The sequence below is a fragment of the Ornithinimicrobium sp. genome (assembly GCF_051004135.1).
In the GTDB taxonomy this organism is placed as follows: domain Bacteria; phylum Actinomycetota; class Actinomycetes; order Actinomycetales; family Dermatophilaceae; genus Ornithinicoccus.
Map to the genome: position 1 here is coordinate 1 of NZ_JBPCKQ010000111.1, position 49,071 is coordinate 49,071.

At 70.3% G+C, this 49,071-nt stretch carries 47 protein-coding genes, 2 tRNA genes and 2 pseudogenes; 26 read left to right on the forward strand and 25 right to left on the reverse strand.

The window, feature by feature from the left end:
- On the reverse strand, nt 1-1,930 hold a 1,930-nt coding region (locus ACR2FV_RS06490), incomplete at its 3' end, for an isoleucine--tRNA ligase (protein WP_434014876.1).
- 419 nt (nt 1,931-2,349) lie between these two features.
- On the reverse strand, nt 2,350-3,924 hold the full coding sequence (locus ACR2FV_RS06495) for an alanine/glycine:cation symporter family protein (RefSeq protein ID WP_434014877.1): 1,575 nt from the start codon (nt 3,922-3,924) through the stop codon (nt 2,350-2,352).
- 159 nt (nt 3,925-4,083) lie between these two features.
- Here ACR2FV_RS06495 and valS point away from each other — a divergent pair, with 159 nt between their 5' ends.
- The 8 genes and pseudogenes from valS to ACR2FV_RS06535 form a co-directional block, all read left to right on the forward strand.
- Entirely contained in the window at nt 4,084-6,879 is a 2,796-nt protein-coding gene (gene valS / locus ACR2FV_RS06500; RefSeq protein ID WP_434014878.1) for a valine--tRNA ligase, read from the forward strand.
- A gap of 10 nt (nt 6,880-6,889) precedes the next feature.
- Nucleotides 6,890-7,630 (forward strand): DUF4129 domain-containing protein, encoded by a 741-nt coding sequence (locus ACR2FV_RS06505; RefSeq protein ID WP_434014879.1) that lies wholly within the window; start codon nt 6,890-6,892, stop codon nt 7,628-7,630.
- Nucleotides 7,627-8,136: a hypothetical protein gene (locus tag ACR2FV_RS06510; protein WP_434014880.1), complete on the forward strand. Its 510-nt coding sequence runs from the start codon at nt 7,627-7,629 to the stop codon at nt 8,134-8,136. The genes ACR2FV_RS06505 and ACR2FV_RS06510 overlap by 4 nt, the downstream gene beginning before the upstream one ends.
- Nucleotides 8,137-8,215: 79 nt before the next feature.
- Nucleotides 8,216-9,223 carry an AAA family ATPase gene (locus ACR2FV_RS06515; RefSeq protein ID WP_434014881.1) on the forward strand — a complete coding sequence of 336 codons (1,008 nt, stop codon included), beginning with the start codon at nt 8,216-8,218 and terminating at the stop codon, nt 9,221-9,223.
- On the forward strand, nt 9,220-10,527 hold the full coding sequence (locus ACR2FV_RS06520) for a DUF58 domain-containing protein (protein WP_434014882.1): 1,308 nt from the start codon (nt 9,220-9,222) through the stop codon (nt 10,525-10,527). The genes ACR2FV_RS06515 and ACR2FV_RS06520 overlap by 4 nt, the downstream gene beginning before the upstream one ends.
- The gene (locus ACR2FV_RS06525) at nt 10,524-11,069 is read left to right on the forward strand and encodes a hypothetical protein (protein ID WP_434014883.1); all 546 of its coding nucleotides are present in this window, start codon (nt 10,524-10,526) and stop codon (nt 11,067-11,069) included. The genes ACR2FV_RS06520 and ACR2FV_RS06525 overlap by 4 nt, the downstream gene beginning before the upstream one ends.
- Nucleotides 11,070-11,133: 64 nt before the next feature.
- Nucleotides 11,134-11,328, forward strand: a complete 195-nt coding sequence (locus tag ACR2FV_RS06530) for a hypothetical protein (RefSeq protein WP_434014884.1) — start codon at nt 11,134-11,136, stop codon at nt 11,326-11,328.
- 60 nt (nt 11,329-11,388) lie between these two features.
- Nucleotides 11,389-11,643, forward strand: a pseudogene (locus ACR2FV_RS06535) (PIN domain-containing protein); the annotation flags it as partial.
- Here ACR2FV_RS06535 and ACR2FV_RS06540 read toward each other — a convergent pair.
- The 7 genes from ACR2FV_RS06540 to ACR2FV_RS06570 all read right to left on the reverse strand — a co-directional run bounded on the left by ACR2FV_RS06540 (nt 11,562) and on the right by ACR2FV_RS06570 (nt 15,495).
- Nucleotides 11,562-11,984 (reverse strand): DNA glycosylase AlkZ-like family protein, encoded by a 423-nt coding sequence (locus ACR2FV_RS06540; RefSeq protein WP_434014885.1) that lies wholly within the window; start codon nt 11,982-11,984, stop codon nt 11,562-11,564. The pseudogene ACR2FV_RS06535 and the gene ACR2FV_RS06540 overlap by 82 nt on opposite strands.
- Nucleotides 11,954-12,427, reverse strand: a complete 474-nt coding sequence (locus tag ACR2FV_RS06545; protein ID WP_434014886.1) for a DNA glycosylase AlkZ-like family protein — start codon at nt 12,425-12,427, stop codon at nt 11,954-11,956. The genes ACR2FV_RS06540 and ACR2FV_RS06545 overlap by 31 nt, the downstream gene beginning before the upstream one ends.
- A 178-nt stretch (nt 12,428-12,605) precedes the next feature.
- Nucleotides 12,606-13,889 carry an ATP-dependent Clp protease ATP-binding subunit ClpX gene (gene clpX, locus ACR2FV_RS06550; RefSeq protein WP_434014887.1) on the reverse strand — a complete coding sequence of 428 codons (1,284 nt, stop codon included), beginning with the start codon at nt 13,887-13,889 and terminating at the stop codon, nt 12,606-12,608.
- 68 nt (nt 13,890-13,957) lie between these two features.
- Nucleotides 13,958-14,227: a hypothetical protein gene (locus ACR2FV_RS06555; RefSeq protein WP_434014888.1), complete on the reverse strand. Its 270-nt coding sequence runs from the start codon at nt 14,225-14,227 to the stop codon at nt 13,958-13,960.
- Between the two features lie 5 nt (nt 14,228-14,232).
- Entirely contained in the window at nt 14,233-14,718 is a 486-nt protein-coding gene (locus ACR2FV_RS06560) for a DUF805 domain-containing protein (protein ID WP_434014889.1), read from the reverse strand.
- The gene (locus ACR2FV_RS06565) at nt 14,691-14,888 is read right to left on the reverse strand and encodes a DUF805 domain-containing protein (RefSeq protein WP_434014890.1); all 198 of its coding nucleotides are present in this window, start codon (nt 14,886-14,888) and stop codon (nt 14,691-14,693) included. Before ACR2FV_RS06565 ends, ACR2FV_RS06560 begins: the two co-directional genes overlap by 28 nt.
- 40 nt (nt 14,889-14,928) lie before the next feature.
- On the reverse strand, nt 14,929-15,495 hold the full coding sequence (locus tag ACR2FV_RS06570) for a maleylpyruvate isomerase family mycothiol-dependent enzyme (RefSeq protein WP_434014891.1): 567 nt from the start codon (nt 15,493-15,495) through the stop codon (nt 14,929-14,931).
- Between the two features lie 51 nt (nt 15,496-15,546).
- On the opposite strand from ACR2FV_RS06570, the pseudogene ACR2FV_RS06575 reads away from it, so the two are divergent.
- Both ACR2FV_RS06575 and ACR2FV_RS06580 read left to right on the forward strand, forming a co-directional pair.
- Nucleotides 15,547-15,885, forward strand: a pseudogene (locus tag ACR2FV_RS06575) (DUF6597 domain-containing transcriptional factor); the annotation flags it as partial.
- 373 nt (nt 15,886-16,258) lie between these two features.
- Complete coding sequence (locus ACR2FV_RS06580) at nt 16,259-16,435, forward strand: helix-turn-helix domain-containing protein (protein ID WP_434014922.1); 177 nt, start codon at nt 16,259-16,261, stop codon at nt 16,433-16,435.
- On the opposite strand, the gene ACR2FV_RS06585 is transcribed toward ACR2FV_RS06580, so the two are convergent.
- Complete coding sequence (locus ACR2FV_RS06585) at nt 16,422-16,835, reverse strand: hypothetical protein (protein WP_434014892.1); 414 nt, start codon at nt 16,833-16,835, stop codon at nt 16,422-16,424. The genes ACR2FV_RS06580 and ACR2FV_RS06585 overlap by 14 nt on opposite strands.
- A 97-nt stretch (nt 16,836-16,932) precedes the next feature.
- On the opposite strand from ACR2FV_RS06585, the gene ACR2FV_RS06590 reads away from it, so the two are divergent.
- Complete coding sequence (locus ACR2FV_RS06590; protein ID WP_434014893.1) at nt 16,933-17,547, forward strand: TetR/AcrR family transcriptional regulator; 615 nt, start codon at nt 16,933-16,935, stop codon at nt 17,545-17,547.
- A gap of 121 nt (nt 17,548-17,668) precedes the next feature.
- Here the strand turns inward: ACR2FV_RS06590 and ACR2FV_RS06595 are convergent, their stop codons facing one another.
- The 4 genes from ACR2FV_RS06595 to ACR2FV_RS06610 all read right to left on the reverse strand — a co-directional run bounded on the left by ACR2FV_RS06595 (nt 17,669) and on the right by ACR2FV_RS06610 (nt 20,858).
- Nucleotides 17,669-18,337, reverse strand: a complete 669-nt coding sequence (locus ACR2FV_RS06595; RefSeq protein ID WP_434014894.1) for an ATP-dependent Clp protease proteolytic subunit — start codon at nt 18,335-18,337, stop codon at nt 17,669-17,671.
- Between the two features lie 29 nt (nt 18,338-18,366).
- Nucleotides 18,367-18,984: an ATP-dependent Clp protease proteolytic subunit gene (locus tag ACR2FV_RS06600; protein ID WP_434014895.1), complete on the reverse strand. Its 618-nt coding sequence runs from the start codon at nt 18,982-18,984 to the stop codon at nt 18,367-18,369.
- Between the two features lie 175 nt (nt 18,985-19,159).
- Nucleotides 19,160-20,707, reverse strand: a complete 1,548-nt coding sequence (gene tig, locus ACR2FV_RS06605; RefSeq protein WP_434014896.1) for a trigger factor — start codon at nt 20,705-20,707, stop codon at nt 19,160-19,162.
- Between the two features lie 77 nt (nt 20,708-20,784).
- Nucleotides 20,785-20,858 (reverse strand) — tRNA-Pro (locus tag ACR2FV_RS06610).
- Between the two features lie 87 nt (nt 20,859-20,945).
- Here ACR2FV_RS06610 and ACR2FV_RS06615 point away from each other — a divergent pair.
- The 3 genes from ACR2FV_RS06615 to ACR2FV_RS06625 all read left to right on the forward strand — a co-directional run bounded on the left by ACR2FV_RS06615 (nt 20,946) and on the right by ACR2FV_RS06625 (nt 23,074).
- Nucleotides 20,946-21,019 (forward strand) — tRNA-Gly (locus ACR2FV_RS06615).
- 6 nt (nt 21,020-21,025) lie between these two features.
- Nucleotides 21,026-21,316, forward strand: coding sequence for a hypothetical protein (locus tag ACR2FV_RS06620; RefSeq protein ID WP_434014897.1), 291 nt, complete (start codon nt 21,026-21,028; stop codon nt 21,314-21,316).
- A 132-nt stretch (nt 21,317-21,448) separates the two neighbouring features.
- Nucleotides 21,449-23,074, forward strand: a complete 1,626-nt coding sequence (locus ACR2FV_RS06625) for a BCCT family transporter (RefSeq protein ID WP_434014898.1) — start codon at nt 21,449-21,451, stop codon at nt 23,072-23,074.
- A gap of 10 nt (nt 23,075-23,084) precedes the next feature.
- On the opposite strand, the gene ACR2FV_RS06630 is transcribed toward ACR2FV_RS06625, so the two are convergent.
- Nucleotides 23,085-23,552 (reverse strand): ribose-5-phosphate isomerase, encoded by a 468-nt coding sequence (locus ACR2FV_RS06630; RefSeq protein WP_434014899.1) that lies wholly within the window; start codon nt 23,550-23,552, stop codon nt 23,085-23,087.
- Nucleotides 23,553-23,649: 97 nt separating this feature from the next.
- On the opposite strand from ACR2FV_RS06630, the gene pepN reads away from it, so the two are divergent.
- Nucleotides 23,650-26,211, forward strand: a complete 2,562-nt coding sequence (gene pepN, locus ACR2FV_RS06635) for an aminopeptidase N (protein ID WP_434014900.1) — start codon at nt 23,650-23,652, stop codon at nt 26,209-26,211.
- 66 nt (nt 26,212-26,277) lie between these two features.
- Here the strand turns inward: pepN and malQ are convergent, their stop codons facing one another.
- A complete protein-coding gene (gene malQ, locus ACR2FV_RS06640) occupies nt 26,278-28,410 on the reverse strand; it encodes a 4-alpha-glucanotransferase (RefSeq protein WP_434014901.1) in 2,133 nt (710 codons plus the stop codon).
- A 110-nt stretch (nt 28,411-28,520) separates the two neighbouring features.
- On the opposite strand from malQ, the gene ACR2FV_RS06645 reads away from it, so the two are divergent.
- From ACR2FV_RS06645 to ACR2FV_RS06675, 7 genes are all read left to right on the forward strand, one after another.
- Nucleotides 28,521-29,426 carry a mechanosensitive ion channel family protein gene (locus ACR2FV_RS06645; RefSeq protein ID WP_434014902.1) on the forward strand — a complete coding sequence of 302 codons (906 nt, stop codon included), beginning with the start codon at nt 28,521-28,523 and terminating at the stop codon, nt 29,424-29,426.
- Between the two features lie 212 nt (nt 29,427-29,638).
- A complete protein-coding gene (locus tag ACR2FV_RS06650; protein WP_434014903.1) occupies nt 29,639-29,938 on the forward strand; it encodes a sigma-70 family RNA polymerase sigma factor in 300 nt (99 codons plus the stop codon).
- Complete coding sequence (locus tag ACR2FV_RS06655) at nt 29,935-30,954, forward strand: hypothetical protein (RefSeq protein WP_434014904.1); 1,020 nt, start codon at nt 29,935-29,937, stop codon at nt 30,952-30,954. The genes ACR2FV_RS06650 and ACR2FV_RS06655 overlap by 4 nt, the downstream gene beginning before the upstream one ends.
- Nucleotides 30,955-30,985: 31 nt before the next feature.
- Nucleotides 30,986-31,777: a hypothetical protein gene (locus ACR2FV_RS06660; protein ID WP_434014905.1), complete on the forward strand. Its 792-nt coding sequence runs from the start codon at nt 30,986-30,988 to the stop codon at nt 31,775-31,777.
- A gap of 27 nt (nt 31,778-31,804) precedes the next feature.
- A complete protein-coding gene (locus ACR2FV_RS06665; RefSeq protein ID WP_434014906.1) occupies nt 31,805-32,224 on the forward strand; it encodes a globin in 420 nt (139 codons plus the stop codon).
- Between the two features lie 3 nt (nt 32,225-32,227).
- A complete protein-coding gene (locus ACR2FV_RS06670) occupies nt 32,228-34,642 on the forward strand; it encodes a sigma factor-like helix-turn-helix DNA-binding protein (RefSeq protein WP_434014907.1) in 2,415 nt (804 codons plus the stop codon).
- Between the two features lie 52 nt (nt 34,643-34,694).
- A complete protein-coding gene (locus ACR2FV_RS06675) occupies nt 34,695-36,422 on the forward strand; it encodes a glycoside hydrolase family 13 protein (RefSeq protein ID WP_434014908.1) in 1,728 nt (575 codons plus the stop codon).
- A gap of 1 nt (nt 36,423) precedes the next feature.
- Here the strand turns inward: ACR2FV_RS06675 and ACR2FV_RS06680 are convergent, their stop codons facing one another.
- Together ACR2FV_RS06680 and ACR2FV_RS06685 are read right to left on the reverse strand one after the other, a co-directional pair.
- Entirely contained in the window at nt 36,424-36,816 is a 393-nt protein-coding gene (locus tag ACR2FV_RS06680) for a DUF2237 family protein (protein WP_434014909.1), read from the reverse strand.
- Between the two features lie 42 nt (nt 36,817-36,858).
- Nucleotides 36,859-38,127, reverse strand: a complete 1,269-nt coding sequence (locus tag ACR2FV_RS06685) for an MFS transporter (RefSeq protein ID WP_434014910.1) — start codon at nt 38,125-38,127, stop codon at nt 36,859-36,861.
- A gap of 69 nt (nt 38,128-38,196) precedes the next feature.
- Between ACR2FV_RS06685 and ACR2FV_RS06690 the strand changes: the two genes are divergently transcribed.
- On the forward strand, nt 38,197-38,802 hold the full coding sequence (locus tag ACR2FV_RS06690) for an ArsR/SmtB family transcription factor (RefSeq protein ID WP_434014911.1): 606 nt from the start codon (nt 38,197-38,199) through the stop codon (nt 38,800-38,802).
- Between the two features lie 145 nt (nt 38,803-38,947).
- Here ACR2FV_RS06690 and ACR2FV_RS06695 read toward each other — a convergent pair whose 3' ends face one another.
- The 3 genes from ACR2FV_RS06695 to ACR2FV_RS06705 all read right to left on the reverse strand — a co-directional run bounded on the left by ACR2FV_RS06695 (nt 38,948) and on the right by ACR2FV_RS06705 (nt 41,389).
- Nucleotides 38,948-40,192, reverse strand: coding sequence for a threonine/serine ThrE exporter family protein (locus ACR2FV_RS06695; RefSeq protein ID WP_434014912.1), 1,245 nt, complete (start codon nt 40,190-40,192; stop codon nt 38,948-38,950).
- Nucleotides 40,193-40,256: 64 nt separating this feature from the next.
- Nucleotides 40,257-40,937, reverse strand: coding sequence for a hypothetical protein (locus tag ACR2FV_RS06700; RefSeq protein ID WP_434014913.1), 681 nt, complete (start codon nt 40,935-40,937; stop codon nt 40,257-40,259).
- On the reverse strand, nt 40,934-41,389 hold the full coding sequence (locus ACR2FV_RS06705) for an acyl-CoA thioesterase (RefSeq protein WP_434014914.1): 456 nt from the start codon (nt 41,387-41,389) through the stop codon (nt 40,934-40,936). Before ACR2FV_RS06705 ends, ACR2FV_RS06700 begins: the two co-directional genes overlap by 4 nt.
- A gap of 39 nt (nt 41,390-41,428) precedes the next feature.
- Here ACR2FV_RS06705 and ACR2FV_RS06710 point away from each other — a divergent pair, with 39 nt between their 5' ends.
- A complete protein-coding gene (locus ACR2FV_RS06710) occupies nt 41,429-42,361 on the forward strand; it encodes an acyl-CoA thioesterase (protein WP_434014915.1) in 933 nt (310 codons plus the stop codon).
- 5 nt (nt 42,362-42,366) lie between these two features.
- A complete protein-coding gene (locus ACR2FV_RS06715; protein WP_434014916.1) occupies nt 42,367-43,173 on the forward strand; it encodes a class I SAM-dependent methyltransferase in 807 nt (268 codons plus the stop codon).
- A 519-nt stretch (nt 43,174-43,692) separates the two neighbouring features.
- Here the strand turns inward: ACR2FV_RS06715 and ACR2FV_RS06720 are convergent.
- Entirely contained in the window at nt 43,693-44,613 is a 921-nt protein-coding gene (locus ACR2FV_RS06720) for an LLM class F420-dependent oxidoreductase (RefSeq protein WP_434014917.1), read from the reverse strand.
- Between the two features lie 90 nt (nt 44,614-44,703).
- On the opposite strand from ACR2FV_RS06720, the gene ACR2FV_RS06725 reads away from it, so the two are divergent.
- Complete coding sequence (locus ACR2FV_RS06725) at nt 44,704-45,528, forward strand: GNAT family N-acetyltransferase (protein ID WP_434014918.1); 825 nt, start codon at nt 44,704-44,706, stop codon at nt 45,526-45,528.
- Here the strand turns inward: ACR2FV_RS06725 and ACR2FV_RS06730 are convergent.
- From ACR2FV_RS06730 to ACR2FV_RS06740, 3 genes are all read right to left on the reverse strand, one after another.
- A complete protein-coding gene (locus tag ACR2FV_RS06730) occupies nt 45,464-46,426 on the reverse strand; it encodes a pseudouridine synthase (RefSeq protein ID WP_434014919.1) in 963 nt (320 codons plus the stop codon). The two genes, ACR2FV_RS06725 and ACR2FV_RS06730, sit on opposite strands and share 65 nt — an antisense overlap.
- A 55-nt stretch (nt 46,427-46,481) precedes the next feature.
- Nucleotides 46,482-48,164 (reverse strand): energy-dependent translational throttle protein EttA, encoded by a 1,683-nt coding sequence (ettA, locus tag ACR2FV_RS06735; RefSeq protein ID WP_434014920.1) that lies wholly within the window; start codon nt 48,162-48,164, stop codon nt 46,482-46,484.
- 119 nt (nt 48,165-48,283) lie between these two features.
- Nucleotides 48,284-48,784 (reverse strand): single-stranded DNA-binding protein, encoded by a 501-nt coding sequence (locus tag ACR2FV_RS06740; protein WP_434014921.1) that lies wholly within the window; start codon nt 48,782-48,784, stop codon nt 48,284-48,286.
- Nucleotides 48,785-49,071 lie beyond the last annotated feature (287 nt).

The window sequence follows — 49,071 nt, forward strand, 5'->3', positions numbered from 1 at the left end:
GCGCGGTGGCCAGCACGTGCAGGGTGTAGAACCAGCCGCGGGTCTGCCCGATGTACTCCACGATGAAGTCGGCCGGGAAGTGGTGCTCGAACCAGTCGGCGTTCTCGAACGGGTAGTGCACCTGGGCAAAGCTCATCGAGCCGGAGTCGAACCACACGTCGAGGACGTCCTCGACCCGCCGCATCGTCGACGCCCCGGTGGGGTCGTCCGGGTTGGGCCGGGTGAGCCGGTCGACGTACGGCCGGTGCAGGTCCGGCTCCCCCGCCGCGTTGCGCGGCAGCTCGCCGAAGTCGGCCTCCAGCTCAGCGAACGAGCCGTAGACGTCGAGCCGGGGGTATGAAGGGTCGTCCGAGCGCCAGACCGGGATCGGGCTGCCCCAGTAGCGGTTGCGCGAGATCGACCAGTCGCGGGCATTCTCCAGCCACTTGCCGAACTGCCCGTCCTTGACGTTCTCGGGCACCCAGGTGATCTCCTGGTTGAGCTCGACCATCCGGTCCTTGAACTCGGTGACCGCGACGAACCAGCTGGACACCGCCTTGTAGATCAGCGGCTGCCGGCAGCGCCAGCAGTGCGGGTAGGAGTGGTCGTAGGTCCCCCGGCGCAGCAGCACGGTGCCGGGGCTGACCGACCCGGTGTCGAGTCCGGCGTCCGCGTCGCCGGCCTGGGCATCGCCACCGAGACCGGCCCGGGTGGCGGTCTTGAGGTGGTCCAGGATGTGCGCGTTGGCGTCGAAGACCAGCATCCCGGCGTACTCATCGACCGGCGCGGTGAAGGCGCCGTCGGGGCCCACCGGCATCACCGGCTCGATGCCCTCCCGGTCGGTGACCTCCTTGTCCTCCTCACCGAAGGCGCCTGCGCTGTGCACCAGCCCGGTGCCGTCGGTGGTGGTGACGAAGTCGGCCTCGACGACGCGGTGCGAGCGGGCGTGCCCGGCGTAGTAGCTGAACGGCGGCGTGTAATGGTGCCCGATCAGGTCGGTCCCCGTCAGTCGCTGCAGCACCGTCGGGTCCTCCCCCAGCTCGCGGGCGTATGCCGTGAGCCGCGCCTCGGCGATCACGTAGCGCTCGCCCACCTCTGGGACACCGGGCCGCGGCGCCTCGACGACGACGTAGTCGATAGCCGGGTCCACCATCACCGCCAGGTTGGCCGGAAGCGTCCACGGGGTGGTCGTCCAGACCAGCAGCAGCGCGCCCTCGAGGTTGTCGTCGTTGCGCTCGGCATCGTCCGCACCGCCGCCGACGATCCGCAGCCCCAGGGTCACCGCGGGGTCCTGGCGCACCTGATAGACGTCCTCGTCCATCCGCAGCTCGTGGGTGGACAACGGCGTCTGGTCGTTCCAGCAGTAGGGCAGCACCCGGTAGCCCTCGTAGACCAGGCCCTGGTCGTGCAGCCGCTTGAACGCCCACAGCACCGACTCCATGTAGTCGGCGTTGAGCGTCTTGTAGTCGTGGTCGAAGTCGACCCACCGAGCCTGCCGGGTGACGTAGTCGCGCCAGTCGTCGGTGTACTTCAGCACCGACTCGCGGCACTTGGCGTTGAACGCCTCGACGCCGAGCTCGTCGATCTCGTCCTTGGTCTTGATGCCGAGCTGGCTCATCGCCTCGAGCTCGGCGGGCAGGCCATGGGTGTCCCAGCCGAAGCGGCGCTCCACCCGCTCCCCCCGCATGGTGCGGTAGCGCGGCACGAGGTCCTTGACGTAGCCGGTCAGCAGGTGGCCGTAGTGCGGCAGACCGTTGGCGAACGGCGGGCCGTCGTAGAAGACGTACTCCCCCGACCCGTCGGTGCCGGCGTCGCGCCGCTCGACGCTCTTGACGAAGGTGTCGTGCTGGGCCCAGTAGTCCAGCACGCCCCGCTCGATCTGCGGGAGGCGCGGGGAGGGGGTCAGCCCGAGAGCCTGGCTGTCGGCGGTGCTCACTCGGGGGTAGGTCATCGAGCTCTCCTGCGGGTGGTTGCGGCCTCGTCACTGCACTGCCACGAGGACGACGCCAGAAGCGCCGCGGTACCACCTCGCTTGCTGCCCACTCGCCCGTGACTTCAGGCCGAGCGCGCAACCGCTCAACTCGCGGGCTGTGTCGGGCCCACCCGTCCGGTTCTAGTGAGGCGAACCGCATACCGAGGACCTGCCTTGGTATGCCGTGCTCGCCCGTTCTTCCGGATGCTCGCCGGTGATGGCCGGGTCAGCGCACCACCCATGCTAACGGGTGTGCCGCGGCAGCCCTGACCATCGGTCCTGCAGCCGGACGAAGTGCCTGCCATGAGACAACATGCCTTGAGACAACACGACGCCGGCGGGGTAGGTGCGCCTCCGCGCACCCACCCCGCCGGGCATGTCATGCCCCGTGAGGTCGATCAGATCTGGTCGGCGGGGATGTCCTTGTCCTTGTCCTCGACGCCCAGCTGGTAGAGCTTGCCGCTCTTGCGGTCGGCGATGTACTCGTTCATCTCCCGCTTGATGGTGGGGAGCAGGAAGTAGACACCGAGGAGGTTGACGAAGCCGCAGACGAACAGGAATGCGTCGGCGAAGCCGAGCACCTCACCGAAGCCGAGCACTGTGCCGGCGACCGTGAAGAACAGGAACACGATCCGGTAGAGCGTCGTGACCGTCTTGGACTCACCGAACAGGTAGTTCACGGCCTTGTTGCCGTAGTAGGACCAGGTGATCAGCGTGGAGACGGCGAACAGGGCGACCGCGACCGCGAGCACGATCGGGAACCACGAGATGACACTCTCGAACGCATCCGACGTCACCGCGACGCCGCCGCCGTAGTCGTAGCTCGAGTCGGCCGCCAGCTCCTCGCGGGTGGTGTTCCAGAACTCGGTGTCCGCGATGACGATGGTCAGAGCGGTGAACGTGCAGATGATCACGGTGTCGATGAACGGCTCGAAGAGCGCGACGAAGCCCTCCGAGACCGGTCGTCGGGTCTTGACCGCGGAGTGGGCGATCGGGGCCGAGCCCAGACCGGCCTCGTTGGAGAAGGCCGCCCGCTGCAGACCCACGATGACCACGCCGACGAAGCCACCAGTGAGCGCGTCAGGATTGAAGGCGCCACTCACGATGGTACCGATCGCGGCGGGGACCTGGGTGACGTTGCCCAGGATGACGATGAAGCAGGCCAGCACGTAGACGCCGCCCATGAAGGGCACGAGGGTGGAGGTCACCTTGCCGATCGACTTGATGCCACCGATGATCACCAGACCGATGATCGTGGCGAGCACGAGGCCGAAGATGATGCTGGCGGCCGAGTTGTCCAGGAAGCTCTCACCGGGCCCACCGGTGACCTCCACGGCCTGGGAGTAGGTCTGGTTGGCCTGGAACATGTTGCCGCCGGCGACGCCGAAGAACAGGATGGCCACGGCGAAGAGTCCGGTCAGACCGACCGACAGGAACTTGGGGAACTTGCCGAAGGCGACCGGGAGGTACTTGAACGGGCCACCGGAGACGGTGCCGTCGGCGAAGACGGTGCGGTACTTCACCCCGAGGGTGCACTCCGCGAACTTGGTCGCCATGCCGAGCAGGCCGGCCAGCACCATCCAGAACGTCGCGCCAGGCCCGCCGATGGTCACGGCCGCGCCGACACCCGCGATGTTGCCCAGTCCGACTGTGCCGGACACCGCCGAGGTCAGCGCCTGGAAGTGCGGGATCTCTCCCGGGTCATCGGGCGAGGAGAACTTGCCGCGGATCACCTCGGTAGCGATCTTGAGTCCGCGGAACTGGATGAAGCCTAGGTAGAGGGTGATCACGATGGCGGCGATGAGCAACCAGGCCACGATCCAGGGCATCGGGAACCACCCGGGGGACCAGAAGATGATCTCGTTGGCCCAGAAGTTAACGGGCGCGAAGACGCTGTTGATGGCGGAGTCGATATCGGCGAAGACGCCCTCGGATTCAGGGGCATCTTGGAAGGGCAAGGGCACGGGGCGCATGAACATGTCGTAACGGAACCCCCATCACGCCCGATCAGCAAGGGCGACACGACAGTCGTGACCAAAACGTGACCTTGGCTGGGAACCATCGCGCTCAGGCGCACTTCCGGACCTCCCGGGTGCGTGGCGTCGTCGGTGCCGTCTGGGACACTATGGCGCATGACCGACGACGTGTCCTTCCGACCCCGGCTGCGCCCGATCACCCTGCCCGACCGCCCCTCGGTGGACGGGCTGGAGCAGGTCTGGTCGCAGGTATGGGCCGACCGTGGCACCTACGTCTTCGACCGGGCGGCCGCCCTGAGTGCGCGCCGGGAGCAGCTGTTCGTCATCGACACCCCACCTCCCACCGCGAGTGGGTCATTGCACGTGGGCCACGTGTTCTCCTACACCCACACCGACGCCCTGGCCCGCTACCAGCGGATGGCCGGGCGCACCGTGTTCTACCCGATGGGCTGGGACGACAACGGCCTGCCCACCGAGCGGCGGGTGCAGAACTACTACGGCGTGCGGGGCGACGCCTCGCTGCCCTACGACCCCGGCTTCGAGCCGCCGATGCGGGGCAGCGAGGACACCTCCGGCAAGGCCGTCAAGGCACAGGACCAGCAGCCGGTCTCCCGGGCCAACTTCATCGAGCTGTGCGACGAGCTGACGGTGCTCGATGAGGAGAAGTTCGAGGGGCTGTGGCGCAAGCTCGGGCTCTCGGTCGACTGGTCACTGACCTACCGCACCATCGACGACCGCTCCCGGGCCGTCTCCCAGCAGGCGTTCCTGCGCAACCTGGTGCGCGGCGAGGCCTACCAGCAGCAGGCTCCCGGACTGTGGGACGTCACCTTCCAGACCGCCGTGGCGCAGGCCGAGCTGGAGGCTCGCGACTACCCCGGCGCCTACCACCGGGTGGCCTACCACCGCCCGACCGGCGACGGGGCTGCATACGTGCCCGTGTATGTCGAGACCACCCGACCCGAGCTGATCCCCGCTGCCGTCGCGCTGATCGCCCACCCCGACGACGAGCGGTATGCCGACCTGTTCGGCAGCGCGGTGACCTCACCGCTGTTCGGGGTGCAGATCCCCGTGCTCGCGCACCCGCTCGCGGAGATGGACAAGGGCGCCGGCATCGCCATGTGCTGCACCTTCGGCGACCTGACCGACGTGCAGTGGTGGCGCGAGCTCGACCTGCCCAACCGCTCGGTGATCACCCGGTCGGGCCGGATGCAGCACGACATACCCGACTGGCTCGGTGATGAGGACTCGGCCGGGGCGCAGCTCTGGGCCGAGCAGCTGGCCGGAAAGACCACGTTCAGCGCGCGCGCCGCGATGGTGGAGGCGCTGCGCGCCTCCGGTGACCTGGACGGTGAGCCGGTGGCCACCCAGCGCAAGGCCAACTTCTTCGAGAAGGGCGACAAGCCGCTGGAGATCGTCAGCACCCGGCAGTGGTACATCCGCAACGGCGGCAAGGACACCGAGCTGCGGGCGGCCCTTCTCGAGCGCGGCACCGAGCTGGACTTCCACCCCTCGTTCATGCGCACCCGCTACGAAAACTGGTTGGGCGGCCTCAACGGCGACTGCCTGATCAGCCGCCAGCGGTTCTTCGGCGTGCCGATCCCGGTCTGGTATGCCCTGGACGACGCCGGTGAGCCCGACCTGGACATGCCGCTGGTCCCGGCGGAGGACACCTTGCCCGTCGACCCCTCGAGCCAGGCCCCGCCCGGCTACGTCGAGGACCAGCGCGGCCGGCCCGGCGGCTTCGTCGGCGACCCGGACGTGATGGACACCTGGGCCACCTCCTCGCTGAGCCCGCAGATCGCGAGCGGCTGGCCGGTGGGTGGGCGCCCCGACGGCGAGCTCGGCAACGACCGCGAGCTGTTCGCGGCGACCTACCCGATGGACCTACGCCCGCAAGGTCAGGACATCATCCGCACCTGGCTGTTCGCGACCGTGGTGCGGGCCCACCACGAGCACGGGGCGCTGCCCTGGGCACATGCCGCGGTCAGCGGCTGGATCCTGGACCCGGACCGCAAGAAGATGAGCAAGTCCAAGGGCAACGCGCAGACCCCCGAGGGGATGCTGGACAACCACGGCTCCGACGGTGTGCGCTACTGGGCGGCGTCGGGGCGCCTCGGTGTCGACGCGGCCTTCGACGAGGGGCAGATGAAGGTCGGGCGCCGACTGGCCATCAAGGCCCTCAACGCCAGCAAGTTCGCGCTGTCGATGGGGGCCGCCCCCGACGGCACACTGCCCGAGCCGGAGCCCCTGGACGTCCTGGTCACCCGCATCACCGAGCCGCTGGATCGGGCGATGATCGCGGGGCTGAGCCAGGTGGTCGCCACCGCGACCGCGGCCTACGAGGCGTTCGACCACACCAAGGCCCTGGAGGTCACCGAGACCGCGTTCTGGACCTTCTGCGACGACTATCTCGAGCTGGTCAAGGAGCGGGCCTATGGCAGCACCGTCCCCGCTGGAAGCACAACGGGGGCCGCGGGTGACGGTGCTGCGACCGGTTGGTCGGCGGAGCCCGCGTCGGAGTCCACCCGCTCGGCCCGGGCCGCCCTGCAGGTGGCCCTTGACGTCTACATGCGGCTGCTCGCGCCGGTGCTGGTCTTCGCCACCGAGGAGGTCTGGTCCTGGTGGCACACCGACTCGGTGCACACGCAGCCGTGGCCGACAACCGAGGAGCTCGCACCCGCCGCGGGGGGCGACCCCCGGATGCTGGCCGTGGTCGGCCGGGCGCTGACCGGGCTGCGCAAGGCAAAGTCGGAGGCCAAGGTCAAGATGCGCACCGAGATCTCCGCCGCCACCGTGGCCGGCCCGAGCGAGGATCTCGACCTCGTGCAGCAGGCCAAGGCCGACCTGACCGCGGCGGGCAAGGTCACCGGTGCACTGGAGCTGCACCCGGCGCAGGAGTTCCGGGTGCACGACGTGGCCCTGGTCGAGCCGCCCGTCCCGGTGCAGGCCTGAGCCGGAGCGCATGACGCGGGCCCAGCGACGCAGAGCGGCGGTGGTGGTCCTGGCCGCCAGCGGGTTCGTCGTGCTCATCTGGGGTGTCGGCGCCGACGCCCCCGTGCTGCGCCGCCCGTCGAGCATCCTGGACCTCACGATGCCCGAGGGCCCTACCTTGGTGCCCGATGCCACCCCCGCGGCACGCCCCGCGCAGAGCGAAGGCTCCTCCAGCGGCATGGTCGACCCGGACGTGCTCCTGCTCGTCGCCCTGTTCGCCGTGGCGCTCATGATCGGGCTGCTGGTGCGCTGGCTGTTGACGCGGGAGGACGACTCGAGCACCGTCATCGACACCGAGGACGCCCTGGATGCCCTGGTCGAGTCGACCGCGACCGACCCGGACCGTCTGCGCACCGAGGGAGAGCCGCGCAACGCGGTGGTCGCCTGCTGGGTGGCGTTGGAGGACGGGGTCGCCCGCGCCGGCCTCCAGCGCTCCCCCGCCGAGACCTCCGTCGACCTCGCCACTCGCGTGCTCGCGCGGTGGCAGGTCGACCCCCAGGCCACGGCCGCCCTGGGTGTGCTCTACCGCGAGGCCCGCTTCTCCCGTCACCCGGTGACCGAGCAGGAGCGGGACCAGGCGGTGGCCGCCCTGGAGCAGATCAACGCCGACCTGCGGGCTGCCCGCGACCGCGCTCCTGACCGCGCCCGAGAGCAGGACGGCGCCCGCGAGCCCCACGTCACCGGTGAGCACGACACGGAGCAGGGGCCGTGAGCCGGCAGACCTGGATACAGCGGGTGCTCGGCGCTCTCGTCGTCGTCGCCCTTGTGGGGCTCCTGCTGTGGTATGTCCGAGTGCTGCCGGACAGCCTGCCGCTGGCCCTGGTCGTGATGTCGCTACTCGTCGCCGTTCTCGCGCTGCTGATGTGGTCGCTCGCCGACCACTCCGGTGACCTGGAAGCTGCCTCGTGGCATGCGGCGACGGCTGCGCAGTCGAGCGGGCCGATGTCGCTGGACTACCGGTTGGTGCGGTTGCGCCGCGACCTGCGCGACGCGCTGGAGCGCAACGACCGCCCCGACGCCATCCACCCGCTCATCTGCGACCTGACGGTCGAGCGGCTGCAGGCCCGCCGCGGGGTCGACGCCCGCAGTGACCCCGAGGCTGCTCGCGCGCTGCTGGACCCTGCGGTCTGGGACTACCTGACCACGCCCCCGACGACCAACGCCAAGCGCAGTGCGCGGCAGCTGGCTCGCGTGCTCGATGAGCTGGAACAGATCTGAGCGAGCACCGCATACCCCCGACAGGTGTGGCAGTCTCGCACCCCGAGCCGAGGACCACCGCAGGAGAGGACGTGATCACGTGAGCGAGGCACCACCTCAGGGCGATGCCGCCGCCCCCACCGCCGGCCTCGACGAGGTCTGCGGGCAGGCCCGGGACGTGCTCGACGGGGTCGAGCGGGCCGTCGTCGGCAAGCGCGAGGCGCTGACCCTGGTGCTGTCCGCGGTCCTGGCCGGCGGGCACGTGCTGCTGGAGGACTTCCCCGGCCTCGGCAAGACCTTGGCGGCCCGGTCCTTCGCCCAGACCCTGGGCCTGGACTTCACCCGCGCCCAGTTCACCCCCGACCTGCTGCCCGCCGACCTGACCGGTGCGTTCGTCTACGACCAGAAGGCCGGCGAGTTCGACTTCCGCTCCGGGCCGCTGTTCACCGGGCTACTGCTGGCCGATGAGATCAACCGGACACCGCCCAAGACGCAGTCCGCGCTGCTGGAGGCCATGCAGGAGCACCAGGTGACGGTGGAAGGGCAGACCTATCCGCTGCCTCTGCCGTTCCACGTGCTGGCGACGGCCAACCCGGTGGAGTACGAAGGCACCTATCCGCTGCCCGAGGCCCAGCTCGACCGGTTCCTGCTGCGGGTCTCCTTCGGCTACCCGACGCCGCAGGAGGAGTGGGAGGTGCTGCACCGGCGGGTCTCCCGGCGTCAGGAGGACCAGGTGCTCGACCCGGTGACCGACGCCGCCGGGATGCTGGCCATGCAGCGCGCCGTGGAGACCGTCCCGGTGGAGGAGGAGATCAGCCGATACTGCGTCGAGCTGGCGACGGCGACCCGACGGCACCGCTCCGTGCAGGTCGGCGCCTCCCCCCGTGGCTCCCTCGCGCTGATGCTGACCGCCCGGGCGTATGCCGTGGTGCAGGGCCGTGACTACGTCGCGCCCGAGGACGTCAAGGCGGTGGCGCACGCCGTGCTGGACCACCGGATCTCGATCAAGCCCGAGCTGTGGATGTCGGACACGGGGGGCCATGCCGTGGTCACAGCCGTGCTCGCCGAGGTGGCCGTTCCCGCGGCTCGCGACGAAGCGAGACCGTGACCCGGCACCCGCGGGACCGGTGGCGGATCACCGCCGCGCACCTGCGCGCCCTGGTCGTCGCCGTTGCCGGCGCCACCGCGGCGCTGCTGCTGCAGCGACTGGACGTGCTCGTGCTCGCGACACCCTTCGTCGCGGTCACCCTCTGGGGTGCGCTGACCCGGCCCGAGGCCCTCCCGACCGCGACGACCCGGCTGTCCCGGCCGATCGTGCGCGAGGGTCGCGCCGTGCTGCTCACCACCACGGTGCAGCCGGTGCCCCACATGGAGACCGCCGCTGTCTCGGTGGCCCCGGCGCCGCACGTCGAGCACAAGCCGGAGCACGGCACCTGGGTCGGGGTGACGGCCTCACCGGAGTCACCGGGCTCGCCAGTCACAGGCCGGGTGCAGGTCGTGGCCGGCCGGTGGGGCTCCCGCCAGGCGGGGCCGGTGCTGGTGGCCGGGTCCAGCCCCTGGGGAGCCTTCCGCTGGGGTCCCGTGCCGCTGCCCGCGCAGGACTTCCTGGCTCTGCCCGCGCCCGCGCACTTCGACTCCTCGGCCCCGGCACCGCACCCTCGCGGCGTGGTGGGGCTGCACCGGTCGGACCGCCGCGGCGAGGGCAGCGAGTTCGCCTCCATCCGCCCGTTCCAGTGGGGCGACCGGCTCAAGCGCATCCACTGGCCGGGCTCGCTGCGCACCGGCGAGCTGCACGTCAGCACGACCTACGCCGATCAGGACACCCAGGTGGCGCTCGTCCTCGACGCGCACTACGACCTGGGCCGCTCCGAGGGTCTGCACGGGCGACCCTCCAGCCTGGACCTGTCGGTCCGCGCCACCGCGGCTGTCGCGGAGCACTTCCTGCGCCAGGGCGACCGGGTCAGCCTCCGGGTGCTCTCGCTGCGCACCCCGGCCTCGGTCCCGGTCGGCACCGGGCGCCGGCATCTGCTGCGCATCCTGCAGACCCTGGCGGCCACCCGACCCGGGCCCCGGGAGGAGCAGGAGCCACACCGCCTACGGACCGGCATGCGCGCCGGCACTCTGGTGGTGATGGTCTCCTCGATGGTCTCTCCCGACGCCCTGACCCAGGCGGCGACCCTTTCGCGCAGCGGGCTGTCGGTCGTGATCATCGACACCCTGGACGAGCGGATCCAGCCGCAGGACGACGAGGCGCTGGCTCTGCTGGCCTGGCGGATCCGGATGCTGGAGCGGCAGGGCGAGATCCGAGCCATCCAGGCCCGGGGGGTGCCGGTGGTGCCGTGGCGGGGACCGGGAAGCCTGGACCTCGTGCTGCGCGAGCTCACCCGTCGCCCGGCCGGAGGCGCGGCATGAGCACACTCGCCGAGCTGCGCCACGACCTGCGCACGATGAGCCGTGAGCAGATCCTGCTGCGGCTGCTGATCGTGCTGGCCGCCGAGGCGTATGCGGTCGTGCTCACCTCGGTCTCCGCGGCGGGACTGGTGGCGCTCGTGGCCGTCATGGCGTTGGGCATGCTCACCGCGCTGCTGCCGCAGACCAGTCTGCCCAGCTTCGTCATCCTCTATCTGCTGGCCAGCTGGGTCGTGGGGGTGGAGTCCGCGTGGACACCGGCAGCGCTGCCCGCGGCCCTGTCCCTGCTGTTGCTGCACGCGGGCTGCACCCTGGCTGCGACGGTGCCCCCGCAGAGCCCCCTGCCGACCGCGCTGCTGACCACCCAGGCATGGCGCCTGGGCATCGTCGCGGTCACCACGGTGGCTGTGTGGGCTGCGGCCTGGGTGGCGCATACGGTGACCCTGCCCGGTGGGATCGTGGCGCCGGTCCTGGGTCTGGCCGTGCTGGTCGCCGCCGTCGTCGGGCACTACCTCCTGGTCACCCGCAGGGCAAGCGTCCGCTGACATATGCGGCAACCGCCTGCATCCGTGCCTGTATATACCAAGCCTTCTGATACAGCCTGAAGGCATGGCGAAGCATCTGGTCGACCTTGACGAGAAGGCGCTCGGTGCAGCGCGCTCCGAGCTCGGCACCACCACGATCAAGGACACTGTCAACGAGGCGCTGCGTCGAGCAACGAACCGTCGAGAGGTGAAGGTCGCCGCAGCACTGGACCTGCTCGCCGACGCAAGCCTCGACGATCGTGCCGACGCGTGGCGCTGACCCATCTCCTGGACACCAGTATGGTGAAGCGGCTCGGACGCCCGCAACGCCGAGGAATGGGACCGTCTCGTCGCAGCCTTGGACGCCTTCGATCCCGTCGAGACCAGCGCCGCCCATGTGAGCCGCGCGCTGCAGGTCCAGCGACTGCTGGCTGGGCACAGCCAACGCGGGCGCAAGATCCCCGACCTGCTCGTGGCGGCCGCGGCGGAGGATCTCGCACTCACCGTCCTGCACTACGACGCCGACTTCGACCTGATCGCCGCCGTCACCGGCCAGTCCTGCCACTGGGTCGTGCCACCGGGCGCGGTCGAGTAGGTCACTCCTTGCTGATGCTCAGGCCGGTGAGCGTGATCCCGTATGCGGTCTCCAAGGCGGACAGGGGCCCCTCGAGCTCCGCCTTCGTGGGACGGCGGGGTCCCGGCGAACCAGACCACCTCGCACGCACGCCGGGTCCCGCTACCCGGCAGCCGCCAGTAGCCGGTCAGCCGGCCCCGGCACAGCAACGGCGCCAGCAGCATGCCGTTGTCCGGCGACCACAGTCGCCGGTAGTGCTCGGGACCGACGAACCGCTCCCGGGCCTTGGGGTCGTACCCGCACAGCAGCGCATCGAACTCGGGGAGCAGGCTCACCGGCGGTGGATCGCTCGGGGCCGGCACGCCACGTCGTGTCTGCTGGCCGGACCGTATGCGGACAGGTGCCGTCGCAGGACGGCGTCCACGGCACCGTCGGGGTCGGCGAGCACGGCCTCGCGTGGGCCGAGCAGAGCCGCCGCCGTGCGATATCCGGGTGCTCCTTGCCCCTGCCAACCGCCGGTGAGGGGGCGACGCACCAGTCCCCCGTGCCCGTAGCCGAGATACCGACCTGCGGTGGATCCCAGGCTCGGGGCGGCGATCGGGTCGTGCCGGTCCAGCCACCCCCGCAGGTGTGCGCTCAGCTCATCCGGGGTGCGCCATTCGTCTTGCGCGTAGTCCTCCAGGCTGTCCCACACCTGCTCCAACGTGGTGGCCTGGAGCTTCAGCATCCGCGCCCAGAGGGTGCGCTGCCCGAGCCGGGTGACCGCCTCCAGCACGGCGTGGTCCTCGGCGATGCAGGTGTGCACGGTCCCCCGCAGGTTGCTGCCCGGACGATCAGCAGCTGCTCGTAGGCCGAGCTGATGGTCTCGAGGGTGACTCCCGGCATCCGGGCGGCCAGGGTGTGCACCGCTGCGACGTCGCGCGCCGGCGAGTGCGGGAACTGCCGGGCCAGGCTGAGCGCCGCCAGCTCCGCCCAGGCGTAGGTCAGGCGGATTCCTTGCGCTGGTTGCGCTTGCGCGGGCGGGCGGTGTCGACGTCGCGGCGCACGATCGTGGGGTTGACGTTGTCCAGGACGGCCTCGCCGGTGATGACGACCCGGGCGATGTCCTCCTCACTCGGCACGTCGAACATGACCGGCAGCAGGACCTCCTCCATGATCGCGCGCAGCCCGCGGGCCCCCGTCCCCCGCAGCAGCGCCTGGTCGGCGATCGCCGCCACGGCGTCGTCGCTGAACTCCAGCTCCACCCCGTCGATGTCGAACATCCGCTGGTACTGCTTGACCAGGGCGTTGCGCGGCTGGGTCAGGATGTTGACCAGTGCGTCGCGGTCCAACGGCGACACGCTGGTGATGACCGGGAGCCGCCCGATGAACTCGGGGATCAGCCCGAACTTCATCAGGTCCTCGGGAAGCACGTCCTCGTAGCGCTCCCCCGGATCCTTGGCCGAGTGCAGCTCGGCGCCGAAGCCCAGCCCCTGCTTGCCCGCGCGTGCCTCAATGATCTTCTCCAGCCCGGCGAAGGCGCCCCCGACGATGAACAGCACGTTGCCGGTGTCGATCTGGATGAACTCCTGGTGCGGGTGCTTGCGCCCACCCTGGGGCGGCACCGAGGCGGTCGTGCCCTCCAGGATTTTGAGTAACGCCTGCTGCACGCCCTCTCCGGAGACGTCACGGGTGATCGAGGGGTTCTCGCTCTTGCGGGCGATCTTGTCGATCTCGTCGATGTAGATGATGCCGCTCTCGGCCCGCTTGACGTCGAAGTCGGCGGCTTGGATGAGCTTGAGCAGGATGTTCTCGACATCCTCGCCGACGTAGCCGGCTTCGGTCAGCGCGGTGGCGTCGGCGATCGCGAACGGCACGTTGAGCATCCGGGCCAGGGTTTGGGCGAGGTAGGTCTTGCCGCAGCCGGTCGGACCGATCAGCAGGATGTTGGACTTGGCGATCTCGACGGCGTCATCGCCCTTGCGCCCCTCGGTGGCCTGGATCCGCTTGTAGTGGTTGTAGACCGCCACCGCGAGAGCCCGCTTGGCCGGGTCCTGCCCCACGACATACTGCTGCAGGAAGTCGTTGATCTCGCGCGGCTTGGGCAGCTGCCCCAAGCCCAGGTCACTGGACTCGGCCAGCTCCTCCTCGATGATCTCGTTGCACAGGTCGATGCACTCGTCGCAGATGTAGACCCCCGGACCCGCGATCAGCTTCTTGACCTGCTTCTGGCTCTTGCCGCAGAACGAGCACTTCAGCAGGTCGCTGCTCTCACCCATGCGTGCCACGTTGGGGTCCCTTCGTCGATGCGCGCGACGGCGCCCGGCCCACACCCGGTCGGTGCTTGTGCCTGACGCTACCCCGCCGCCGGTCCGGATGACAGTGTTTTGGGTTGCGATCCGGGTGTGTTCACGCTTGCGTCCGCTGTGAGCGCAACGGCCGCGACCGGGTCGTCGTGCTCAGTGACCGAAGGGTAGAGCACGAGCAGGACGACACCCTGGAAGAGCGCCCACCACCAGTGCTCACTCAGGCTGGCGCGGCCCTCCAGGGTCGTGACCTTCCAGAACACGCGCTGCACGGCTATCCGGAAGCCGATGCCGTAGTGCGGCTGGTCCAGCGGCGGCACCGACCTCAGCGGCCGTACGGATCGACGGAGGAGCCACCACTCTCAGGCGAGGGCGGCGGGGGCTCCTGCCCATAGGCCGGGACATAGCCCTGCTGCGCCTGCCCGTAGCCCTGCTGTTGTCCATAGCCGGGCGGCGGCGCGTAGCGCTGCTGCGCCTGCCCGTAGCCTCCCGGGCCCCCGGCCCCGCGGTCGTACTGACTTCCAGCGGCAGAGGTCGGCAGCACCATCAGCACGATCATGACAATGGGTCCGACGAAGCGGATGAAGCTGACCAGGTACAGCCACCCGGACAGACCAGCGTCGTGCAACCGTCGCACCGCAACCGCGATGGAGGGCACCAGGGTGGCCGCCAAGAAGAGCAACAGCAACAGGCCGATGCCCCCACCGACGGCTGACTGGGCATTGTTGCCGCTTTCGCCACCAGCGATCGCCAGGCCCACCGCAGGCACGTAGAGGGCAAACATCACGAGGCCTTGGAACAGTGCCACCACCAGTACTCGCTGCGGCTCGCCCGCCCCTCGAACGTCGCGTACTTCGCGAACGCGCGCTTGATGGCGGCCACGAAGCCGATCCCGTGGTGCGGCTGGTCGAGGGTAGGAGCGCCCGAGGACTGCTGAGGTCCGCCGCCGGGATGGGTGTAGTAGGAATCGAACTGGGTCATGACGCCAGTGCTTCATCCTCGCAGCATGCTCACGTCATCGTTATCGCGCATCCCGCCCGAGTCTGGCCAGCACCTGCACCTGACGCGGCTGGTCCGGCCCGACCTGCACCGCCGGGGCGCAGATGCCCTCGGTGTACAGCTGCTCGCCGAACACCGGCAGCGCTGCCTCGATCTCGTCGAGCTCCCGGTCCGTGAAGGTCACCTCCGAGCTCAAGGCGCGACCGACATCCCAGCGGTGCACGAGCATGTCCCACCCGTAGAACTGGGCCAGCGTCTCCCCGATCGTGGTGGGTCCGAAATAGCCGTCGTATGCCGTGCCGCCCACGCTCGGGTCGGCGAGCAGGTCGGCCACGGCCCGGTAATGACCGCGCCAGCGTTGGGCCGGGTCGTCGGCGTCACCCTCCGGCACGCTCAGCCCGCGCTCGCCCAGGAAGTCGCGCTGGGTGTCCACGAGGTGGTCGATCACGTCGCGGGCCGACCACTCCTCGCACGGCGAGGGCCGCTGCCAGCCCTGAGGTCCGGCGGCGGAGGCGATCACCTGGATGGCCTCGGCCTTGGCGCGGTAGTCCTGAGCAAGATCAGTGCTCTGCTGCATCACATCATCCATGGACTCCACGGTAGGAGCGCCCGGGACAGCTGGATTGCAATAATCCGACAGATGAGCTCGAACCCGCGAGAGACCGCACACGACCGGGCTGCTCGGACCGGACCCGCGGCCCACGCCGTCGACCGCGCCCGGCTGACCGAACACGCCGCGCTGGCCCCACCCGTGCACCGCTACCCGCCGGCGGCACGGCATACCGACCTGGTCCGGCACTACTGGGTGCCGGTGTGGGACCTGCCGCCGCAGACCGAGATCACCGAGCAGGTGCTGCAGTACCCGTCGTGTCTGATTGTGGTGGCCCCGGACTACGCGCGGTTCTACGGCGTCGTGCCCGGCCTGTCCACCAAGGCGCTGCAGGGCAGCGGGTGGGCCGTCGGCGTGATGCTCTGGGGCGGAGCGGCGCCGACCGTGCTGGGGCGCAGTGACGCCTCCGACCTCGCGGACACCCACGTGTTGCTTGAGGAGCTTCCCGGTCTGCGCGGGGTCGTCGCGCCGATCCGGTCGGCGATGACACCCGGACCCGGCGACCCGGACCGGCACCGCGTGGCGATCGGGCTGCTGGAGCACGCGCTGGATGCACTGCCACCGATCTCCGCCGAGGGCCGGGAGGTGACGGCGATCGTCCAGCTCGTCGAGAGCGACCCCCACCTGCTCACCGTCGGCGAGCTGGTCGCCCGCAGCGGACGGAGCGAGCGGACCCTGCAACGGCTCGTCCACCGACCGACACCTCGGCCTGACCCCCAAGTGGCTGATCCAACGACGTCGGCTGCAGGAGGCCGCGCATCAGCTCAAGGGTGGCGGGCGACCGCTCGCGCAGGTGGCCACCGACCTGGGCTACACCGACCAGGCCCACTTCACCCGGGACTTCCACCGGGTCACCGGCTACCGCCCCGGGCAGTTCGCCCGGACGCTGGGCAGGCCCGACGGCCTCACCCAGCGGTGAGCAGTCCGATCGCGGCGCAGACCAGACCGAGCACCAGGCTGGCCGCGCCGAGCCAGAGCAACGCGATCAGCCGGTTGGGTCGCTGCGGGTCGGACCCAGCGACCGAGAGGAAGAACCCGGCGGGCATCAGGATCGCCGCCCACAGCACGCCCCCGGACAGGGTGCGCCAGAGGCCACCGACCCCGGCGAGGTCGACATAGAGGTTGACCAGCAGGCCGAGAATGACCAGCACCCCGGCGTGCGCGTGACCGGCCCGGTAGAAGCTGCGCTGCAGCTCGTTGGCCGGGGCCTTGCCGCGGGTGACCTTGAGCACGAAGGTGCCGCCGTAGGCGATAAGGACGACCGTGAGCAGCACGACTGCTGCGGTGAGGGTGGTGGAGGTGCTCAGCGAGCCGGTCATCGGATGCTCCGATTCGGTGGGTGGCGGGTTGACTCCAAACCTACCGGCGGCAACTTGTCGTTGACAAGATGACAGATGTCACGAATGCTGTCCGACTATGGCCTACCACCACGGCGACTTGCGGGCAGCAATCCTGCAGGCGGCAGCCGGCGCCGTGCGGCGAGAAGGCCCGCATGCGGTCAACCTGCGCGCGCTGGCCCGGGAGGTGGGCGTCTCGCACACCGCGCCGCGGCACCACTTCGGGGACAAGCGGGGCGTGCTGACCGCCCTCGCGACGCAAGGGTATGTCGAGCTCACCGGGCGGCTGGCGGCCGCCGGGGCGAGGGGGGACTTCCTCGACGTGGGCGTCGCCTTCGTGGCATACGCGCTGGAGCGTCCGGCGCACTTCCAGATGCTGTTCCGGCCCGACCTGGTCGACACGCAGGACCCCGACCTGCGGCGGGCCAGGTCCGAGCTGTCGGTCCGGCTGACGGGTGGCGCCGAGCGGTTCGCCTCCGGCTCCGCCTCAGGTCAGCAGCGGCACCCGGCAGACGATGCCGCGCTCACGGAGGCCGGCACCTCAGGCGACCATCTCCCCACCACCGCTCTGGCGGCGTGGAGCATGGCGCACGGCTTCGCCACCCTGGCCCTGTCCGGCGCGCTGACCGTGCCTCCGGGAGGTGACCTGCTCGACCTGGCCCGGCGCACCCTGAGCCACCTGTCGCGCGACTGAGCCGCCCGCATACCGGAGCGGCCAGATCACACACCTGACCGATCCAGCCGGCCGGGCACGACGAACGGCCCGCGAGCGCCGATGCACTCACGAGCCGTTGGTCAGGGCCGGACGCTCGCGCTCAGTCCTCCAGCGAGGCCTTCCGGGATTCGAGCACGTCGTCGATCAGGCCGTACTCCTTGGCCTCGGCCGCGATCAGGATCTTGTCGCGCTCGATGTCCTTGCGGACCTCCTCCACGGTCTTGTTGGAGTGCTTGGCCCAGGTCTCCTCCAGCCAGGTCCGCATCCGCAGCACCTCGTTGGCCTGGATCTCGATGTCGGAGGCCTGACCGTAGTCACCCCCGGCCAGGGCCGGCTGATGGATCAGGATGCGCGCGTTGGGCAGCGCGAACCGCTTGCCCGGTGCGCCGGCCGCCAGCAGCACCGCGGCTGCCGAGGCGGCCTGACCGATCACGAACGTCTGCACGTCACACCGGATGTACTGCATCGTGTCGTAGATCGCGGTCAGCGCAGTGAACGAGCCACCCGGGGAGTTGATGTACATCAGGATGTCGCGGTCGGGGTCCTGACTCTCCAGCACGACCAGCTGGGCGATGATGTCGTCGGCCGACGCGTCGTCGACCTGCACGCCGAGGAAGATGATGCGGTCCTCGAAGAGCTTGGTGTAGGGGTCCTGCCGCTTCATGCCGTAGGCGGTGCGCTCCTCGAACTGCGGCAGGATGTAGCGGCTGCTCGGGCCGGCCGGCGCGATGCCGCGCCCACCGGCATACGGGGACATGGACTGGTTCATCGGGGTCTCCACACTCTCGTCGATACGGCTCAGGCGTCGCTGCCGACGGTGGTGCCGGTCTCGCCGGCCCGCTCGTAGACGTGGTCCACGAAGCCGTACTCCTTGGCTTCCTGGGCGGTGAACCAGCGGTCGCGATCGGAGTCGGCCTCGATCTGGTCCTTGGTCTGCCCCGTGTGCTCGGCGATCAGCTCGGCCATCTGCTTCTTGATGTGCAGCATCTGCTCGGCCTGGATCTTGATGTCGCTGGCCGTGCCGCCGATGCCGCCGGAGGGCTGGTGCATCATGACCCGCGCGTGCGGGGTCGCGTAGCGCTTGCCCGGCTCGCCCGCCGAGAGCAGGAACTGACCCATCGAGGCGGCGAGACCCATCGCCACGGTGGCCACGTCGTTGGGCACCCACTGCATGGTGTCGAAGATCGCCATACCGGCCGTCACGGACCCGCCCGGGGAGTTGATGTAGAGCCAGATGTCGGCCTCCGGGTCCTCCGCGGCGAGCAGCAGCAGCTGGGCGCAGATGGCGTTGGCGTTGTCGTCGCGCACGTCGGAGCCGAGGAAGATGATGCGTTCCTTCAACAGCCGGTTGTAGATCTGGTCGTCCAGACCGGCGATCGGGCTCTGTCCCGCCGCGACGATCTCGGTGTTGCTCATGCATGCTCCCTTGATCTCGTAGGCCGACCCGGTGGGGACTGCCCTCGTGGGCTCTCGTCAGTGACACTAACGTCCGCGGGTGCCAGCGCACTCCCCTGCCGTGCCGTGTTCGCCCTGAGCGCACAACCGCCCACCAGGTCCTCTGGCGGGCGGTGCTGCGCGGTATGCCGTGGGCTCAGCGATCCTGGCCGGCCTCGGCGGAGGCGGGCTCCAGCTCCTCGGACTCGGTGCCGGCGTCGGAGTCCACGTCCGCCTCGCCCTCGTCGTCGGTCTCGACGTCGGCCTCGGTCGCCGCGTCCTCGTCCAGCTCCTGGGCCGGGTCGGCGACCTCCTGGGCTCCGCCGTCGCTGACGTCGGTGTCGGAGCGGTCCTCGTCCTGGAGGACGTCGTCGTCGCTGTCGTCCTCGCCGAGGCCCTCCTCGTCCACCTCGCCGAGGCCCTCCTCGTCCACCTCGTCGAGGGCGTTGAGGGCGTTGAGGTCGACCACCTCGCCGTCGGTGTCGACGACCTTGGCCTGCTCGAGCACCCCGGCCAGCGCCTTGCGACGACCGACCTCGGTGACCATCGCCGGGATCTGACCGTCCTGGTCGATCCGCTGGGCGAACTCGTTGGGGTTCATGTTGTACTGCTGCGCCGTCATCATGATGTATTCGATGAGCTCGCCCTGGTCGACGTTGACCTCGTCGCGGATCACGAGCGCGTCGAGCAGGAACTGCGTCTTCATGGCCCGCCGGGTCGACTCGGTGACCTCGGTGCGGTGCTCGTCGTCCTCGAGCCGCTCCTCCTTCTCCAGGTGGCTGGTCACCTCGGCCTCGACCAGGTTGTCCGGGAGCGGGATGTCGGTCATCTCCAGCATCGCGTCGAGCACGCGGTCGCGGGCCTGGACACCCTGCTCGAAGCGCACGCCCTGCTCGGCCTTGGCCTGCAGGTCGGCCTGCAGCTCCTCGACGGTGTCGAACTCCGAGGCGAGCTGGGCGAACTCGTTGTCCACCTCCGGCAGCTCGCGCTCCTTGACCGAGTGGAGGGTCACGGTGACCTCGGACTCCTGGCCGACCCGGTCCCCGGAGGCCAGGGCGCTGGTGAACTCCACCTCTTCGCCGGCGGACGCGCCGATCAGGGCGTCGTCCAGACCCTCCAGCATGTTGCCGGAGCCGATCTCGTAGGACACTCCGGTGACGGTGTCGATCTCCTCACCCTCGATCGTCGCGGTGAGGTCGATGGAGGTGAAGTCGCCGTCCTGGGCGGGCCGGTCGACCCCGACCAGGGTGCCGAAGCGGGCACGCAGCTCATCCAGACGCTCCTGCACGTCCTCCTCGCTGACGGTGACCGGGTCGACCTCGACCTCGATGCCGCTGAAGTCGGGCAGCTCGAAGCTGGGCACGACGTCGATCTCGGCCTCGAACTTCAGGTCCTGCCCCTCGGCCATCGGCAGCTCGGTCAGGTTGACCTCGGGCTGGCTCAGCGGCTGCAGCTCGTGCTCCTGCACCGCCTGGCTGTAGTACTCCGGCAGCGCGTCGTTGACGGCCTCCTGCACGACGGCACCGCGGCCGAAGCGCTGGTCGATGATCCGGGCCGGCACCTTGCCCTTGCGGAAGCCGGGCACGTTGACCTGGGCACCGATCTGCTTGTAGGCGGCGTCCATCTTGGGCTTGAGGTCGGCGGAGGGGACCTCCACCGTGAGCTTCACCCGGGTCGGGTTCAGGGTCTCGACGGCACTCTTCACTGCTGGGCACTCCAAAGATCGGTGGGGGCACGGCCGAGCGGCCGGATGCGCAATGGCGGTCACGGCATGGTAGTCCGTCGGGGTAGCCGGATTCGAACCGGCGGCCTTCCGCTCCCAAAGCGGACGCGCTACCAAGCTGCGCCATACCCCGTGCGTTGCGCCTGGGTCCGACGTGGCCGGGCACCCGAGGCGGCGGCTAGACTATCGCCCCGTTGCCGCGCCACGAGCAGGGCAACACGCGGGTGTAGCTCAATGGTAGAGCCCCAGTCTTCCAAACTGGCTACGCGAGTTCGATTCTCGTCACCCGCTCCAGCAGGTATGTTGCTCGTCCGGCTCGCAGAGGTCCGCCGCCGCAGCCGAGCACCGGCAGGCGCCTCCCCGGCGGAGCACCTGGTCCGCGAGGACCGGGACGTCGACCTCGAGCTCGTCGCTGGGCCCGAGCGGTGGTTCCGCTCGCTGGGGGCCGCCCTCGACTGGGGCGTGACGACATACGACGCGCTGGATGTCCTGCTGGCGCTCGACCTGGACGCTGAGGTGGTCACGGCCGATGCGCGGCTGGCGAGCGCCGCCCGCGCTCACTCGCTGCCGGTGCGCCTGCTGGCGGGCTAGAACGCGGCAACACTCACACAGAGTGGACTCTGGACAATTGTCGACAATTGGACAATCCTAGGTCGAGACCGGCGCAGCGGACCGATGACGAGGCCCCACAGCAGCCGCTCCCCACGGCGAAAGGTGCCCACCATGGAGCAACTGGCGACACGACTCGGTCTGCGGACCAACCCGGCGATCTTCTTCTGGTCCGCCGGCCTGATGCTGCTGTTCCTGGTGTTGTTGCTGCTCTTCCCTGACCCCATCGGGGAGGCGTTCGGCACGGGGCGCGAGTGGATCGTGACCAACCTGGGCTGGTTCTTCATCCTGGGCGTCAGCAGCTGGTTGGCCTTCCTGATCTGGGTCGCCGTCAGCAAGTACGGCCAGATCAGACTCGGCGGCCAGGACTCCAAGCCTGCCTACGGCAACCTCTCGTGGTTCGCGATGCTGTTCGCCGGTGGCATCGGCACCGTGCTGATGTTCTGGGGAGTCGCCGAGCCCATCTCGCACTTCGGCACGCCACCGCGCGACGTGGAGCCCTACAGCGTGGCCGCCGCCGAGGACGCCATGGCGTTCTCGCTCTACCACCTGTCCCTGCACACCTGGGCGATCTTCACCCTGCCCGGCCTGGCCTTCGCCTACTTCATCTACCGGCACAAGCTGCCGATGCGCGTCAGCTCGGTGTTCTACCCCTTCCTCAAGGAGCGGATCCACGGACCGATCGGCAAGGCGATCGACGTGTTCGCCGTGCTCGGCACCCTCTTCGGCCTGGCGGTCTCGCTGGGCCTGGGCACCTCGCAGATCAACGCCGGTCTGAGTGAGCTGCTCGGCTGGCCCGACGCGGTCTGGCCCAAGGTGCTGATCATCACGGTGCTGACCGCCGTCGCCGTCACCTCGATCGTGGCCGGCCTGGACAAGGGCATCAAGCGGCTCTCCAACCTCAACATCGGCATGGCCGTCGCGCTGATGCTCTTCGTGCTGTTCGCCGGCGAGACCGTCTTCCTGCTGCGCCAGGTCATCGAGAGCGCCGGCATCTACGCGACGAACATCGTCCCGCTGTCCTTCTGGAACGACGCGATGGCCCGCTACACCGACGAGGGCGGCTGGGGCTGGCAGGGTGGCTGGACCGTCTTCTACTGGGCCTGGACGGTGACCTGGTCGCCGTTCATGGGCGTCTTCCTGGCCCGCATCTCCCGAGGCCGCACCATCCGCGAGTTCGTGCTCGGCGTCCTCGTCGCCCCGTCGCTGTTCACGCTGGTGTGGTTCGCGATCTTCGGCTGGTCGGCCATGGAGCTCGACGGCATCGGCGGTGACGGCGGCAGCATCTCGGCGGCCGTGGCCGAGAGCGTGCCGCTGGCGATGTTCGAGTTCTTCGAGAACTTCCCCGCCACCACGCTGGTCCAGGGCCTCGCCGTCGTGATCGTCGCGCTCTTCTTCGCGACCTCGGCCGACTCCGCAGCCCTGGTCATCGACATCCTGTGTGTCGGTGACGGGGACGAGAGCCCGGTCCGACAGCGCGTGTTCTGGGGCGTGTCGATGGGAGCGCTGGCCGCGCTGCTCATCGTGCTCGGCGGGGACTCCGGGTTGGAGGCCCTGCAACAGGTCATCACCGTGATCGGCCTGCCGATCTTCATCCTCGTCTTCGCCATGCTCTTCGCCCTGCTCAAGGCCCTGCTGGAGGAGAAGGACGGATTCCTGTCCCCGGAGCTACCAGGAGCCGACCCGGCCAGCGACACCGACGAGGCGGACCGGAGGAGTCCAGCTACGTCCGGCGACTGACCCGAGGCGCTCAGGGCAGGTCGGGCAGCGTCCCGTCTGCCTCGTAGGCAGCCATCATGTCGATCCGGGCCTGGTGCCGGTCCTCCCCGGTGAAGTCGGTGCTCAGGAAGGCGGCGACCATCTCGTGCGCCTCCTCGACCGTGTGCATCCGGGCGCCGATGGAGATCACCTGGGCGTTGTTGTGCAGCCGGGCCAGCGTGGCCAGCTCGGCGTTGTAGCACAGCGCGGCCCGGATGCCGTCGACCTTGTTGGCGGCGATCTGCTCACCGTTGCCGGAGCCGCCGAGCACGATCCCCAACGCGTCCGGCTCGGCGGCCACCGCCTGCGCGGCGCGCAGCACGAAGACCGGGTAGTTGTCGAGCTCGTCGAACTCGGTCGGTCCATGGTCGACCACCTCGTGACCCTGCTCGGCCAGCCACCCGACCAGGTCGCGCTGCAGGTCGAATGCGGCGTGGTCGCCGCCGATGTGGATGCGCATGTGACTCCTCGGTGCCCGGGGCGGCCGGATCGGCCCGGCCGTCGTGACACCATCGTGGCACTGATCGCAGTTCACCCCCAGCAGGAGGCACCGACGCATGCCCGGCACCAACCTCACCCGTGACGAGGCGCAGACCCGCGCACAGCTGATCGCCACCCAGTCGTATGCGGTCGAGCTGGACCTCACCCGTGGCGCGGAGCACTTCGGCACGGACACGACCGTGACCTTCGACTGCGCCGAAGGGGGCGACGAGACCTGGATCGACCTGATCGCGGCCTCGGTCGAGTCGATCGAGCTCAACGGTACGGCATTGGACCCCGGGGACCACTACGCCGACGCGCGCATCCGGCTGCCCGGCCTGGCCGCGCACAACCGGCTGGTGGTCCGGGCCACCGGCAGCTACATGAACACCGGCGAGGGTCTGCACCGCTTCGTGGACCCGGCCGACGGCGAGGTCTACCTCTACTCCCAGTTCGAGGTGCCGGACAGCCGGCGGGTGCTCGCGGTCTTCGAGCAACCCGACCTCAAGGCCACCTTCCAGTTCACGGTCACCGCCCCGGCCCATTGGCAGGTCATCTCCAACCAGCCGACCCCTGAGCCGGAGCCCCTGCCCGACCAGGCGAGCGACGGGGTGAGTGCGGCCGTCTGGACGTTCGCGCCCACCCCCAGCCTCGCCTCATACGTGACCGCCCTGATCGCGGGACCGTATGACGTGGTCCGCGACGAGGTCACCACGCGGGCCGGCACGGTGCCGCTGGGCGTCTTCTGCCGCCGGAGTCTGCGCCGGCACCTGGACGCCGACAACATCCTGGCCTGCACCAAGGCCGGGTTCACGTTCTTCGAGGAGGAGTTCGACCGGGCCTACCCGTTCGAGAAGTACGACCAGATCTTCACCCCGGAGTACAACATGGGTGCGATGGAGAACGCCGGTGCGGTGACCATCGTGGAGGACTACGTCTTCCGCTCCAAGGTGCCCGACGCGGTGGTCGAGCGGCGTGCGCTGACCATCCTGCACGAGCTCGCGCACATGTGGTTCGGCGACCTGGTGACGATGCGCTGGTGGGACGACCTGTGGCTCAACGAGTCGTTCGCCGAGTGGGCCTCGACCACCTGCCAGGCCGAGGCCACCGACTGGACCGAGGCGTGGACGACGTTCGCGATCTCGGAGAAGGCCTGGGCCTACCGCCAGGACCAGCTGTCCTCGACGCACCCGGTGGCCGCGGACATGGTTGACCTGGAGTCCGTGGAGGTCAACTTCGACGGCATCACCTACGCCAAGGGCGCCTCGGTGCTCAAGCAGCTGGTCGCGTATGTCGGACGGGAGGCGTTCCGGGACGGGCTGCGGGCCTACTTCGCCCGGTATGCGTGGGGCAACACCACGCTGCGCGACCTGCTGGCCGAGCTGGAGCAGACGTCCGGCCGCGACCTGCGCCGTTGGTCCGAGCTCTGGCTGGAGACGGCGGGCGTCAACACCCTCACCCCGGAGCTGAGCGTGCGCGACGGGGTGATTGAGGCGGCGACGATCGTGCAGACGGCACCCGAGGAGCACGCCGTGCTGAGGCCGCACCGGCTGGCCGTGGGCTGCTACCGGCGCCAGGACGGCGCCCTGCAGCGGACCGAGCGGATCGAGCTCGACGTCGATGGTGAGCGCACCGACGTGGCCGAGCTGGTCGGCATACCCATGCCGGACCTGCTGCTGGTCAACGACGACGACCTCGCCTACGCCAAGATCCGGCTCGACGAGACGTCGCTGGCCACGGCGCTGCGCGACCCGCGGGCGCTGACCGAGTCGCTGCCGCGCGCCCTGGTGCTCGGCGCGGCGTGGGACATGGCCCGCGACGCACAGCTGCCGGCGCCCGACTACGTGCGGCTGGTGGCCGGGACTCTGGCCGGGGAGAGCGACAGCAACCTGCTCCGGGTCCTGCTGCAGCAGGTGAGCTCGGCGGCGCTGTCCTACACCCCCCGCGACCGGCGCGCCGAGGTTGTGGCCGAGCTGAGCGCAGCGCTGCGGGAGGCGGCGTGGTCCGCCGAGCCCGGCAGCGATGCCCAGCTGCAGTTGGTCAGCTCCTTCGCCATGTTCGCTCGGGAGCCGGAGGACGTCGAGCGGGTGTGCGGGCTGCTGTCCGGCGAGGAGCCGCTGGAGGGGTTGGGCGTGGACCAGGACATGCGCTGGACCCTGCTCACGTCGCTGGCGGCCGCCGGCGCGGCCGACGAGACCGAGATCGAGGGCGAGCGGCAGCGTGACGACACGGCGACCGGGCGCGAGAGGGCAGCCCGGGCACTGGCCGCGCGGCCGACGCCCGAGGCCAAGGAGGCCGCCTGGGCGGCCGCCGTCGAGGGGCGGGAGCCGGGCCTGCCCAACGCGGTGCTGGCCGCGATGGCGGCAGGGTTCGGCTGGGCGCACGACCCCGAGCTGCTGCGGCCCTACCTCGACCGCTACCACGGGGCCGTCGGTCCGTTGTGGGCGCAGCGCACGCATCACATCGCCGAAACCCTGGCGGTGGGCTTCTACCCCTCCCTCCTGGCCGATCCCGCCCTGGTGGAGTCCTCCCAGGCGTGGCTGGAGGAGCACCCCGAGGCGCCGGCCGGGCTGCGTCGCACCGTGGCGGAGCACCGCGACAGCGCCGCCCGCGCGGTCCGCGCCCAGTCGATCTGCTAGGGAGCTTGCGCGCCCTCCGATCGGGGTGCGCGACCACAACCTCCCGAGCAAACGGGGGCGAGCAGGTCAGGTGTGGCGGGAGACCGTCCGGGCCAGCCGCCGAGCGAAGCGGTCCTCGAAGAGCTCCTCCAACAGCATCGGGCTCCCCTCCGGGCCGGACAGCGGCACCCGCCAGTTGGGGTACCCCTGGTGTGTGCCCGGCTGGTTGATCACCCGCACGTCCTGCGCCAGGTCGGACACCGAGACCCCCACCAGCCGGGCCGGCGCCCAGGTCAGATAGCGGTGCAGCGCCTCGACCTGCTCCTGGATCCCGGCGCCCTGCAACAGCAGACCGCGATCGCGCAGCACCTGCAGCACCTCCTCGCGGGCCGCCTCGTCCTCGGCGCGCTCCTGCTCCAGCGGACGGGTGAGCAGGTCCAGAGAGGCCCGCAGGTCCAGGTGCACGCCGGACAGGTAGCCGGCCGTGGGCGGCAGGTCGTGGGTGGTGACGGTGGCCAGGCAGAGCTCGCGGTAGCGCTCCGGCGCGATCGGCCCGTCCTCAGTGCGCTCGAACCACAGGATCGAGGTGCCCAGGATGCCCCGCTCGCGCAGGTAGTCGCGCACCCACGGCTCGACGGTCCCCAGGTCCTCCCCCACCACGATCGCCCCGGCCCGGTGCGCCTCCAGCATCAGGATGCCGATCATCGCGTCGTGGTCGTAACGCACGTAGGTGCCCTGGTGGGCCGGCATGCCTGAGGGGATCCACCACAGCCGGAACAGCCCGATCACGTGGTCCACCCGTAGCCCGCCGGCGTCTCGCAGCACACCGCGCAGCATGTCGCGGTATGGCGCGTAGCCGGCTTCGGCGAGCCGGTCCGGTCGCCACGGGGGCTGGCTCCAGTCCTGGCCGAGCTGGTTGTACTGGTCGCCCGGCGCCCCGACCGTCACCCCGCGGGCGAGGGTGCTGCCCAGGCTCCACGCGTCCGCACCGTCGGGATGCACCCCGACGGCCAGGTCATGGACCACACCGATCTGCATACCGGTGCCGAGCAGGTCGCGCTGCACGTCGGCCAGCTGGTCGGCGAGCAGCCACTGCAGCCAGCAGTGGAACTCCACCTCCGCCTCGTGGGTCCCACGGAACTGCTCGACCGCCGGACTGCGCGGGTCCTGCAGCTCACTTCGCCAGTCCCGCCAGGACCGCCCGTGCTCGGCGACCAGCGCACACCAGGTGGCGTAGTCGACCAGGCTCTGCCCCTCGCGCTCCACGTAGGCACCGAAGGCACGCTCCCGGCGCAGCGAGCGGGGTTGGCGGAAGACCAGCCGCAGCGCCGCCTCCTTGGCCAGCCAGATCGCATCGCGCTCCAGGGCGTCCAGCTCCAGGTATCGCTTGGCGTCGTCGGCGTGCCACTCCACCAGCTGGCGCTCGGCGGTGGACAGGTAGGCGACCTCGGGCACCTCCTCCACCCGCAGGTAGAGCGGGTTGACGAACCGGCGGGAGGTCGGCAGGTAGGGCGAGGGCTCCAGCGGCGGCACCGGCTCGGCGGCGTGCAGCGGGTTGACCAGCACGAAGTCGGCACCGAGCCCCGCCGCCCAGGCACCGGCGTCGCCGAGGTCGGCCAGGTCACCCAGCCCCCAGGAGGCGGCCGAGCGCATCGCGTAGAGCTGGGTCATCAGCCCCCACCGCTGGGTGCCCTGCCCCTGCAGCGCCGAGTGCAGGTCGAGGCGTTGCGGGCAGACGACCAGCGGCATCTGCGCTGCCTGGTCGGTGCCGCCGTGGCCCGAGAGGACGCGGACCTCGTGCCAGCCGAGTGGCAGGTCGTCGGGCAGCTCCACCCACCGCCGGACCCGGGTGGTCCCGTCCACCTCCCGGGTCGCGCTCTCGTCGCCGCGCACCGTCAGGCTCCGGACGGCACCGGTCTCCAGGTGGGCCTCAGCCCGCACCGACCGGCCCTCGTTCAGGTGTAGCGGCACCCGCACCGACACCCCCTTGGTCACCACCCGCACGGGCGGCAGCGCCCGGGTCCAGGGCTCGATCTCGTGGGCGGCCAGGGCCCGGGCTGCGGCCTGCTCGTCGCTCGCGTCGATCCCGAGCGCGGCCAGGACCTCCCGGACCGTCGCCACCGAGGCACTGGTGTGGTTGCCCTGCCAGTCCCAGAACTCAGTCGCCACGCCGTGAGCGTGCGCCAGCTCGGCCAGGTTCGCCGGGAGGGACTCAGTCACAAGGTGGACCTTTCAGTACATGCCGAGGCGACGCCCGGGACCGGCAAGGGGACGGGTGATCGGGCACAGTCTGTCACCCGAGGGCTCTGTCATGCGTCAAACTGCTCGGTATGCCGATCGACTCCTGGGAAGATTTCGGCGGGTGGCTGTTGGGGCCCCCGCTGCGTGTCGTGCTCATCATCGTGGCCGCCGTCGTGCTGGGCTGGCTGGTCCGCCGCTCCATCAAGGGCGTCGAGGACGCCGCAGCGGCGCGCGCCGAGAACAAGCAGCGCGACAACACCGACAAGGTCGTCGACGCCGCCACCGCGGCCGACATCGAGCGCCGGCACCAACGCGCGCTGACCCTCGGCTCGTTGCTGCGCAGCATCGCCACGTTCACCATCGCCACGGTGGCCATCCTGACCGTGATGGCCGAGATCGGGCTGCCACTCGGACCGGTGCTGGCCTCGGCCGGGGTCGGCGGCGTGGCGCTGGGCTTCGGTGCCCAGTCGCTGGTCAAGGACTTCCTGGCCGGTGTCTTCATGATCATCGAGGACCAGTACGGCGTCGGAGACCTGATCGACACCGGGGAAGCCGTGGGCACCGTCGAGGAGGTCACCTTGCGGATCACCCGGCTGCGCGACGCCTCCGGCGTGGTGTGGTTCGTCCGCAACGGCGAGATCATCCGGATCGGCAACAAGTCGGAGGGCTGGGCGGTGGCGACCATCGACATCCCGGTGGCCTATGACGAGGAGCCGAGCCGTGTCCTCCCCCTGCTGCACCAGGTGGCCGAGGAGGTCTGGGCCGATCCTGAGCAGCATGCACGGCTGATCGAGGAGCCCTCGGTCGCCGGGGTCGAGTCGGTGTCCGGCGGCGTGATGACCCTGCGGATCTTCGCCAAGTGCCGACCCGGCGAGCAATGGGCCATGCCGCGGGTCATCCGGCAGCGGGTCAAGGCGGTGCTGGACGCGGAGGGCATCCGCGGTCCGCAGATCAACCCCTACGGCTCCTCGACCGGCTCCTCGACGCAGGCCTGACCCCGATCCCGCCAAGGGTGACCGAGGCAACCATCTGCCCGGGCTCGGGCGTCGATGCGGGTTTGGAGGTCGGCGATGCCTGAGCAGGCGGCGCAGCCGGGGTTCCGCGAGTTCGTGCTCGGCCGCAGCAGCGCGCTCTACCGCACCGCGGTGCTGCTGACCCGCGACCCGCACGACGCGCAGGACCTGCTGCAGGACGCCCTCGCCCGAGCGTGCACCTGCCGGAGCGGCCGGTGCACGAGCGGCTGCGCAGCACCCCCGATGAGCCGGGCGCCCAGGTGCCGCAGTCGACCACCCTGGCCGATGCCGTGGGCGCGCTGCCGCCCCGGCAGCGGGCGGTGATCGTGCTGCGCTACTTCCACGACTACACGCAGGCGCAGACCGCGGACACCCTGGGCATCGCGCTCGGCACGGTCAAGTCACAGCACGCCAAGGCGCTGGCGGCCTTGCGGATCAGTGAGCACCTCACCGACGGCGACACCGCCGTCGCCGAAGGGAGGGGGCAGCGATGAGCCCCACGATCGAGGACCTGCGCACCACCCTGGACGACGTGGCCGACAGCTACACCGCGCCTGATCCGCACACCGTCCTGGCCGGTGCCCATGCCCGGTCGGGTCAGCTGGGCCGCCGCCGGCGGACGACCGGCCGGTGGGCCGCGGCTGCGGCAGCCGTGGTCGTCATCGGCGGAGCGGGTCTGCTGCTGACCGACCCCGCGGGGAACACCCAGGGCGAGGTGGCTCCGGCCGAGCCGAACGAGTCCTACACCGAGGGCTACGGCATCGTCGACGGCGAGCTGCAGCCCCACACCGCCGATGGCCTGCGCCTTGTCGACGAGGTCGACCTCGCGGACGAGGCGAACGCTCAGCTCGAGGTGGACTCCTCCAGCCAGCTCTACGCCGTGGCGGTGTGCCCGAGCGACGTCGCGGGGCGTTCCCAGCCAGCCGTGACCATTCTCACCCGCACTTGGACGGTCGAGGTGACCTGTGCCGACGAGAGCAGTGACAGTCCGACGCTTCCGGTGACCAGCCTGCCCACCGAAGCGCCGGAGAGCGACGGTGTCTACGGAGTGCAACGGACCGATGACGTAGGTCCGGTCTCCGTCGCCTTCTACGCCGAGGAGGAGTGGGCCGACTACCCCTTCCCCGCCACGGAGCCCGCCTCATTCACGTTCACGATGGAGCTCGATCAACCCGGCCAGCTTTTGGTCGCCATCGACGGCGTGGCGCTGACCAACGACGGCGAAACGGTCGGCGGGTCACAGCAGCCCGCTGCGGAGCCGTGGCGCATCGTCAACCCGGCTCTGCGCGAGGGGTATCTGCACTCCTACGGGTTCCCCGCACAGCGCTCCGTGAACCTCAACGCCCAGATCCTGGCTGAGGAGGGCATCGACGTCAGCGACGGCGAGGTCACGGTGAGCGTGCACGCCCGGGGCTTCGTCGACGACAGCGCCTGGCGCGTCGTGATCGGCGGCACGGGCGGCGGCGAAGTCGGTACGCCCGCACCGCTCGAGCCGGGCAACCGATACTGACGTTGCGGAGTACGCCTACGGCCACCGCCTGGTGGCGGCCTACGACGTACCGACCGATGCTGTCGCTCATCCGGTCGACATCGACCCCCGACGGGCTGCCGACCTGACCTGGGTGGCCCAGTGCCCGGAGACGACCGGAAGTGATGCCCCGGCTACGGGGCCCGACATCGGCACGGCGACGGTCACCGACGCCACCGGGCCGCTGCGGTGCCTCGGGGACAACGGCTGGCTGTGGGCCCTGACGCCGCCGGACCGCGTGCCGACCGGCGGCGGTGTCGAGGTCACCACCCTGGCCCTCAGCCCCCTCCAGGGGATCGAGAGCCGCATCGTCGCCGCATACGAGCCGGTGCCGTTCGAGGACTTCCCCTTCGACCAGGCAGAGCCGATGGTCAGCTTCCCGGCCCCTGATGTGGGCACTGCCCCCGCCGAGGAGGGACAGCTGGACCTGGAGCACCGGGAGAGTGCTCGGATCACCATGGACGATCTCGACGCAGACGGCAGAGCCACGTTCGAGGTCCCGGAGTCGGACATGACCGAGCTCTGCGTGTTGACCGAAGGGGTGGGCCGCTTCCGACTGGAGTCCGTTGCCCCGGTCGACGGCGCGATCACCACCGCATCGCAGGGCGGCAGTCTCGTGGGCAAGGGACTGGAGCGGGACGGTTGGTGGACCTCGTGGACCGACCAGGGCGCGACCTGGCCGATCACTCCGGAGACCGAGCGAGGCGTCCTGGCCGATCAGGTCACCGTGCAGGCCGAGGGCTACGAGCAGGGATCGTTCGAGCTGAGGGTGTTCGGGCAGTTCCCCGAGGGCGAGCAGCCCTGAGGAGTCAGCAGTGCGAGACTGGGTGTTGTGAGCGAGCTGCCCCAGGATGCCCCCGAGACGCAGACCTACTACGAGCGCGTCGGCGGTCATGAGACTTTCGTGCGCCTCGTCCACGCCTTCTACCAGGGCGTCGCGAGCGACCCACCGCTGCGTGCCCTCTACCCCGAGGAGGACCTCGGGAACGCGCAGGTGCGACTGCGGATGTTCCTCGAGCAGTACTGGGGTGGCCCCACGACATACAGCCAGCAGCGCGGGCACCCCCGGCTGCGGATGCGGCACATGCCGTTCGCCGTCACCCCCGCCCAGCGAGACCGCTGGCTGCACCACATGTATGCCGCTATCGACACCCTCGAGCTGTCCGCCATGGACGACCACCAGATGCGCGCCTACATGAGCCACGCCGCGCACTTCATGGTCAACGCCGCCGACGACGACCCGCCCGGGTAGGCCGTGCCTGCCCCTCCTGCCGCCGCGTTCCGGGAGCTCGTGCTGAGCCGGAGTGCTGCGCTGCACCGCACCGCGCTGCTGCTGGCCCGGGACGAGCAGGACGCGCGGGAGCTGCTGGAGGAGGCACTGGCGCGAGCCTCCCGCACCTGGGACCGGACGGAGGGGCAGCCGGAGGCCTACTGCCGCAGCATGCTGGCCCGGGTCGCCACCTCCGTGAGCCGGCGGCGACGGCATACCGGTGCATCCTCGGCGGACTCAGCCGGCACACCGGCCGAGGCCCTGCGCGCCCTGCCCCCGCGGCAGCGGGCCGTGATCGTGCTGCTGCACTTCCACCATTACACGCCCGAGCAGACCGCCGAGGCGCTCGACATGCGGGCGAGTGCCGTGCAGGCGGAGGAGACGGTAGCTCTGGACGCCCTCGGCGACCGCCACCTGTCCGGGACCGGGACCCTCGACGCGATCGCGGACGCCGCACGCGCCCCGGATGCGACTGCGCTGCTCGCCGGATCGGTCAGACGCGCCGAGCAGATCGGCCGTCGCCGTCGCCTCGGATGGGTGGGCGCCGCGGTCGCCGCCTTGGCGCTCGGCGGGGCGGGCGTCGTCCTCGACGACTCCCCGGACGATCCCGAGCAGGTGGAGGACACCCAGGACGACCAGGCACCCGAGGACCTGGCCGTGCCGGACCCGGCCTACGACGAGGGCTACGGGTTTCAGGACGGCACACCCCGGCCGTTCACGCTCGACGGGCTCCAGCTCGTGGTCTCCCACGAGATCGCCCCAGGGGGCCTGTGGTCCACCGGCTTCCCGCCGACCAGCTCGGACGACCCGCTGTATGCCGTGGCCTGGTGTCCCTCGGTCGACCCCGACGAGGTGGACTCGGGTTCGCCGGTGACCATGACGGCCGGCGACGCCGTAGTCCTCGCGCTGCCCTGCACTCCGACCACCGACCAGCAGTCGGTCCCGGTGCAGCCGCTCCCGGTCGACGCCGGTCTATGGCGCGTGGCCAACCCGCTGTCGAGCGGCGCCCTGGTGGCGGTCTACAAGGAGGCGACCTGGGAGGACTTCCCGTTCGCGCCGCCGGGACACCGGATGGCGTGGAGCCCTCCCGCCACCACTGCGGACCGGCTGGTCATCGACGCGAGGAGCGTGCAGCGGCCCCGGCCAGGCTTGGAGTCCGTCGCCGGGACCGCTGCGCCGTACTCGGCGACGGTGCCCACGACGACATCGACGATCGACCTCGACGTCATCCTGGACGGCCCGGGGCAGGTGCTCGTGGCCCTCGACGGCGTCGTCGTCACCGAGGACGGTGACGGTCTGGGTCCGGCCGTGGGGCTGGGCCCGCTGGAGAGCGCCGAGCCGGACCTGCGGCGGGGATTCGTTCACAGCTTCCAGCCGGGCGTGCACCGACGCACCCTGCGCCTCGACAGCGATGCCCTCTCCGCCATGGGGGTCGACCTCACCGACGGGGAGGTCGAGGTCAGCGCCGTGCCCCGCGCGGTGCGCCCCGACGCCTGGGCGGTGCAGATCACCACCAGCGGCCCCACCCCCGCCGCCGAGACCGTGCTCGAGCCGGTGCCGGACGAGACCCTGCCCACCTACGCCTTCGGTCTGCGCCAGATCGGTGCCGTCGATGTGCCGGCTGACGCCCAACCACGCCAAGTCGCAGTCGACCCACGGGGCGCAGGACCTCTGGTCTGGGCTCTCGACTGCTCGCCCGAGCAGCCGAGGGAGGACGAGCCCTTCGTCCTGACCGTGGGAGTCACCGAGCACTTCCTCTCCTGCGCCCTCGGGGACGCGTGGTCCGGTGCCGTCCGATCGTCCTCGGACCAGGCCGACCAACCCCCTCCCGGGCGTCCTACCATCGCCGTCGACTCGGCCGGCCCGCGCGACTCGGTGCGGGTTGCGGCATACGAACCCGTCGCGTGGTCCGACTACCCCTTCGAATCCTCGACCCTGGCGCCGGACCTTCAGGGGCTCCCGGAGCCGGGCCAGTCGACGTCGTCGGGCAACGACGGGCTGACCAATGTCTATGTGGAGACCGATGTGGTCACCCTGGCCGACCTCGACGCGCAGGGACAAGCCGTGCTGCAGCTCGAACCGGCCCAGTTCACCGACCTGGTCATCCGGACCACCGGCATCGGACGGTTCCGACTCGGGGCCACCGAGGAGGGGTCGGTGCGGGCCCCCGTCGGCCCGAGTGACCTACGACAGCTGCCCTACGGCGACGTGCTGGAGCGCAACGGCTGGTGGTCCTCCTGGACGGCCGCGCCCAGCACGTGGCTGGTTCCCGCGCTCAGCCGCGAGGACGACCGGCCGGTGCAGGAGCTCGGTGGCGAGCTCACGGTCACCGTGGAGGGCTACGAGGGCGGCTCGCTGGAGATCGCGGCCATCAGCCTGCTTCCCGCGCTCGGCGACTGAGCCACTGCAAGAACTTTCAGCAGTCCTGCGCGATGGGGCAGGATGACCTCTCGTGACCCCCGCCACGCCGACCTCAGCCCCTGCATCCTCCGCGGCCGCCTGGTGGCGGCACGCCGTGATCTACCAGATCTATCCCCGCTCCTGGGCCGACGCCAACGCCGACGGCGTCGGTGACCTGCCCGGCATCACTGCCCGGCTGCCCCACCTGCGGGATCTGGGCGTCGACGCGATCTGGATCAGCCCGTTCTATGTGTCGCCGATGGCCGACGCGGGGTATGACGTGGCCGACTACCGGCAGATCGACCCGATCTTCGGCACCCTCGACGACGCCGACGAGCTGATCGGCACCGCACACGAGCTCGGCTTGCGGGTGTTGGTCGACCTGGTGCCCAACCACACCTCCGATGAGCACGAGTGGTTCCAGGCGGCGCTGGCCGCCGGTCCGGGCAGCCCTGAGCGGGATCGCTACATGTTCCGCGACGGCCAGGGCCCGAACGGCGACGAGCCGCCCAACAACTGGCACTCCGTCTTCGGCGGTGGCGGCTGGGAGCGGGTGAGCGAGGCAGACGGTTCTCCGGGGCAGTGGTATCTGCACATCTTCGACGTCAAGCAGCCCGACCTGAACTGGGACAACCCCGAGGTCGTGGAGATGTTCCACGACGTGCTGCGCTTCTGGATGGACCGAGGAGTGGACGGCTTCCGGGTCGACGTGGCGCACGGCCTGGTCAAGGGCGCGGGTCTGCCCGACGTCGACGTCGACCCTGGCCTGCTGGAGCGCGACGGCCGGGGCGATGGCGACAACCCGATGTGGGACCAGGACGGCGTGCACGAGATCTACCGCGGCTGGCGGCGAGTGCTCGAGGAGTACAACCCCGAGGGCAACCCGGGCGCCGACCGCATCCTGGTCGCCGAGGCGTGGGTGGAGCCACTGGAGCGACTCGCCCTCTACACCCGGTCCGACGAGATGCACCAGGCCTTCAACTTCCCCTTCCTCGACGCCCCGTGGAGAGCCGTGGACCTGCGGGAGGTCATCGACCTGTCGCTGCGGGTGGCCCATGACGTGGGCGCGCCGAGCTCATGGGTACTGTCCAACCACGACGTGGTGCGGCACGCCACCCGGATGGGTTACGCCGTGGGCGGGGACCGTCCCAACGGCATCGGCATGCACGACCCGCAGCCCAACGCGATCCTGGGGCTGCGCCGGGCTCGGGCCGCGACCGCGCTGATGCTGGCGCTGCCCGGGTCGGCCTACCTCTACCAGGGTGAGGAGCTCGGCCTGCCCGACCACACCGCCCTGCCCGACGAGGTCCGCCAAGACCCGGCGTGGGTCCGCAGCGTCGACCCCGGCAGCGCCGAGGGCGAGGACGTCGAGCGGGGCCGGGACGGTTGCCGGATCCCGATGCCCTGGGAGGCCGGCGCCACGGCATACGGCTTCGGCGGCACCGAGCAGACCTGGCTCCCGCAGCCGGAGATCTACGGCGCACTGGCCGTCGACCGGCAGGACCGGGTGGCCGGCTCGACGCTGGAGCTCTATCGCACCCTGCTGCGGCTACGCCGCGAGCACGACCTCGGCGTCGGCGAGCTGACCTGGCCCGAGCCCGAAAACGACGACGTGCTCACCCTCGATGTGGGCAGCCCCGCCGGAGGCTCAGTGCGCGTGCTGACCAACTTCGGCGCCGACCCGGTGACCCTGCCTGAGGATGTCGAGGTGCTGGTGAGCAGTCGCGAGCTCGTCGGGGGGCGGGTGCCCACCGACACGACGGTCTGGCTGCGCGGCTGAGTCAGGACTCCAGCGAGCCAGGATCGGCGGGCACGTCGACCGCGTGCTGCTGCAGGGCGGCCAGCGGCACGATCGCCAGCACTGCCTCGTTGGTCGCCGCCAGCACCACCGGCGCCGCCACGCCCTCGGCAAACGCCCGGCCCCAGTTGAGCGCCGTCACGCACCAGCGGTCGCCGGGCGAGAGCCCCGGGAAGCGGTACTCCGGCTTCGGCGTCGACAGGTCGTTGCCGATGCTGCGCTGATGCTCCAAGAACTCGGCGGTGACCACCGCGCAGATGGTGTGGCTGCCCAGGTCCTGCGGGCCGGTGTTGCAGCACCCGTCGCGATAGAAGCCGGTCATCGGGTCAGTGCCACAGGACTCCAGCTCGCCGCCGAGGACGTTGCGCTCGCTCACCTGCCCAGCATGACGCACTCGGCTCCGGCACGTGCACACTCCCTAGCAACTCGGCTGGTCGTCGGCGAGCGCGTCGAGCTCGCGCGGCAGGTCACGCATCGTCAGCAGCGGACTGAGCAGGACGGGTAGCGCGGCCAGTACCGCGAGCACGACCGCGACCCAGAGGGCCGGGACGACCCCAATCCAGGTGCCCAGCGCCCCCCCGACCAGCGCACCGAGCGGGATGGGCCCCCAGACCAGGAAGCGGATGGAGGCGTTCATCCGGCCCAGCAACAGCTTTGGGCAAAGCCGCTGCCGGAAGCTGACCTGCACGACGTTGTAGACCACCACGGCCCACGAGCTGATCAGTCCGCCGATGATCAGGGTGGGCACCGGCGGCAGCACACTGGCCAACGGGGTCGACAAGCCGGCGACCGGGATCAGCACGGCAGACAGCGGGATCGAGCGGCCCTCACCGACCCAGCGCGCGAAGCGCTCCGCGCTGACCGCACCCAGCAGCCCGCCGACCGCACTGACGGAGAAGATCAGACCCAAGGTCGTCTCGGCCAGGTCCAGGGTGCGCAGCACGTAGAACACGAACAGCGCGTCGAGGAACCCGCTGGTGAAGTTGCTGGTGCCGGTGCACGCGGTGATCCGCACCAGCAGCGGGTGCCGGATCACGAACGACATTCCCTCCGCGATCTCGGCCCGCATCGGCCGTCGACCCTCCCGCGGCTTGGGGTCCTCCACATGGTCGACCCGGCTGACCAGCAAGGACGAGGCGGCCATGCACACCGAGGTGACGGCGATGGCCAGCGGCGAGCCGACCAGCCGGATCAACCCCGCCGCGGCAGCCGGACCGACCACACCCGCGGTCTGCTGGCTGGCCGACAGCTTGCCGTTGCCCTCGGCGATCTGGTCGCTGTCGACGATCTCCGGCAAGTAGGACTGGTTGGCCACGTCGAAGAACACCGTGATGGCTCCGGTCACCAGCGCCACCACATACACCTGCCACATCGCGAGCACGCCGGCCCACCAGGCCAGCGGCAGCAGGAGCAGCACTGCCGCACGGCTGAGGTCGCCGAGCACGATCACGCGCTTCTTGCGCCACCGGTCCACCCAGGCGCCGGCCGGCAGCGAGATCAGCAGGAAGGCCAGCATGTGCAGCGCCCCGAGTAGGCCCATCTCCAACGGCGTCGCGGCCAGCACCTGCACCGCGAGGATCGGGATGGCCAGCCCGATGAGCTGCATACCGAAGACACTGACCGTGTCGCCGGCCCAGATCAGCCGGAAGTTGCGGTGCCACCACAGCGAGGGGCGCGGGGTGGTCATGCAGACACTCTGCGGCTAGTGATTGGGTTTTGTCAATCACTTAGTCGGCACATCGCTAGACTGCCCGGTATGCCGTCGCCGGCCGACTCCTCGCAGCCCGATCCGCCACCGTCCCCCGCTGGACGGGCCCTGCATACCGAGCACACCCAGCACGAGCACCGCGAAGCCACCGACGCCGAGGCCAAAGCGCTCGCCTCGGGGCTGCGGCTGCGCATCCTGCGGATGACCCTGGACGAGCCGCTGACCAACAAGCAGATCGCCGACACCCTCGACCGCCCACCTGCCTCGGTGCTGCACCATGTGCGCACGCTGGTCGACACCGGATTCTTGCGCGCCGAGGCGCCACGCAGCGGCACCCGTGGCGCCCGGGAGATCCCCTATCGGTCCACCGGCAAGTCCTGGTACGTCTACGGCGGCCACGACGGGACGCGGCCGATGATCGATGCCTTCCTCGACGAGATCCGTGATGTCCCGGGCGATCAGGTGACGATGACCCGATTGGGCTTGCGGCTCTCGCCAGGTGACCTTCAGGAGTTCCAGCAGCGCCTTGAGACGCTCCTGGTCGAGATGCACGACCGGCCCCGCGACCCCGACGCCGCGCCCTACTCCGTCTTCTTCGCGCTGCACCCCGACACCTCGGTTCTCCGCCATGATCCGAGCTCAGAGTCCCCTTGACGGCCACTCGTGCGCGATCCGGACCACTGGTGCCTTGCGCGCGCAGGGCACCAGTGGTCCACATCGTGCACCAGTCAGGCTGACCCCGCCGACGTGTCACCAGATGGCCGGCGCGCCGCTGAAGCGACACCCGACAGGGGGTCCATCAACCCCGACGCAGTCGGCTCCGCAGGGAGTGCCCGATGCTGGAGCCGACCAGCAGGCCCAACGCGATCGCGCAGATCACCGCGACCACACCCAGCCCGGCGTCGAGGGCCTCCCCCGGGTCGACCACCAGCTGGGTCACGCCGACCAGGCCCAGGCTGCCCGGGACCAGCAGCCAGAACGCCGGGAGGAAGAGCACCAACCGCGCCAACGTCGATCGGCGCAGCTCCACCAGGCTCGCGCCAAGACTCGCCGCGATCGCGCCGAGGAAGCCGCCGAGCCCCGCCGGACCGAGCACCTGGCCGAAGGTCTGCGCACCGAAGGCGCCGACCAGGACCAGCAGCACCCACGGCGTCATCCGCAACGGCACACTCTCCATCAAGGCGATGCCCACCCCGATGAGCAGCAGACCCAGCGGCGCCGCCCACCAGCCGATGTCATCGACCCGCTCGTTGACCATCATCTGCGAGGGCAGCGTCAGCAGGGACAGCGCCGCGATGAGCCCGAGGGCGAACAGCCCGAGCTGCACGGTGCCGTAGATCAGTCGGGCCGAGCCGGCCTGCATCTGCCCTGCGGCCAGCTCAGACATACCCGTGACGATCAGCGCACCGGGCAGCAGCACCGCCAGCGGCGGCAGCACGGTCCGCAGCGGACCCTCGATCAGTCCGGCGTCTGCGCTGCCGAACACGATCAGGGCCACCACGAACGCTGCGACGGTCGGCAGCAGGGTGGCCAGCAGTCGGGAGCGCCGGGACAGCTGGAGCAGCACCAGGACGACGGCGCCACATGCCCCCGCCAGCGCGACGTTGGCCCACCCCGGCTGCAGGATCAGCGCGATGCCGACGGTCACGACCAGGTATGCCGGAGTGGCGATCCATGCGGGGTAGCGCGGCGGTCGGTGCCGCAGGGTCCCCAGCTGGGCAAACGCCTCGGCGGGGGTGAGCTCGTCGTGGACCAGCTGATGCCGGATGCGGCGCACATCGGCGGACTGGTCCAGCCGCAGACTGACCCGGACCGACTCGAAGGTCGCCGTCGACCCCTCCGCCGGGGCAACCATGATGCCGGTCGGACCAGCGCCGACCTGCACGTCGGGATGTCCGAGGTGCTGCCCGACCTCGACGAGCTCCTCCTCGATCTCGTGCACCGGCTGCCCGGTGGCGATCATCGCGGCCCCGAGCCGCGCCAGCAGCGTGCGCACGTCGTCCTCCCGCGGCGGGCCGCCAGATGTCGGCGCGGAGGGCTCCATGCGGGTCAGTGTCGCAGCCGCAGACCGGGGCAGCGGCCCCAGCGGATCGCCACCCCGCGTCCGTTCAACGGGCAAGCACGTGCCCGGCGGCCAGGCTCAGCCGGCTCCACGGCCCGTTGCGCAGGATCACGGCCTCGGTGCCGGGTTGGGCGAAGCCGAGGCTGTAGGCCGCGAAGGCAACACCGCTCGGGGTGCCGGCCGGGGTGTCCGGCAGGTCGGCGCCCCATACCCGCTGGCGCAGTGCCGCCACCGCAGCGGCACCCGCTCCCTGTGGGGTGCCCTGCGCCACCGCGTCGATGCCCCGGCGCGCCACGTCGATCAGGGTCTGGGAGGCCAGGGTGGCCTGAGGCTCCCAGTCGCTGCGGGGTGGGGACAGCGCGGCCCACGGTGGATTGACGGTAGTGGGCGGCACGGGCAGATCGGTGCCCGTGTCCCGATCAGCGAAGCGGCGAGCGAAGCGGTCGCTCAGACCGGCCAGCGGCACGCTCGTCTCCAGCGCATGGTCACCGTCCAGGGGCATCGTGCGCAGCCCCAGCACGAGTCCCTGGCCGAGCAGACCGTGCCCGGGCAGCACCCGCACCCACGCCGCCAGCACCGCTCCGGCGGCCTGCAGCCGGATGGCGCCGTCGGCGTCCAGGTGCCGGGCCCGAGCGACGTAGGTGCTCAGGTCCTGCAGCGACTCCACATCGGCGAAGCGCAGGACGTCGGCGCCAACTCCACCGCCGGTCGCCTCGGCCCCACTCACCGGGGAGCCCGCGTGCCACGGCTGCGCAGCGGCGCCGGGTCTCCCGCGATCGCGCAGAGCTGGGCCCGCTCGGTCTCGGTGAGTCGACGCGGAGTGCTGCGCTGCAGGTCGTAGGCGACCAGCGTCACCTCGGCCACGGCATAGGTGACGTCGCCCTCCGGCCGGCCCACGGCATACCCGATGTCGAAGGACGCACCGCTGATCCGGCTGCACCCCATGGTGATCCGAGCCGGGCGGTAGTCGAAGGTCAACGGCGCGAGATAGTCGATCTCCTGCCGCACGACCAGCAGTCCGTCGTCGATCAGGTCGCGGTCCTGACCGAACCAGTCGCGCAGCGCATAGACACGGGCGTCCTCCAGCAGCCGCACGAAGGCGACATTGTTGACGTGGCCGTAGGCGTCCATGTCCGACCAGCGCACAGCCACGTCGACGAAGTAGGGGTCAGCAGGCATGTCGCCATCCTGTCAGTCCCACCTCGTTAGGCTGCGCGGGTGACCCTCGATGACCCGATCGACGACCTGCTCGATGTGCTGGACCTGACCCGGGAGGGCTCGACCACGTTTCACGTCGCCTCCCCCGACGGGGCCGGCGCCGATCTGGGCGACTCCGCGGGCGATGTCTTCTCCGGCCGCAGCCAGCCGCAGGCGCACGGCCGGGTGTTCGGCGGGCAGGTGCTCGCTCAATCCGTGATCGCGGCCGGCCGTACAGTCTCGGGGGCCGAGGGTGCCGCGGATCATCCCCGCCGCATCCATTCGATGCACGGCTACTTCCTGCGCGCCGGCGACGACCAGCGACCGATCCGCTTCCTGGTCGAGCGGATGCGCGACGGGCACTCGTTCTCGGCGCGTCGGGTGCACGCGGTGCAGGACGGGCGGATCCTGCTGTCGATGATCACCTCCTTCCAGGACGAGGCCGACGGCCTGGACCACCAGAGCGAGATGCCGCAGGTGGCCGGCCCGGACGGACTCCCCTCGGACGCCGAGATCCTGGCCGGCATCGACCACCCGGCGGCCCGACACCTGGCCCGGCGGGCGGTGGAGATCAAGCACGTCGAGGGTGCGCTGTTCCTGGAGGCCGGTGACCCGGTGGCGCAGCAGCACGTGTGGCTCCGGGTGCCGCGCACCTTGCCCGACGACCCGCTGCTGCACGCGGCCGTGCTGGCCTACTCTTCGGATTTCAGCCTGCTGGAGCCGATTCTGCGCCGGCACGGCTTGGTCTGGGGCGACCGGCGGTTGCGGCCGGCCAGCCTGGACCACGCCATGTGGTTCCACCGCACCCCACGTGCCGATCAATGGATCCTCTATCGCCAGGCCTCCCCCTCGGCGCAGAACGGTCGCGGCCTGGGTCACGGGCTGATGTTCGGCCAGGACGGGACGTTGATGGCCAGCGTCGCCCAGGAGGGCATGGTCCGGGTCAAGGAGTGAGCCCGATGACCTCCGACACATCGCCCTCGGGGTCGCCTCGCCGGGTGCCCGAGGAGCTGCTGGCCGCCTGGCGGGCCGAGCAGACCGGGCAGCCGGAGGGCTGGAACTTCTCCTCGCTGACCGGGCGGATGGACCAGGACTCCCCGCCGTGGGACTTCGAGCAGGTATGCCGTGAGGCCGCCGGTCAGGCGTCCCATGTGCTCGACATGGGCACCGGTGACGGCGAGGCGCTGCTGCGGCTCGCCGATGTGCTTCCCCACGACACCGTGGCCACCGAGGGATGGGCACCCAACGTGCCGGTCGCGACGGCGGCCCTGGCGGCGCACGGCATAGCGGTCGTGGAGTTCGGCCAGCCCGACGACCTGGACGAGCTCGAGCCGATGCCGTTCCCGACCGGCCGCTTCGACCTGATCCTCAACCGGCACGAGTCCTACCATCCCGGGGAGATCGCGCGGGTCCTTGCGCCGGGTGGGACCTTCCTGACCCAACAGGTCGGCGGTGACGAGCTCGGCGAGCTGTTGGGCCATCCGGCGCCGGCGCCCCAGGTGCGCTTCGACCTGCACCGGGCGGCGCTGAGCGCGGCCGGGTTGTCGGTCGTGGACGGTGCCCAGTTCGTGGGCAGCTACCGTTTCGACGACGTGGCCGCCTTGGTCGCCTACCTTCAACTGGTCCCATGGGAGGCGCCGGAGGATTTCACGGTCGATGCGTATGCCGAGCAGCTGCTGGCGCTGCACGAGTCGGGACCAGCGAGTGGGCCACCGGTGCGGCTGAGCCTCAAGCGGTTCTGGTTGCGCTGTCGGCGCCCTGCCTGACCAGCGCGAGAACGACCCCATGGCCCGAGTTCAGGAAGCCTTGTCCGACGGCCCGCCGTCCGACGCCGACCCGTTGCTCGATGCCTCGGCAGTGCCCTGCCCGTCCTCGCTCGGGTCCACGACCTCGCCAGTCTCCGTATCGAGCCACACGACCGGCCGATGAGTCGCACCCGTCGGCGTGGCCCGAGCCACGTGGCGGTCGTAAGACGACAGGTCTGCGCGAGCGATCATCTCGACGCGCGGATCCACGCTCTCCCCCAGGCGCTTTGCCAGGTCGATGTCCAGTCGAGCCAACACCTGGTCTGCGGGTGACACACCAATCCTCATGGGCGCTGCACCTCACTTCCTGTTGAGTCATCGTCCCACGGGACGACTCCAGAGACCAGGGCACTCTTGATCCCTGCCCGGACCCGGCGGAGGTCTTCGGGACGCAGATGTGGGTCCACCACCAGCACTTGCTCAGCCTATGGTCACGACCCGACCGCCAGCCGGGATATCCACAGGACTGTTCGCCCCTGCTCAGCCGGCGTCGGTTGCGGAGGCCCCGACTTGCTCGACGAGCTCGGCGACCAGCTCGAACACCTGCGGCTGGTGTGCGTCGGGCAGCCCGAACAGCACGGCGTCGGTGCCGATCTCGGCCAGTGCGCCCAGCTTGTCGACGGCCTGCGCGACGCTCATCGTGTCCTCCCCCGAGGCCGCAGCCCCCTGGCCGCGGCGCGCCAACGGCATCCGGGCGATCACCGTCCGCTCGATCTCTGCGGGGTCCCGGCCCACGTCGGCGCAGTGCCGGTCGATGACGTCGTACTTGGCGCGCACCGCCTCCGGTCCCATGTCGAAGATGTTGCAGGCGTCGGCATACTGCGCGACCATCCGCAGCGTCTTGCGCTCCCCCGAGCCGCCCACCATGATCGGCGGGTGCGGCCGGCTCACCGGCGCCGGCACGTTGAGCGGGCGCTCCAGCTGGTAGTGCCGCCCGTGGAACGGCGACTCGTCGCCGGCGAACATCCGGTGCGCGATCTGCAGCGTCTCCTCCAGCCGCTCGAACCGCTCCTTCAGCGCCGGATAGGGCACGCCGAGCCCGAGGTGTTCCTCCTCGTTCCACGCCGCGCCGATGCCCAGCCAGGCCCGGCCGCCGCTGAGCACATCCAGGGAGGTGACGGTCTTGACCAGCAGCCCGGGATGCCGGTGGGTCACCCCGGTGACCAGGGTGCCGAGCTGGATGCGCGAGGTCAGCCCTGCCGCGAAGGCCAGCGCGGTGTAGCCCTCCAGCATGTCCAGCTCGGGGGGCCCGACCATCGAGATCTGGAAGAAGTGGTCCATCACCCACAGGCTCGACAGTCCCGCGCCCTCGGCGTCCTGAGCGATGCGCCCGAAGGTCGGACCGATCGAGGCCGGCGCGTCCGGCCAGCTGAAATAGGAGACCTGCAGTCCGATCTTCATGGCCTCAGTCTGTCCCACCAGGTCGTCGCGTGATCCCGCAGTTCACGAAAACCGGTGGCCGACTCGCTGCGCCGCGCGACACCATGCCGTATGCCGTATGTCGTCCAGCAGCTCGACCCGCTCAGCTGGCGGGTGAGCGCGGCCGGCAACACCCCGCCAGCTGAGGCACGGGCGTGGCTGCGGCCCGATCGGCGCTGCGTCGTGCGGCTGCCATCGGAGCTCCCTGACGTGTGGGGCGACCTAGCTGCAGCTCTCGCCCAGGATGCGGGTGTCCCGCTGCTCGCATCCGCCCCGGCGCACGACGACAATCAGTCGGCCGCGCTGAGCGGTGCCGGCTTCCGCCGGACGCGCCTCGAGCAGCACTGGCTGATCCGGGTGGCCCCGGCCCTCGACCGGCTGACCAGGCTCCGCATCGGCCGCCGACCCGAGGACGACGTCTCTTATGACCTGGTGAGCGCACGGCATACCGACCTGACCGCGCTGTGCGCCCTGGACAACCAGATCCGCCAGGACATCCCCGGCACCTCCGGGTGGGCAGGCACCGTCACCGAGATGGCCGAGTCGCTGGACGACGGGCAGTTCGACCCGGCCCTGTATGTCGTGGCCCGGCGCCAGTCGGACGGCGCCCACGTCGGTCTGGTCCGGGTGTGGAACCGCTCACCGCATCCGCGGGTCGGCTGCCTCGGGGTAGTCGCGTCGCTACGCCGGACGTCGCTGTGCCTGCGCCTGGTCCTGGCGGTCGGCACCGAGCTGCGCCTCCGCGGAGTCGAGGCGGTGACGACCGAAACCGACGTGCACAACGCGGCGTCGCACACCTTGGTGCGACGGATGGGCGGGCAGCCCACCGGCCTCACCGCGCAGTGGGAGCGTCCGGCGCCGCCGTCCCGGTCAGCGGCAGCCGCCGTCGACTCGTAAAGGTCCGCTGCTCGTCGGTGAACGGATCGACGAACGCCAGATGCTGGGCAAGCAGCTGCAGCGGGGTGGTGAAGCCGTCCAAGGCCAGGTCCTGGACGACGGGATAGAGCGGGTCCCCCTCGATGGGAATGCCCAGACCGGCCAGGTGCACCCGCAGCTGATGGGTGCGCCCGGTGGTCGGGGTGAGCCGGTAGAGTCCCTGTTTGCCTTGCCGCACGATTGGCTCCCCACACCGTTCCACCAGCTCCACGTGGGTGTGCGCGTTGGGCTCCCCCGGCTCGCGCACGGTCTGCAGCGAGCCGCGGGGCTTGACCAGCCGGTCGCGCACGTCGACCGCGAGGGCGAGATCCTCACGGGCCGGTGCCAGCGCGACATACATCTTGGTGACCTCGCCACGGGCGAAGAGCTCCTGATAGGGCCTGCGCACCTCGCGCCGGGTGGTGAGCACGAGCACCCCGGCGGTCAACCGGTCCAGCCGGTGTGCCGGGGCCAGCTCGGGGAGGTTCAGTTCTCGGCGCAGCCGCACCAGGGCGGTCTGCGCGACGTGGCTCCCCCGCGGCATCGTGGCCAGGAACGGCGGCTTGTCCACGACCAGCAGGTGCTCGTCGTGGTGCAGCACCTCGATGCCGAACGGCACCGGGACCTCGTCGGGCAGGTCGCGATAGAGGTAGACCATCCCGCCCGGACGGTATGCGGTGCTGCCGGTGACCACGGTGCCGTCGCCGAGCCGGATCTCGCCGTCCCGCAACCGTTGCTCGACGCCCTCGGCGTCGCCGGTGCGCTCGATCAGAAACTCGACCACGGTGCTCCACGGACCGACGCGCGGCATCCGCACCCGGGCGGCCCCGAGGCCGTCCCGGTCGGGCAGCGGTGGGAGCCGGCGTGGCCGTCGCGACATCCCATCCCCTCGTGCCCGGCAACCCGCTCGGCGGCTCCGAGTGGGTTGGTCGCGCTCAGTCGCGGGTGAGCCGGCGGTAGGTCACCCGGTGCGGCCGAGCCGCCTCGACACCGAGACGCTCGACCTTGTTCTCCTCATACGCCCCGTAGTTGCCCTCGAACCAGTACCAGTTGTCGGGGTCCTTCTCGGTGCCCTCGTAGGCCAGGATGTGCGTGGCCACGCGGTCCAGGAACCACCGGTCGTGGCTGATCACGACGGCGCAACCGGGGAAGTCCAGCAGTGCGTTCTCCAACGAGCCGAGGGTCTCGACGTCGAGGTCGTTGGTGGGCTCGTCGAGCAGCAGCAGGTTGCCACCCTGCTTGAGGGTCAGCGCCAGGTTGAGCCGGTTGCGCTCCCCGCCGGAGAGCACGCCGGCCTTCTTCTGCTGGTCGGGGCCCTTGAAGCCGAACTGCGAGACGTAGGCACGCGAGGGGATCTCGACGTTGCCGACCTTGATGAAGTCCAGCCCGTCGGAGACGACCTCCCACAGGCTCTTGTCGGCCTCCAAGCCGCCGCGGCTCTGGTCGACGTAGGAGATGTTGACCGTGTCACCGACCTTGACCGACCCGGAGTCGGGATCCTCGAAGCCGACGATCGTCTTGAACAGCGTGGTCTTGCCGACGCCGTTGGGGCCGATCACCCCGACGATGCCGTTGCGCGGCAGAGTGAACGACAGGTCGTCGATCAACACCCGCTCACCGAAGCCCTTCTTCAGGTCCCTGACCTCGATCACCTGGCTGCCCAGTCGGGGCCCCGGCGGGATCTGGATCTCATCGAAGTCCATCTTGCGGGTGCGGTCAGCCTCGGCGGCCATCTCCTCGTAGCGCCCCAGCCGCGCCTTGGACTTGGTCTGCTTGGCCTTGGCGTTGGAGCGGACCCACTCCAGCTCCTTCTCCAGGCGTTTGGCCAGCTTCACGTCCTTCTTGCCCTGGACTGCGAGGCGCTCGCGCTTCTTCTCCAGGTAGGTCGAATAGTTGCCCTCGTAAGGGTAGAGCCGACCGCGGTCGACCTCGGCGATCCACTGCGCCACGTTGTCCAGGAAGTACCGGTCGTGGGTGACGGCCAGGACTGCGCCGGGGTAGGAGGCCAGGTGCTGCTCCAGCCACTGCACGCTCTCGGCGTCGAGGTGGTTGGTCGGCTCGTCCAGCAGCAGCAGGTCGGGCTTGCTGAGCAGCAGCTTGCACAGCGCGACGCGGCGGCGCTCACCGCCGGAGAGCACGGTGACGTCGGCGTCGCCCGGAGGGCAGCGCAGCGCGTCCATCGCCTGGTCCAGCTGGGAGTCCAGGTCCCAGGCGTCGGCGGCGTCGATCGCCTCCTGCAGCTGGCCCATCTCGGCCATCAACGCGTCGAAGTCGGCGTCCGGGTCGGCCATCTCCTCGGAGATCTGGTTGTAGCGGTCGACCTTGTCCTTGATCTCGCCGAGCCCCTGCTGCACGTTGCCCAGCACGGTCTCGTCCTCATCCAGCGGCGGCTCCTGCTGCAGGATGCCGACGGTGTAGCCGGGGGTCAGCCGAGCCTCGCCGTTGGAGGGCTGGTCCATCCCGGCCATGATCTTCAGGATGGTCGACTTACCGGCACCGTTGGGCCCGACCACCCCGATCTTGGCACCGGGGTAGAACGACATCGTCACGTCGTCGAGGATGACCTTGTCGCCGTGGGCCTTGCGGGCACGACTCATGGTGTAGATGAACTCCGCCATGGCGCCCAGGCTATCCGCCGGTCGCGGCCCGGCAGAATCGCGCGGTCACTCTGCCCCCGGTCCTCGATCTGGCAGGTCGGGTCTCGATCCGCAGGTCGGATCCTCTCGACCCGCGTCCCTCAGGCCACCTGAGCCTCGTGCTCCACGTCCTCCGGAGCGGGCTCGGGCCCGAGGTCCTGCTCGAAGAACTCGCCGTCACTGTTGACCTGCCCGGGCGCGCCGTTGACCTCGGTGGCGATCCGGTCGTGATTTGCCGCCGCCGCCCGGCCCCGCGCGAAGGACGACGTGCCGAAGAGCAGGTCGTGACCGACGTGGCCGGCGTCGATCTGCACCGTGGTGCCGTGCCGGTCCTCGGTCTCCCAGTTGTTGATGCTCAACCGGCCGTAGACCACGACCGGGTCTCCCAGGTGCAGGCTTGCCGCGCAGTTGTCGCCGAGGGCACGGAACGCGATCACCTCGTAGTAGCTGGTGCCCGTCTCGACGAACGTGCCGTCCGGCTTTCGGTGCGAGTGGTTCTGGGCAATCCCGAAGACGGTGAACGGGTCACCCGACTTCTTGCCGAACTTGCGCTGAGGCTCCCTGGTCAGGTTGCCGTTCACGGTCACGTAGCTGTCGTTCATGCTGTCCGCCTCTCCTGTGCATGTCAGGTGGTGTCTGAGCGCACCGGCGGGTGCGCTGAGACCACCGTGCCGGATCGGCATTCCCAGCAGAAGGCCGGCGCGAGGACCTGTGGACACAGCGTCGGACCGGACGGGGATGTGGACAACGACAGACACTCCCCTAGGCGCTTGAGGGCTCCTCATCGACAATTTGTTGTCTATGCGGCGACGGAGATGCCGAGGTCGGTGAAGAGGGTTTGCATGTCGATGCGGAGCTGTTCGTAGTCACGGTCGACAGCGGTCCAGGT

Bases quoted from the DNA above. Each gene is read 5' to 3' on its own strand.
- ACR2FV_RS06505 (WP_434014879.1), top strand. From the start codon at position 6,890: ATGACGCGGGCCCAGCGACGCAGAGCGGCGGTGGTGGTCCTGGCCGCC.
- ACR2FV_RS06530 (WP_434014884.1), top strand. From the start codon at position 11,134: ATGGCGAAGCATCTGGTCGACCTTGACGAGAAGGCGCTCGGTGCAGCG.
- ACR2FV_RS06740 (WP_434014921.1), bottom strand. From the start codon at position 48,784: ATGAACGACAGCTACGTGACCGTGAACGGCAACCTGACCAGGGAGCCT.
- ACR2FV_RS06645 (WP_434014902.1), top strand. From the start codon at position 28,521: ATGCCGATCGACTCCTGGGAAGATTTCGGCGGGTGGCTGTTGGGGCCC.
- ACR2FV_RS06690 (WP_434014911.1), top strand. From the start codon at position 38,197: ATGCCGTCGCCGGCCGACTCCTCGCAGCCCGATCCGCCACCGTCCCCC.
- ACR2FV_RS06570 (WP_434014891.1), bottom strand. From the start codon at position 15,495: ATGGATGATGTGATGCAGCAGAGCACTGATCTTGCTCAGGACTACCGC.
- ACR2FV_RS06585 (WP_434014892.1), bottom strand. From the start codon at position 16,835: ATGACCGGCTCGCTGAGCACCTCCACCACCCTCACCGCAGCAGTCGTG.
- ACR2FV_RS06730 (WP_434014919.1), bottom strand. From the start codon at position 46,426: ATGTCGCGACGGCCACGCCGGCTCCCACCGCTGCCCGACCGGGACGGC.
- ACR2FV_RS06590 (WP_434014893.1), top strand. From the start codon at position 16,933: ATGGCCTACCACCACGGCGACTTGCGGGCAGCAATCCTGCAGGCGGCA.
- ACR2FV_RS06725 (WP_434014918.1), top strand. From the start codon at position 44,704: ATGCCGTATGTCGTCCAGCAGCTCGACCCGCTCAGCTGGCGGGTGAGC.
- ACR2FV_RS06705 (WP_434014914.1), bottom strand. From the start codon at position 41,389: ATGCCTGCTGACCCCTACTTCGTCGACGTGGCTGTGCGCTGGTCGGAC.
- pepN (WP_434014900.1), top strand. From the start codon at position 23,650: ATGCCCGGCACCAACCTCACCCGTGACGAGGCGCAGACCCGCGCACAG.
- ACR2FV_RS06625 (WP_434014898.1), top strand. From the start codon at position 21,449: ATGGAGCAACTGGCGACACGACTCGGTCTGCGGACCAACCCGGCGATC.
- ACR2FV_RS06695 (WP_434014912.1), bottom strand. From the start codon at position 40,192: ATGGAGCCCTCCGCGCCGACATCTGGCGGCCCGCCGCGGGAGGACGAC.
- ACR2FV_RS06685 (WP_434014910.1), bottom strand. From the start codon at position 38,127: ATGACCACCCCGCGCCCCTCGCTGTGGTGGCACCGCAACTTCCGGCTG.
- ACR2FV_RS06620 (WP_434014897.1), top strand. From the start codon at position 21,026: ATGTTGCTCGTCCGGCTCGCAGAGGTCCGCCGCCGCAGCCGAGCACCG.
- ACR2FV_RS06495 (WP_434014877.1), bottom strand. From the start codon at position 3,924: ATGCGCCCCGTGCCCTTGCCCTTCCAAGATGCCCCTGAATCCGAGGGC.
- ACR2FV_RS06565 (WP_434014890.1), bottom strand. From the start codon at position 14,888: ATGACCCAGTTCGATTCCTACTACACCCATCCCGGCGGCGGACCTCAG.
- ACR2FV_RS06630 (WP_434014899.1), bottom strand. From the start codon at position 23,552: ATGCGCATCCACATCGGCGGCGACCACGCCGCATTCGACCTGCAGCGC.
- ACR2FV_RS06655 (WP_434014904.1), top strand. From the start codon at position 29,935: ATGAGCCCCACGATCGAGGACCTGCGCACCACCCTGGACGACGTGGCC.
- ACR2FV_RS06720 (WP_434014917.1), bottom strand. From the start codon at position 44,613: ATGAAGATCGGACTGCAGGTCTCCTATTTCAGCTGGCCGGACGCGCCG.
- valS (WP_434014878.1), top strand. From the start codon at position 4,084: ATGACCGACGACGTGTCCTTCCGACCCCGGCTGCGCCCGATCACCCTG.
- ACR2FV_RS06595 (WP_434014894.1), bottom strand. From the start codon at position 18,337: ATGAACCAGTCCATGTCCCCGTATGCCGGTGGGCGCGGCATCGCGCCG.
- ACR2FV_RS06600 (WP_434014895.1), bottom strand. From the start codon at position 18,984: ATGAGCAACACCGAGATCGTCGCGGCGGGACAGAGCCCGATCGCCGGT.
- ettA (WP_434014920.1), bottom strand. From the start codon at position 48,164: ATGGCGGAGTTCATCTACACCATGAGTCGTGCCCGCAAGGCCCACGGC.
- ACR2FV_RS06715 (WP_434014916.1), top strand. From the start codon at position 42,367: ATGACCTCCGACACATCGCCCTCGGGGTCGCCTCGCCGGGTGCCCGAG.
- ACR2FV_RS06525 (WP_434014883.1), top strand. From the start codon at position 10,524: ATGAGCACACTCGCCGAGCTGCGCCACGACCTGCGCACGATGAGCCGT.